The sequence below is a fragment of the Hungatella effluvii genome, assembly GCF_003201875.1.
GTDB classification, from domain to species: Bacteria; Bacillota; Clostridia; order Lachnospirales; family Lachnospiraceae; genus Hungatella; species Hungatella effluvii.
The window spans coordinates 57,672-115,342 of sequence record NZ_QJKD01000007.1 but is presented as its reverse complement, the minus strand read 5'-3'; the positions used below and the strand labels follow the sequence as shown (position 1 = coordinate 115,342).

At 47.7% G+C, this 57,671-nt stretch carries 52 protein-coding genes (2 of these 52 cut by a window edge); 7 read left to right on the top strand and 45 right to left on the bottom strand.

The window, feature by feature from the left end; genetic code table 11:
- The 7 genes from DFR60_RS14735 to DFR60_RS14705 all read right to left on the bottom strand — a co-directional run.
- Nucleotides 1–679, bottom strand: the 5' portion of a protein-coding gene (locus tag DFR60_RS14735; protein WP_110323569.1) for an FAD:protein FMN transferase. Its footprint begins 314 nt before the window's first position; 679 of the gene's 993 nt are visible here — the first part of the coding sequence; its start codon is at nt 677–679; the stop codon falls past the left edge of the window.
- Nucleotides 676–1,515, bottom strand: coding sequence for an FMN-binding protein (locus tag DFR60_RS14730; protein ID WP_146218605.1), 840 nt, complete (start codon nt 1,513–1,515; stop codon nt 676–678). The genes DFR60_RS14735 and DFR60_RS14730 overlap by 4 nt, the downstream gene beginning before the upstream one ends.
- A gap of 38 nt (nt 1,516–1,553) precedes the next feature.
- Nucleotides 1,554–2,390, bottom strand: coding sequence for a carbohydrate ABC transporter permease (locus DFR60_RS14725; protein ID WP_110323567.1), 837 nt, complete (start codon nt 2,388–2,390; stop codon nt 1,554–1,556).
- Complete coding sequence (locus DFR60_RS14720) at nt 2,387–3,304, bottom strand: carbohydrate ABC transporter permease (RefSeq protein ID WP_110323566.1); 918 nt, start codon at nt 3,302–3,304, stop codon at nt 2,387–2,389. The genes DFR60_RS14725 and DFR60_RS14720 overlap by 4 nt, the downstream gene beginning before the upstream one ends.
- Nucleotides 3,305–3,323: 19 nt before the next feature.
- Nucleotides 3,324–4,682 (bottom strand): ABC transporter substrate-binding protein, encoded by a 1,359-nt coding sequence (locus tag DFR60_RS14715; RefSeq protein WP_110323565.1) that lies wholly within the window; start codon nt 4,680–4,682, stop codon nt 3,324–3,326.
- 218 nt (nt 4,683–4,900) lie between these two features.
- Nucleotides 4,901–6,487, bottom strand: coding sequence for a response regulator (locus DFR60_RS14710; RefSeq protein WP_110323564.1), 1,587 nt, complete (start codon nt 6,485–6,487; stop codon nt 4,901–4,903).
- On the bottom strand, nt 6,462–8,078 hold the full coding sequence (locus tag DFR60_RS14705; RefSeq protein WP_167437605.1) for a sensor histidine kinase: 1,617 nt from the start codon (nt 8,076–8,078) through the stop codon (nt 6,462–6,464). Before DFR60_RS14705 ends, DFR60_RS14710 begins: the two co-directional genes overlap by 26 nt.
- Before the next feature lie 464 nt (nt 8,079–8,542).
- On the opposite strand from DFR60_RS14705, the gene DFR60_RS14700 reads away from it, so the two are divergent.
- Nucleotides 8,543–9,301, top strand: a complete 759-nt coding sequence (locus DFR60_RS14700) for a hypothetical protein (RefSeq protein WP_110323562.1) — start codon at nt 8,543–8,545, stop codon at nt 9,299–9,301.
- Nucleotides 9,302–9,388: 87 nt separating this feature from the next.
- Here DFR60_RS14700 and DFR60_RS14695 read toward each other — a convergent pair whose 3' ends face one another.
- The 21 genes from DFR60_RS14695 to udp all read right to left on the bottom strand — a co-directional run bounded on the left by DFR60_RS14695 (nt 9,389) and on the right by udp (nt 34,251).
- A complete protein-coding gene (locus DFR60_RS14695) occupies nt 9,389–10,333 on the bottom strand; it encodes an ROK family glucokinase (protein WP_110323560.1) in 945 nt (314 codons plus the stop codon).
- A gap of 121 nt (nt 10,334–10,454) precedes the next feature.
- Nucleotides 10,455–12,434: a transketolase gene (tkt, locus tag DFR60_RS14690; RefSeq protein ID WP_110323559.1), complete on the bottom strand. Its 1,980-nt coding sequence runs from the start codon at nt 12,432–12,434 to the stop codon at nt 10,455–10,457.
- Nucleotides 12,435–12,453: 19 nt separating this feature from the next.
- Nucleotides 12,454–13,710, bottom strand: coding sequence for a DUF5711 family protein (locus DFR60_RS14685; protein WP_110323558.1), 1,257 nt, complete (start codon nt 13,708–13,710; stop codon nt 12,454–12,456).
- A gap of 99 nt (nt 13,711–13,809) precedes the next feature.
- Complete coding sequence (locus tag DFR60_RS14680) at nt 13,810–15,225, bottom strand: LysM peptidoglycan-binding domain-containing protein (protein ID WP_110323556.1); 1,416 nt, start codon at nt 15,223–15,225, stop codon at nt 13,810–13,812.
- A gap of 62 nt (nt 15,226–15,287) precedes the next feature.
- Nucleotides 15,288–15,887, bottom strand: a complete 600-nt coding sequence (yyaC, locus tag DFR60_RS14675; RefSeq protein ID WP_002605507.1) for a spore protease YyaC — start codon at nt 15,885–15,887, stop codon at nt 15,288–15,290.
- 117 nt (nt 15,888–16,004) lie between these two features.
- Nucleotides 16,005–16,754 carry a response regulator transcription factor gene (locus DFR60_RS14670; RefSeq protein WP_167437604.1) on the bottom strand — a complete coding sequence of 250 codons (750 nt, stop codon included), beginning with the start codon at nt 16,752–16,754 and terminating at the stop codon, nt 16,005–16,007.
- A 13-nt stretch (nt 16,755–16,767) separates the two neighbouring features.
- Nucleotides 16,768–18,453: a sensor histidine kinase gene (locus tag DFR60_RS14665; protein ID WP_167437603.1), complete on the bottom strand. Its 1,686-nt coding sequence runs from the start codon at nt 18,451–18,453 to the stop codon at nt 16,768–16,770.
- Between the two features lie 100 nt (nt 18,454–18,553).
- Nucleotides 18,554–19,156, bottom strand: coding sequence for a D-sedoheptulose-7-phosphate isomerase (locus tag DFR60_RS14660; protein ID WP_110323552.1), 603 nt, complete (start codon nt 19,154–19,156; stop codon nt 18,554–18,556).
- Nucleotides 19,126–20,097 carry an ROK family protein gene (locus tag DFR60_RS14655; RefSeq protein WP_110323551.1) on the bottom strand — a complete coding sequence of 324 codons (972 nt, stop codon included), beginning with the start codon at nt 20,095–20,097 and terminating at the stop codon, nt 19,126–19,128. The genes DFR60_RS14660 and DFR60_RS14655 overlap by 31 nt, the downstream gene beginning before the upstream one ends.
- A gap of 30 nt (nt 20,098–20,127) precedes the next feature.
- Nucleotides 20,128–21,585, bottom strand: coding sequence for a choline-sulfatase (gene betC, locus DFR60_RS14650; RefSeq protein WP_110323549.1), 1,458 nt, complete (start codon nt 21,583–21,585; stop codon nt 20,128–20,130).
- Nucleotide 21,586: 1 nt separating this feature from the next.
- Complete coding sequence (locus DFR60_RS14645; protein WP_146218602.1) at nt 21,587–23,863, bottom strand: glycoside hydrolase family 3 N-terminal domain-containing protein; 2,277 nt, start codon at nt 23,861–23,863, stop codon at nt 21,587–21,589.
- Nucleotides 23,864–23,868: 5 nt separating this feature from the next.
- Entirely contained in the window at nt 23,869–24,681 is an 813-nt protein-coding gene (locus tag DFR60_RS14640) for a carbohydrate ABC transporter permease (protein WP_243005078.1), read from the bottom strand.
- 18 nt (nt 24,682–24,699) lie between these two features.
- The gene (locus DFR60_RS14635; protein WP_110323545.1) at nt 24,700–25,584 is read right to left on the bottom strand and encodes a carbohydrate ABC transporter permease; all 885 of its coding nucleotides are present in this window, start codon (nt 25,582–25,584) and stop codon (nt 24,700–24,702) included.
- Nucleotides 25,585–25,734: 150 nt separating this feature from the next.
- Nucleotides 25,735–27,093 carry an extracellular solute-binding protein gene (locus tag DFR60_RS14630; RefSeq protein WP_110323543.1) on the bottom strand — a complete coding sequence of 453 codons (1,359 nt, stop codon included), beginning with the start codon at nt 27,091–27,093 and terminating at the stop codon, nt 25,735–25,737.
- A 207-nt stretch (nt 27,094–27,300) separates the two neighbouring features.
- On the bottom strand, nt 27,301–28,308 hold the full coding sequence (locus DFR60_RS14625) for a LacI family DNA-binding transcriptional regulator (RefSeq protein ID WP_110323542.1): 1,008 nt from the start codon (nt 28,306–28,308) through the stop codon (nt 27,301–27,303).
- A gap of 62 nt (nt 28,309–28,370) precedes the next feature.
- Nucleotides 28,371–29,117, bottom strand: coding sequence for a glycerophosphodiester phosphodiesterase (locus tag DFR60_RS14620; RefSeq protein WP_110323541.1), 747 nt, complete (start codon nt 29,115–29,117; stop codon nt 28,371–28,373).
- The gene (locus tag DFR60_RS14615) at nt 29,114–30,223 is read right to left on the bottom strand and encodes an ABC transporter ATP-binding protein (RefSeq protein WP_110323540.1); all 1,110 of its coding nucleotides are present in this window, start codon (nt 30,221–30,223) and stop codon (nt 29,114–29,116) included. The genes DFR60_RS14620 and DFR60_RS14615 overlap by 4 nt, the downstream gene beginning before the upstream one ends.
- Before the next feature lie 2 nt (nt 30,224–30,225).
- Nucleotides 30,226–31,071, bottom strand: coding sequence for a carbohydrate ABC transporter permease (locus DFR60_RS14610; RefSeq protein WP_110323538.1), 846 nt, complete (start codon nt 31,069–31,071; stop codon nt 30,226–30,228).
- A gap of 13 nt (nt 31,072–31,084) precedes the next feature.
- The gene (locus DFR60_RS14605; RefSeq protein WP_002605500.1) at nt 31,085–31,957 is read right to left on the bottom strand and encodes a carbohydrate ABC transporter permease; all 873 of its coding nucleotides are present in this window, start codon (nt 31,955–31,957) and stop codon (nt 31,085–31,087) included.
- 78 nt (nt 31,958–32,035) lie between these two features.
- Nucleotides 32,036–33,451: an ABC transporter substrate-binding protein gene (locus DFR60_RS14600; RefSeq protein ID WP_110323537.1), complete on the bottom strand. Its 1,416-nt coding sequence runs from the start codon at nt 33,449–33,451 to the stop codon at nt 32,036–32,038.
- Nucleotides 33,448–34,251 (bottom strand): uridine phosphorylase, encoded by an 804-nt coding sequence (gene udp / locus DFR60_RS14595; protein WP_110323536.1) that lies wholly within the window; start codon nt 34,249–34,251, stop codon nt 33,448–33,450. The genes DFR60_RS14600 and udp overlap by 4 nt, the downstream gene beginning before the upstream one ends.
- Before the next feature lie 326 nt (nt 34,252–34,577).
- On the opposite strand from udp, the gene DFR60_RS14590 reads away from it, so the two are divergent.
- Nucleotides 34,578–35,276, top strand: a complete 699-nt coding sequence (locus DFR60_RS14590; RefSeq protein WP_110323535.1) for a phosphatase — start codon at nt 34,578–34,580, stop codon at nt 35,274–35,276.
- 98 nt (nt 35,277–35,374) lie between these two features.
- On the opposite strand, the gene DFR60_RS14585 is transcribed toward DFR60_RS14590, so the two are convergent.
- Nucleotides 35,375–36,466, bottom strand: a complete 1,092-nt coding sequence (locus DFR60_RS14585; protein ID WP_110323533.1) for a hypothetical protein — start codon at nt 36,464–36,466, stop codon at nt 35,375–35,377.
- A 194-nt stretch (nt 36,467–36,660) separates the two neighbouring features.
- Between DFR60_RS14585 and DFR60_RS14580 the strand changes: the two genes are divergently transcribed.
- Nucleotides 36,661–36,927 (top strand): hypothetical protein, encoded by a 267-nt coding sequence (locus DFR60_RS14580; protein WP_110323532.1) that lies wholly within the window; start codon nt 36,661–36,663, stop codon nt 36,925–36,927.
- Nucleotides 36,928–36,939: 12 nt separating this feature from the next.
- The gene (locus DFR60_RS14575; RefSeq protein WP_110323530.1) at nt 36,940–37,869 is read left to right on the top strand and encodes a hypothetical protein; all 930 of its coding nucleotides are present in this window, start codon (nt 36,940–36,942) and stop codon (nt 37,867–37,869) included.
- Nucleotides 37,870–37,930: 61 nt separating this feature from the next.
- Here the strand turns inward: DFR60_RS14575 and DFR60_RS14570 are convergent, their stop codons facing one another.
- Nucleotides 37,931–38,713, bottom strand: coding sequence for a DUF6612 family protein (locus tag DFR60_RS14570; protein WP_110323529.1), 783 nt, complete (start codon nt 38,711–38,713; stop codon nt 37,931–37,933).
- Between the two features lie 324 nt (nt 38,714–39,037).
- Here DFR60_RS14570 and DFR60_RS14565 point away from each other — a divergent pair, with 324 nt between their 5' ends.
- Nucleotides 39,038–39,883 carry an AraC family transcriptional regulator gene (locus DFR60_RS14565; RefSeq protein WP_002605491.1) on the top strand — a complete coding sequence of 282 codons (846 nt, stop codon included), beginning with the start codon at nt 39,038–39,040 and terminating at the stop codon, nt 39,881–39,883.
- An 86-nt stretch (nt 39,884–39,969) separates the two neighbouring features.
- Here the strand turns inward: DFR60_RS14565 and DFR60_RS14560 are convergent, their stop codons facing one another.
- From DFR60_RS14560 to DFR60_RS14520, 9 genes are read right to left on the bottom strand one after another with little or no spacing between them, the layout of a single operon-like run.
- The gene (locus DFR60_RS14560; protein WP_243005077.1) at nt 39,970–40,893 is read right to left on the bottom strand and encodes a bifunctional enoyl-CoA hydratase/phosphate acetyltransferase; all 924 of its coding nucleotides are present in this window, start codon (nt 40,891–40,893) and stop codon (nt 39,970–39,972) included.
- A complete protein-coding gene (gene buk / locus DFR60_RS14555) occupies nt 40,865–41,986 on the bottom strand; it encodes a butyrate kinase (RefSeq protein ID WP_110323526.1) in 1,122 nt (373 codons plus the stop codon). The genes DFR60_RS14560 and buk overlap by 29 nt, the downstream gene beginning before the upstream one ends.
- A gap of 14 nt (nt 41,987–42,000) precedes the next feature.
- Nucleotides 42,001–42,870 (bottom strand): thiamine pyrophosphate-dependent enzyme, encoded by an 870-nt coding sequence (locus DFR60_RS14550; protein WP_110323524.1) that lies wholly within the window; start codon nt 42,868–42,870, stop codon nt 42,001–42,003.
- A complete protein-coding gene (gene porA, locus DFR60_RS14545; RefSeq protein WP_110323523.1) occupies nt 42,863–44,062 on the bottom strand; it encodes a pyruvate ferredoxin oxidoreductase in 1,200 nt (399 codons plus the stop codon). The genes DFR60_RS14550 and porA overlap by 8 nt, the downstream gene beginning before the upstream one ends.
- Entirely contained in the window at nt 44,063–44,341 is a 279-nt protein-coding gene (locus tag DFR60_RS14540; protein WP_110323522.1) for a 4Fe-4S binding protein, read from the bottom strand.
- Nucleotides 44,322–44,876, bottom strand: coding sequence for a 2-oxoacid:acceptor oxidoreductase family protein (locus tag DFR60_RS14535; RefSeq protein ID WP_110323521.1), 555 nt, complete (start codon nt 44,874–44,876; stop codon nt 44,322–44,324). Before DFR60_RS14535 ends, DFR60_RS14540 begins: the two co-directional genes overlap by 20 nt.
- Before the next feature lie 15 nt (nt 44,877–44,891).
- A complete protein-coding gene (locus DFR60_RS14530; RefSeq protein ID WP_110323520.1) occupies nt 44,892–45,521 on the bottom strand; it encodes a hypothetical protein in 630 nt (209 codons plus the stop codon).
- Nucleotides 45,518–46,276: a DUF362 domain-containing protein gene (locus tag DFR60_RS14525; RefSeq protein WP_110323519.1), complete on the bottom strand. Its 759-nt coding sequence runs from the start codon at nt 46,274–46,276 to the stop codon at nt 45,518–45,520. The genes DFR60_RS14530 and DFR60_RS14525 overlap by 4 nt, the downstream gene beginning before the upstream one ends.
- A gap of 25 nt (nt 46,277–46,301) precedes the next feature.
- Entirely contained in the window at nt 46,302–47,591 is a 1,290-nt protein-coding gene (locus DFR60_RS14520) for a 2-hydroxycarboxylate transporter family protein (protein WP_110323517.1), read from the bottom strand.
- A 417-nt stretch (nt 47,592–48,008) separates the two neighbouring features.
- On the opposite strand from DFR60_RS14520, the gene DFR60_RS14515 reads away from it, so the two are divergent.
- Complete coding sequence (locus DFR60_RS14515) at nt 48,009–48,782, top strand: IclR family transcriptional regulator (protein ID WP_110323516.1); 774 nt, start codon at nt 48,009–48,011, stop codon at nt 48,780–48,782.
- A gap of 55 nt (nt 48,783–48,837) precedes the next feature.
- On the opposite strand, the gene DFR60_RS14510 is transcribed toward DFR60_RS14515, so the two are convergent.
- The 5 genes from DFR60_RS14510 to DFR60_RS14490 form a co-directional block, all read right to left on the bottom strand.
- Nucleotides 48,838–50,805: a diguanylate cyclase domain-containing protein gene (locus DFR60_RS14510; protein WP_110323514.1), complete on the bottom strand. Its 1,968-nt coding sequence runs from the start codon at nt 50,803–50,805 to the stop codon at nt 48,838–48,840.
- The gene (locus tag DFR60_RS14505; RefSeq protein WP_110323513.1) at nt 50,798–52,225 is read right to left on the bottom strand and encodes an extracellular solute-binding protein; all 1,428 of its coding nucleotides are present in this window, start codon (nt 52,223–52,225) and stop codon (nt 50,798–50,800) included. Before DFR60_RS14505 ends, DFR60_RS14510 begins: the two co-directional genes overlap by 8 nt.
- Before the next feature lie 316 nt (nt 52,226–52,541).
- Entirely contained in the window at nt 52,542–53,891 is a 1,350-nt protein-coding gene (locus tag DFR60_RS14500; protein ID WP_110323512.1) for a glucose-6-phosphate isomerase, read from the bottom strand.
- 111 nt (nt 53,892–54,002) lie between these two features.
- Nucleotides 54,003–55,055: a hypothetical protein gene (locus tag DFR60_RS14495; protein ID WP_110323511.1), complete on the bottom strand. Its 1,053-nt coding sequence runs from the start codon at nt 55,053–55,055 to the stop codon at nt 54,003–54,005.
- 126 nt (nt 55,056–55,181) lie between these two features.
- Nucleotides 55,182–55,880: a 5'-methylthioadenosine/adenosylhomocysteine nucleosidase gene (locus DFR60_RS14490; protein WP_110323510.1), complete on the bottom strand. Its 699-nt coding sequence runs from the start codon at nt 55,878–55,880 to the stop codon at nt 55,182–55,184.
- A gap of 197 nt (nt 55,881–56,077) precedes the next feature.
- On the opposite strand from DFR60_RS14490, the gene DFR60_RS14485 reads away from it, so the two are divergent.
- Nucleotides 56,078–56,326: a TIGR03905 family TSCPD domain-containing protein gene (locus DFR60_RS14485; protein ID WP_110323509.1), complete on the top strand. Its 249-nt coding sequence runs from the start codon at nt 56,078–56,080 to the stop codon at nt 56,324–56,326.
- 165 nt (nt 56,327–56,491) lie between these two features.
- On the opposite strand, the gene DFR60_RS14480 is transcribed toward DFR60_RS14485, so the two are convergent.
- Nucleotides 56,492–57,671, bottom strand: partial view of a leucine-rich repeat protein gene (locus tag DFR60_RS14480; RefSeq protein ID WP_110323508.1) — the 3' portion only. The gene runs 1,877 nt beyond the window's last position; 1,180 of the gene's 3,057 nt are visible here — the last part of the coding sequence; its start codon lies off the right edge, out of view — the gene reads right to left on this strand; it ends in the stop codon at nt 56,492–56,494.

Genomic DNA, 57,671 nt, shown 5'->3' with positions numbered 1-57,671 from the left:
CGGAAGTTGCCGTACCACAGTCTTGCAGTTCCAGCGTCCCAACACTCTCCGGAGCGCTCTTCCAGGGCGCCTGTATTCCGACCTTCCAGGGAAAGTCAGTTCCGTTTGGCGCCGCCTTTGCCCCGATCAGATAGAGATTTCCTCCAAAATTGATACTGGCAGACCGTACACCGGACTTTGATAAATATTCAGCGACACGTCCTGCTGCATATCCCTTGCCCGCGCCGCCCGCATCCAGGACCAGCCCGCCCTTTAAAAACGTAACGGTGTGTTTTTCCGTGTCGCATTGGACATAATCTGCTCCGGTCTGCCTCCTGGCCTGACCAATCTCCTGCGCAGAAGGAGCTTTCGGCCGATGTGCAGTAATATTCCACAGCCGGACTACCGGACCGATCGTGGGATCAAAACAGCCCTCGCTTACCTTCGAAAACCTCAGAAGCTCTGAGATAAAAAGGCACAGTTCCTCCGACACTTCATAGGGAACGCTAAGTTCATGTCTCTGGTTCAGCATTCCTAATTCCGATTCCGGATCATAGAAGTCCAGCATTCTCCGTATCTCAAATGCAATATCCTCAGCTTCGTTTAAAATAGTCTTTGAATCCCCGTCTGAATCGAAAATTGTAATGGAACAGATCGTGTTGTATAAAAAGAAGGTACGGTTTACCGGTTCTCCTCTCATACGTACTCTCCGATCCCTTTATCCACAAGAACCCCATCTTTTAGAAGCTCATTCCACAATTCACCGGCTACTTTTAAATAATTTCCCCAGGCCCTGCCTAAAAACTCTCCCTGCGAGAACCGAAGTCCTGACAAATCCATTAAGTTCTGGCATTTCAGAACATGTTCACCCCACATGTCAAACAACGCGTTAAAACCGCACGGATAATCGGATACATAGTCCAGGGAGTAATACTTGGATTGTCTGTAGTAAGGTTTTAATTCCGGATTTTCAATTTCTTCCGGATGGTCTGCAAAGATTTCATCGTAAAAACAGGACACTATCTTTCCCTTTTCCGTTACCACCTGAAGCCGCCCGGTAATTCCCGGTTCCACGGCCTTTGCAAGACCGTAATAAGACTGAGGGGATGGCGTATGAAGTCTTTCGCTGATTTTTTCTGCCAAAACCAGCATGGATTCCCGGATGCTGTTGGATGCGCCAGTCAGCAAATCAAACGCTCCATCCAACCGGTTTTCCCGCATCATCTGTTCTTCCACGTACGTCATACCGTTTACCAGTACAACGTGTGTAGAAGCGGTTCTCTCCCTCGACGCCTGCAAAAAGGCGTAATCAGAATAGCGCTTACTGGCATTTTGATACTTTCGTATGTAATAGGTAGGTGCATTAAACTCATTAAATTCCACCATCTGCAGTTTCCCGTCATTGCTGACCGCCTCCAGAACTCCGTAAAAATCCTTAGAATCCCCGGGATGAGGGGTAAACCAGCCCTCTTCCCGATAATACGCCCCTTTTACCAGCCCCATCTTCGGCTGGATACTCCAACTTAGTGAATTCAAAATTGAAATCGTCTTCTCTCTCATAATCCTCGCCCTTTCTAACCTTTTACCGCTCCCGCTGTCATGCCCTGTATTAAGTATTTCTGAGCAAAAAGAAGGAACAGGACTGACGGAATAATTCCAATTGTCGACGCTGCCATCATTTGCCCCCATGAATTTGAATTCTGGGATAAGTAATCCTGAAGTCCGACGGTAAGGGTCACCAGATCCGGATTCTTTACAAACGTATTAGAGAATGTATATTCATTCCAGACATTCAAAAATGTGAAAATACCGGCTGTCGCAATTCCCGGAAGAGAGATTGGAATTACAATGCGTATCAGAGTATCAAATTTTCCACATCCATCAATATAGGCCGACTCCTCCAGTTCATAAGGCACTGTATCGAAAAAGCCTTTCATCAGCCAGACCGAAAACGGCAGATTGAGACATGTATAGCTGAGGATTAGGGACAGGTGCGTATCAATTAAATGCAGGTTTTTATAAATCAAAAACAGAGGGATCAGCATCAGCATCATGGGAAACATCTGAAGTACCATGACTCCGCTCCCATACAATGCAAAAATCTTTCCTTTGCATCTTGAAAGCGCATATCCGGACAGACAGGCCAATATGACGCACAACAGTGATACACACAGGCTGATCTTCATGCTGTTGACGGTTGTCATGATAAAGCGGCCTTCCAGTACCTTTCTGAAAGAGTCCCATACCAGGTGCCTGGGAAAAAGCGCGCTGTTTGAAAGCGCTTCTGAATCCCCTTTTAAGGCAGTACCGATCATGCTGATAAACGGAAGACTATAAAAAACTGCAAATACCGTCAGACCAATATAAACCGCTGCGTCAATGAATCTCTTCTTTTTTCCTCTGAATGTCATGATCCCTTCCCCCCTTCTCCAGCCATTCCCTTCCTTTTTATCATCAGATAGACACCGCCCACAAGCAGCATACAGATGATGAGTGTTGTGGCAATTGTTGCGGCATAGGAAAGATTCTGCCGGTAGAACGCGGTATAGTACGAATAAATAGGCAGTGTAAAGGTATGCCCGTTTGGCCCACCGCCTGTCAGAAGCCAGATATTCTCAAAGTTATTGATCGTCCAGATGAAGTTCAGTGTAACCGAAATAAATGAAACCGGCCATATTAAAGGTAATGTGATCAGCTTTAGCTTTGCCAGGAAACCGGCGCCATCCATACTTGCCGCTTCATACAGTTCTTTTGGAACGCTCTGAAGTCCGGCCAGCAGTGAAATCATCATAAACGGCATTGTCTTCCATACAGATATGAGAATAACGGTTATCCGGATATATTTATAATCCGCCAGGAACAGGATCGGGCTGTCAATGATATGTAATTTTTCTAGAAATGAATTGATAAACCCAAACTGGTCGTTCAGCAGCCAGGACCAGTTCGTCATTGCAACAACCGATGGAATTACCCAGGGAAGCAGAAAAATTGTCCTGAAAACAGCTCTGCCTTTCATGTCCCGGTTTAATGCCAGCGCAAGGATCAGCCCTGCGGCATAAGAGATGAAGACCACCAATATTGTATAAAGAAATGTAAATGCCAGACTACCCAAAAATTCTTTGTCCTGAAAAAGTTTGATGTAATTTTCCAGAAAGATAAACTTTGTCTGGTTTGATCTCATAAGGCTTTTATTTGTAAAACTCATCCAGATTCCGCTGATCAGCGGATAAACGCTGATCAGCAGGAAGAGCACGGTAGATGGTAACAGCAGTTTATATCCGAAATAATCTTTATTTTTTCTGCTGGTTTTCACTCGATTGCTCATAGTTCATTCTCCATTCGTCTTAGTTGCCGCTATACTCATCAAAAATCTTGTTTAACGACTCCTGGGCTTTTTTCAAATCTCCCTGTTGGTCTGTGGACCCCATAAGCAGAGCCTCCTCAGGCTGTCCAATAATATTCTCCATCAGAATCCTGTCTGCGGCTGCGGGACTGAACGGCGCCGGCCATGTGATATCTTCGTAGTAATCGGTATATCTTGAGTACTCGCTGATTTCCCAGTCGCTCTTAAAGAATGGATCATCAAAAAAGCTCTTGCGCAGCGGAAGCAGCCCTCCGTGTCCTTCGGTAAATATTCCAAGATTGTTCTTCACAAACCACTCGATGAATTCCTTTGTTTCCTCCGGGTATTTCGTCTGGGCAAACCCGATTACTCCGCCTGTACGCATGACATAACGAGGCTTATCCGCGCTCGGACCGTAAACCGGCCCCATCATCTTTGTTTTTTCCATCAGTTCTTTATCCGATGCAACATGAGAAGCAGGCGCATTCCACACCATCGCTACCTTACCCGACTGATACAGCTTTTCCAAGTCGGCCTGATTATAGGTAACCATTCCCTCCGGGAAATACCCGTTGTCCTTCATTTTCTTAAAGAATTCCATGCTTTCCAGGGCTTTGGGATCATCAAAGGCCCCGCCGTTTCCTTCTCGATTCACCCAGCTTGTGCCGTTGGAGAACAGCACATTAATCATGGCGTTACTGCTGTTCTGATCGAGAGTACAGAATGAAAACGGAATAACATCTCCGTTATACTTGTTTTTCACCGCTTCACACATTTCAAAAAGCTTATCCCAGGAAACAGGCTTGTCCAAATCTGTAAAACCCAGTTCATCCTCCAGGATATCGGTTCTGTAATATACCGTTGTCGCATTGGTTACGTATGGAAGAGCATAGTATTTTCCATCATTCATTCCTATTTCCAGAGTTCCCGGAAGGAAATCGTCTAAAATTTCATCTCCATCCTGTTTCCATTTTTCTACAATATCCGTTAAATCCAGGACCTCGCCTGCTTCCGCCCAGTTTGCAATTCTGTACGATATCGATGAGGTGATATCTGGCGGCGAACCGGCAGCAATCGAGGTCTGGTACTGCTCCATAAATCCGCTCCAGCTCAGCATCTGCAGCCTGACCGTAGCACTGTGGTCCTCTGAATTGTACTGATCCAGAATCTTTTGAAGAGCCGGTCCATACGTATCAGCCGGTCCATAGGGCAGCTCCCAAAATACCAGTTCCGGTTTTTCACTCTTTTCGCTTCCTGTTGTTTCCTTTGGTTCCGTTGTCCCCGCCCCTTGGCAGGCCACCAGGCTCAGACTTAATAATCCAATTCCCGCCCCAATCATTCGCCTCATTAACTTTTTCATTTTTACCTCCTTCTTTTGGTACTGCCTGTTATATGTTACGTATTTAAGTTGTGTTTATTTTAACCCAAAAGTGTATTTGCATAAAACTGTCTGTTCTACAGAAAATATCTCGTAAATATCCGTTTGCTTTTTTGTATTATCCGCGGGGCTTTCCCGAGTATGCCTTTTTTCAACACTTCATCTATAAAATCAACGAAAGAATGGGACTGTCGAACCAATCAGTCCGGCAGCCCCACTCCCTTAAATCTGTTTCTATAATCGCGGGCACTACAGCCTGCATATTTTAAAAAGCAGACGGAAAAAAATTTATAACCGCTGAATCCAACCTCTTCTGCAATCTCATACGTCTTCTTATCGGTTCCGGTCAACAGATCTTTCGCCCGTTCCACCCGGTAGCGGTTCAGCCAGTCCCCCAATCGGCATCCAACATCCGAGAAAAACACCTTACCAAGATAATTGGGCGATGCAAACACAATCTTTGAAAGAGACTGAAGCGTAATGTCCTCCCTGTAATGTTCCTGAATATAGCGGAGTGTCTTACGGGTCAGCTCCGAATACCGCAGCGCCGCCATATCATTTCCCTGAAACCGGCGCTGCCAAAAATGAAACATCCAGTTTTTCAGTTCTCCCGCGTCTCTGAATTCGTCAATCACCGGCTCCTCCGACACCTCTCCCTGAGAAGAAAGATGTATGGCAAACAGGCACACCTGATAACAGAATTTTTTCATTTCATCGAAATTCATATAATACTCTTCATAGAAATCAAATAACTCACACAAGTTTAAAAATGCCTTTTCATACTGCTTCGATCCCAGCTGCGCTAAGATTTCACTCTCCTTTAAACGGCATTGTTGCTGTTCCGCCTGGCTTAATGATGGCGAAACCTCTTTCAGAATATGCTGCTGTGGATTCCAGGCGGAACGTCTGAGGGCGCATTTCGCATAATCATAGGATTTCCATAAATCGACCGGTGAGTCTACCGACTTCCCTATCCCAATATACATTTGCTCCTTATCCGTTAAACTGCCGATGAGATCATTTGCAAGGCGGCCGCAAGTTTCATCCAAAACCGTTTCATCTTTATCATTAACCAAAAACAGGATTAGCTCGTCCCCGGTTTCACACCAGAACGTTTCATTATATTGCTGGACGATCTGATTCGTTTTCTGCATAAACTGCCAAAAATTCATATCCAGTTCCTGGCCTGATTTGAATCCGTCTTCCAGCAAATCCCGTCTTACATCGGCCAGCATTATTTTATAACAGGGTCCCTTCATTGGTATATTCAGAATATGTGCCTTATTGATGATGGATTTGGGTTCTGCAATCTTTCCTTTTACGATCTCGTCAATGAAATGCATCTGGATGACAGGTATGTTTTCATCGAAAAACGCCTCTTTTTTCAGGTTTTCCTGAAACTTCTCACGCTCATCCAGAATTTCCTTTTTTACGTTCAGCACCGCTTCAATGATCTTATCCGCCCCGGCCGGTTTTAGCAGGTATTCACTGGCCTTCATCTGGAGTGCTGTCTGCAGATACTGGATATCACTGTAACCGCTTAAAAGTATCACACGTAAATCCGGAAACATTTCTTTTAACCGGCGTGTCAATTCAAGCCCATTCATCTTCCCCATACGAATATCTGTCAGCAGAATATCCGGCCTTACCTGCGCCGCAATCCGCAAAGCTGCCTCCGCATTCTCTGCCTCCGCCGCCAGTTCTATTCCCCATGCGTCCCACGAGATATATTCCCGCAGGCCCTTTCTTATATTTGCCTCGTCATCCACGATCATCAGCTTCACCATGTAAAGACCACTCCTTTCGCGGCTGTATCACGGTCACTTTCGCGCCCCCGCCGGTAACATTTTCAAAATAAATCCCATACTCCTTACCATACATCAGCTGAATCCGGTCATTGATATTTTTTATTCCAAAACCGCGGTTATTCTCTTCTGTACGGTCAAGCAGCGCATTCATATCCAGTACATCGATACCCTGTCCATTATCTGCAATTGTATAAACGATATTATCACCTGATACAAAAATATCCACCTGTATTTTTCCATCGTCGATATCCCGGATTCCATGGATAATGGCATTCTCCACCAATGGCTGCAGTACTGACTTAATGACCCTGCAGGATAACAGCGTGTGATCCACATTTAAATCAAAATCAAACGGCTTTTTACTCTGCTGGCGCAGCACGACATAGTATCGCAAATGTTCGATTTCATTTTCGACAGTTGTAAATCCATCCTCGCCGGACAGTGCCTGTCTGAAGAAATTTGACAGCGAATTTATCATATCACTGGTCTCCGGCGCATTTTCCACCTTCGCAGTCCAGTAGATCATATCAAGTGTATTATACAGAAAATGTGGATTCACCTGAGCCTGCAGCGCCCGAAGCTCCAGTTCCTTTTTTCGTATATTCACCAAATACACTTCTTCTATCAGCGACTGGATTTTCTGAGCCATTTTGTTAAACTGTCTGGCAAGCAGACTGATCTCATCGTTCCCATGTACTTCAACTCTCGTTGAAAACTGTTCTTTCTCCAACAGTTTCATATGCTTGATTATATTTTCCAGCGGACGGCACATCCGTCTGGATATACTGCCTGCAATCACAAAACAGAAGATAAAGCACAGGACGGCAAGCACAAATAATTGAATCAGGCTGTCCCTCAACTGTTTTTGGATTGCCGCGGGTATGGAAAGACTGTATACAATCCAGCCGTTCTGGTTTATGTAATAAGGTGCAGCATATAGTTCGGAATTATTTCTCTCTATTGCAAATGCGCCCCCCTGATGACTTATGAGCTGTTCATACGGTATCGGTTCCTCCAGTCTGTCCGGCCCATTTTTCTGGATTGAAGTGTACTGCACCTCTCCGCTGGTATCGACAATAAAGTAACTGGTATTATCGGCCTCCTCATTTGTAAACAGCTCTTGAAATGCATCTGTGTTTAAATAAATCTTTATGACCCCCACCGTTTTTGAGGTATTTCCAAAATCTCTGAGAAGCCGGCTTTGATAAATATATTTTTCCTTTTTCCTTGGCAGTGTAACGACCTCCTCATCCACATCCCACAAAGACTGGCCCCGCAGTTGTGCCGCTCTTTCCCAATCCTCCTTTGTGATGCTTTTTGGAAAAAAACCATTAGACAATCCCTGTCCGTTTACACCTTCTATTTGAATAGACTGTATATACTGGTTTGTATTTTTCAAATAATTCAGGCTGTTGTATACCGCCCCCATTTCCAGTGAACTTTCATATGCAGTCTCCTCCTGGAACTGCTCCTGCAGAAAATGATTGATCTTAGGATCGACCAATGCAAACAGAGACGCCTGGTCCACATCTTTAAATACAGTTTCCATAACGGATCCGATTTTCTTCATGCCAAAAACAAGACTGCTTCGATAATTATCTTCCACTTTTCTAATTGATGTAAATATGTTAAATGTTGTAAACAGTACAAGCGGTATTAACATAAAAAACAGGGATAACGCAAAAATCCGCTTTTGCATACTATATTTTGCCACTTTTTTCCAATCTCCTTTCAACTTCCCCGTTAAGATCAATAATTCATATTATACTCTGTAATTGACTTCATTAACAGATAAATTTTTACATAAAGCGAAAGCCCTGGCATTTTAATTAAGTAATAGTATTATTTTGCCTTTTGGCATAAAGAATGGTAAAATAAACAGAAACGTTTTTGTATGAAAAAATTAGTGTATCATGCACGGCGCACTGAAAACAAATAGAAATGAGAAGATCCTTTGAAGGATAGAACCCTCAATAAATTCAATAGGCTGTGGGTATTTACCAAACGCCTATAACAATAGATAATGGAGAATAAATGAATAACTATATTTATATCATTATATTAACGTTCATATTAGCATCAACTCATTTGGATAATAATAATAATAATAAATATCCTGAGGTAAATAGCGATGTAAACAATCATACGGGCGAGATCCGAGAGAGCAAACGGCTGCCTGAAACAAAAGAAGTGCAGGATCAGGAGTTGGCACCAGGTGAAACTGCCGATCCTGAAGTTGAGTCCCGAATATCTGCAATAGAAGAAATAAACAGAGCGGTTTCAAAAGAGTCTAATGAGGATTTATCATGTTTTGTCGGGAAAAAATTTGATCCAGGTTACCATCCTCCGTATGCCGCCTCTGGCTATGTGATGGAACATATCATAATTGATAAAATAGAGGAGGGGAAAGTTTCCGGGTATTATTCAAGTATTGCAGGTTTTATAGGAAATAGCTGTGTATTTAATGATGTGTCAATAAATGATGACAATAGTATTATTATTTTAAATACATGGGATGGTAAAGATCCCCAAACCGAGGAGAAATTACCTGAAGCATACACCAAAACAAAAATAATTTTTGATCGTGTAATCGATGGTAATCCTATTATAAAAACAGTTGAACTTGGTCCAGTCGAAGGAAGCGGATCAATCTTAGAAGAATATTATTACAACAGTAAGCCCGGAACTATTCACGAGTGGTTTTCCAATAACTATATGTACTATGATTTAAATATGTCTGATGAAGAGATGGTTGACTGGATAACTAAAAATATCACTACACCATGGCAATAACCAGCGTATGTTTTTGATATAACAATAGGAGCATTAAATCTGTAACAAATACAGACTTAATGCCCCTTTGCTATTTTCTATTCTAAATTAATCCAATATCTGTCTCGCCGCCCCATAAATCCCCGCATCATTGCCCAGGGTAGCCAGTACGATTCCACTTTTATTCTTGGAAATCGGAGTATACTTATCGTAATGCTTATAAATGGTATCGATCAGGAACTGTCCTGCCTTTGACACACCGCCGCCCAGTACAAATACCTCCGGGTCCACTACCATGGAGATCTGTGCCAGTGCGAGGCCCAGATAGTGGCCTACCACTTCCATCGTCTCAAGCGCCAGCGCATCGCCGGCTTTTGCGGCATCCAGCACGTCCTTCGCCGTGATATCATCGCCGAACTCCCTCATGGCAGACGGAGCATCCGATGCGGCCATCTTTCTTCTGGCCTCCCGCGCGATGCCTGTGGCGCTGGATATCTGCTCTACACAGCCTACGCCGCCGCAGTTGCAGCTCTCTGTCTCTTCGTCACGGATATGGATGTGGCCGATCTCTCCTGCCAGTCCATGCTTGCCCGCGATGATCTTCTGGCCGATGATAACACCTCCGCCAACGCCTGTTCCCAGCGTTACCATTACGATATCGTCAAATCCTTTTCCACCGCCCTGCCACATCTCGCCGAGGGCTGCCACATTGGCGTCATTGCCGCTCTTTACCGGCAGACCGCCCAGGAGTTCGCTAAGCTCTTTTCCCGGATTTACGTTGTGCCAGCCCAGGTTTACGCATACCTCGACAGAGCCGTCCGGCATAACCGGTCCCGGAACGCCCAGTCCGGCGCCGACCACCTCTTCCATCGGAATCTGCTTCTCTTCCAGGGTCTTTAAAATGGAGGCCGCCACATCACCGATGATATACTTTCCGCCCTCTTCTTTTCTGGTGGGGACTTCCCACTTCAGAAGAAGATCACCTGTAGTTTCAAATAATCCGACCTTTACGCTGGTTCCGCCTACATCAATGCCAATACATTTCTTTCCCATTTTGAACTATACTCCTTTTTCCCTTTCGTATTATCCGACGACGTATTTATTTTTCCACCTGCGCCGTTTCAGTTCCATTCCAGCGCGCGGAATTCTATTTCTCATCCGCACTTTTTGCTGTCTATAAGGATCTGGCAACCTCCGCCACATGATCGGCGGTGAAGCCGAAATGCTCAAACAACTGGTTTGCCGGGCCGCTGGCGCCGAATCCGGTCATGGTCACACAGGCTCCATCCAGTCCAACGTATCTGCCCCATCCGAAGTCGCTTAAGGCCTCTACGGCTACGCGTTTCCGAACAGACTTCGGAAGTACGGATTCCTTATATTCTGCAGACTGCTCCTCGAACAAGTCCATACACGGCATGGAAACGACACGGACCTTTCTGTCTGCAAGCAGCTTCTTCGCATTGACAGCCAGCTCTACCTCGGAACCGCTGGCAATGAAAATCAGATCCGGCGTACCTTCACAGTCGTCAATCACATAGCCGCCCTTTAACGCCTCTCTACTGCTGCCTTCCATCGGTGTTAAATTCTGTCTCGTCAGAACCAGCGCCGTAGGTGTCTTTTTGGAGGTCAGCGCAGAATACCATGCGCACTCGGTCTCGTTCTCATCACAGGGACGGAACACATGGAAATTCGGCATGGCACGAAGCATGGCCATCTGCTCGATCGGCTCATGGGTCGGCCCATCCTCGCCGACGCCAATGCTGTCATGCGTAAATATATAGGTCAGCGGTACTCCCATCAGCGAGGAAAGACGCGCCATAGGCTTTGTATAATCACTGAATACGAAGAAGGTAGCAATAAAGACGCGCAGTCCTCCGTGAAGCATCATTCCGTTGCCGATCGCGGTCATCGCCAGCTCACGGACACCGAAGTGCAGGTTGCGTCCGCCGCGGTTCTCCCTGGAGTAATCGCCCACATCCGACATATTCGTCTTGTTGGAAGGCGCTAAGTCAGCGGAGCCTCCGATCAGATTCGGCATACAGGTCTTAATCTTATTTAAAATCTTTCCGGAAATATTTCTTGTTGCATCGGCTTTCTCCGGCCTGCTCCAGAAATCAGCACACGCCTCAATGGCTTTTTCGCCTGCGTTCTCATCGTGATAAGCGTTCCACAGCGCTTCCATCTCCGGATATTCTTCGCAGTATGCTGCAAACATTACGTTCCATGCGGCTTCCGTCTCTGCCTTCTCTTCCGCAAGGTGAGCATAGTGCTCATATACCTCGTCCGGAACGTAGAACGGTTCCATGGAAGGCCAGCCTAAGTTCTCCTTCATAGCCAGCACATTCTCTTCTCCCAGAGGCTCGCCGTGAGCGCTTGCCTTGCCCTGCTTGGCCGGGCATCCGAAGCCGATCTGCGTCTTAATGGTGATGAAAGACGGGTGCTCGGTATCTTCTTTCGCCTCCTCGATGGCTTGTCCGATTGCTTCCAGATCATTGCCGTCTTCCACGGTGATCGTCTGGAAACCGAACGCTTCCATGCGCTTCTGGACATTCTCGGTAAATGCGATATCCGTGCTTCCCTCGATGGAAATTTTATTGGAATCATAGAGGACGATCAGTTTGGACAGTCCCAGTGTTCCTGCCAGCGAGAACGCCTCGGAGGAAATCCCCTCCATCATACAGCCGTCGCCGCCCAGCACGAATGTATAGTGATCGACTACCGGATACTCCTCCTTATTAAAGACCTCTGCCAGATGAGTCTCTGCAGCCGCCATACCGACAGCCATAGCCATACCAGCGCCCAGCGGTCCTGTGGTTGCTTCGATGCCGACCGTGTGGCCATATTCCGGATGTCCTGGTGTCAGGGAACCCAGCTGTCTGAAATTCATAATATCTTCTTTTGATAAATCTCCATAACCAAATAAATGGAGCAGGGAATACAGAAGCATGGAGCCGTGGCCGCCGGATAAGATAAAGCGGTCTCTGTTGGCCCAGTTCGGGTCTGCCGGATTGTGGTTCATGTGATTTGCCCATAACTCATAGGCGGCCGAAGCGCAGCCCAGCGGAAGACCGGGATGACCGGATTTCGCTTTCTGTATGGCATCGGCGGAAAGGACGCGAATTGCATTGACTGACATGGTTTCGATCTTACTCATTGGTATTAATCCTCCTGGTCTATTGTAATCTTATCTCTTTCATGTTCTGAGGCCCGGTTACCAGCAGTGTGTTTGGAAATCTGCCGTTCCGGATCTTGGATACGGGAAAATCAAATGTTCCTTCAAACTTCAGTCTTCCGGACATATTATAAACCCTGCAAGAATCTTCATTATACAAAATTACATGCTCTCCGTCAATATCGGCCTGGGTGTACTGATAATGAAACGCCTCCGAAAACACGAGGGTGCCGTCGGGATTGTAGACATTCATCCGGTCCGGGTTCTCGCCATCCGTGTTATTCACAATGATCCCCACATACTTGTCCGAGTAAAAGACAGATCTGATCTCCTCCTCCACCACAACCTGCTTAAGCAGCTCCGGTGACAGCGCGTTCTTTGTCGAATAGAAGGATACGCTGTTATCTGCAAACGCACAGGAATACGTGTCGTCGAGGAAATGTACCCGTGCCACAAGGGACGACTCATAGGGTTCGTCAAATCCGCCCACCACCCGGTCTGGTACGCTCTTTCCGATTTCCGCAAAATTGTGGAATGCGACACGGCCATTAAGCGCCCCGTTCTTCAAGTAAGCATACGCGCCTATCAGCTGTGTTCCGTCAGGGGAAAGGCTGATATCCACCGGGTATCCGGTTTCGCCGTTTAACAGCGCCTTAATCTTTACGTCCAGGACATTGCCGTCGTTCTTATAAAAATAGATATAGTTCGAGGTGGAATCTTCCAGAACCGCGGCGACAACGCCGTGGGCCGAGACTGTGGCTTTGATGATCGGAAGCAGTGTGGTTGCCGTCCCTGTAGGACCCGATTTGTCAAATATATAGATGCTGTTGCCCTGCTGGTCCGCCACTGCCGCGTAATTGCCGTTCACACAGGCCGTGGGGGACTTCATCTCAAAGCTCTGCACCCAGATTTCTTTTCCCTGATTATCGATGTAGGAAGCGCCATCCTTGCTGTATTTCAAGACGTTTCCGCCAAAATCCATATAGCCGACGAAGCTGCCTTCCTTCATCTCTTTTTCCCACACGACGTCATAGCCCGTATACTGGTAATACCGGAAATACTGAAACAGGCCAATACCGGCCGCAATTAAGATCACGCCAATAATCAGGAAAATCCTGAGCCGTTTCAGTTTGACACGTTTTCGGGCCTTCCGGACGATTTCCTCACTGTCTTCTTCCTGAGGGGCAGGTGATGGAACGATCTGCCGTCTCAGCTGCCTTTTTTTAATTTCTCTGTTCATAGAGTCTAAATCACTCATTATGTTTTCTCCTAAAAAATGCCGTAAGTGGTTTGATTGTAGTATACATCATTTCCAGGAGAAACGCATTATTTTTTTCTTTCCGCGAGACCGCAAATTTTAAGGAAGCAGAAGCTGCTGGCCGGATACGATCTTATTTTCGTCCTCCAGTCCGTTTAACTCGCAGATTTCCTTTAATTTATTTACATCGTGATATTCTGAAATACAAATCCCATACAGTGTCTCTCCATCCTGAACTACGTGCACTCTCTGGGTACCTCCGGCCGCAGCCTGGGATGCGCCGCCATTCTCCGCCGGCTTGGTTCCCGCATCGCTTCCGCTCTTCTGACCGTTTGCCGTGTTTCCGGCTGAACTCTGGCCGTCGGAGCTGTTCTCCTGAGATGCGCCCTTATTTCCGCCCGGCGTCTGTGCCTGCTCCTGGCTGCCGTTGCCGGCTGCATTTCCGGCACCGCCGCTGTTGGCTGCAGCGCCGTTCTGTCCATCGCCAGCATTTTGGCCGCTTCCGTCATTTTGACCGCTTCCTCCCGCCTGATTATCGCCGCCGTTCTGTCCATTTCCGGCCGCCTGGCTGTCGCCGCCGTTCTGGCCGACCGGCTGTGTCTCCGACATGGTTTCCTTTGTCACGGCCGCCGTTGTCGGATAGACTCCGCCCTCCGCTTCTTCCACGACCACATGGGACTCTGGCTTATCCTTCCCCGCCGCATTGTCCTTTCCCATCAGGGCAGACTCCACCCGTTCAGGAATCGCGGACGCAATGACGCTTTCCATCTCCTGCATCCGCTCATAATTATTAAACATTACGATTCCGCCTGCCAGAATCACGATGGACATGGCCATGCACATACCACGTAAAAGCCCAAGAGTCTGGTGCCTGTCCGTCACCTCGTCCTTGTGCTCATCCATACGCTTTCTGAATTCCTGAATGACCTTCTCATCCGATCCGGACTCAATTCTCTTCACATCCTTTCGGAGAACCATATAATCCTGCATCATCTGATTTCTTTCATAGTAAATACTGTAGCCGCAAAGCTTATAGAATCCGTCCTCTGACGTTATGTAAACTGATTCATCTCCCTCCACACCACTGCTCAAATACATCAGCTTGTTGGGTCCCTGAAAATACTGGACATGCTGCTTCCAGTAATTGAGCGGACTCAAATCATTTCCGGGCGCTCCGCACAGAAACCAGCCCTGGATGGACCGTTTCGGAAACAGCTGCTCCACACTCTGATTTGCCTTTTTCCACGCCAGTTCTGAAAAGACCACTTTCTGGCCCTGTTCCGTCACATCTTCCATTTCCATGGCGCCGTCGATAAAGATATACGGCGTCCCATCGTTCATTTCCACGCTTCCGAGCAGTAGGCCGACCCGTAGGTCCTGTCCACCCGCCGGATACAGACGTCTCAAATACGTATTTACGTAGTCTTCCACATATAATTTTACGATCTGGTCACGCTCCCCGATCTGCCGTATATTCTTCGGCAGCTTCGGGAACGGATTGTACAATTCTCCCATAGGCTCACCCCGCTATTCATTTTAATCCAATGAATCATAGCACAGGATGAGCGCAAAACCTGTCAAAGAAGGGAAGCATTTTCCCATAACTTTTCGACAAGATAAATGCTTCTGCTGATGCAGTCCGCCATCCGCATGACGACAGACAGCCGGATGCTCTGAAGCATTAAGGGATCGAAGCTGCCGCAGCTTCCGACAATACCCGTGATAAAAATGTCGCCTACCGCCTTCAGTTCCTTGCTGACTCCAAGCCCGGGCTTCAGCGATCCCTTCCCAAGGGTCACATATCCGATGTGCTCGATGTTCCCCACAGAGGCATCCACCGCCACCACCACATGGTCCGGATACTGAAATTTAAGGATAGCCTGGTAGGTCTCTAAATTCATGGCGTGGACAGGACGTTCCAGCGTTCCCAGGATCTCGACCCGCTCCAGCCGTTTTTCCTTCAGCTTGTACCCAATCAGCGGTCCCAGACTGTCTCCCGTGGAGCGGTCGGTGCCGATACACAGGAACACAACCCCCGCCGTCTTTCCGTTTTCCTGTTCCGTACATATCAAATCATAAAGCCTCGAAGCGAACTCTTCCGCCTCGAAGGACTGTTTTGTATCATAATAATAAACTTCCCGATTGCCGCGGATTGCGATGCGTTCCCATAGTCTCATAATATCCTGCCTTGATGTCCTTCTTGTTCTCTGTTCTATTATAAGCCGTGAATTCGGGAATTATTCACAGGGAATAGAATACAAAGCAATTGACCATCGCATTTCTAAAAGCAGCTTTTACTCTGATCTTTTATGTTTCTTGTACTGACTGAATGACATTCCGGTATATTTGCGAAAACATCTTCCAAAATAGTCTGCATCCGAAAATCCTACCATCTCTGCCAAATTATAAATCATTAATTCCTCATTAGCCTGCTCCAATTTCCGCATAGCCTTTTTCATCCGCAGTTCAAAAAGGTATTCGGAAAAGTTTACTCCCGACTGCTGCTTAAACATCCTGCTCAAGTAACTGGCATTCACATGGAATCGATCTGCAACCTTACCAAGCCCCATTTCCATGTCCATATAATTTTCCTCCAAATATTCCATTACATTTCCGATAAGCCCCTGCTCCCTCTTTCCACCCATGGCAATCTCCGGCAGAGTTGCCCTGGATCTTGCTTTTCGGTACAATATTTCCGACAATGCCTTTTCCAGCTCTGCCCCATCAACCGGCTTTAAAATAAAGTCAGAAACCCCTAAACGCAGCCCCTTTCTGGCATACTCAAACTCGTCATAACCGGTGATAACAATGATCTCCGTATCCGGCCATTTCCTGCGCACTTCTCTGGTAAACTCCAGGCCATCTAAGCCCGGCATGGTAATATCCGTCAATATAATATCTACCCTGTTTTCTTCCATAAAATCCAGTGCTCCTGCCGCGTCTCCCCCCTCATACACCAAATCCAGATGAAGTTTTTCCCAGGGTACACAGTACTTAATTAAATCCCTGGCCAGCGTTTCATCATCCAAAATCATGATATTCATTTTTCCCCTCTCCTTAACCATTAAAATCAATTACATGTATCGTAATCTCTGTCCCCCTGTCCGGACAGCTGTGAAGCTCCACACAATCTGTATCTCCAAAATAAAGGCAGATACGTTCTATCGTTTTCTGCAGTCCAAATCCCTGTCCCCCATCAGATTCTCTGTTTCCATTTAAAATATCCCGAATCTGGCTTTCGTACATACCCACACCATCATCAGCAACAGTTACACCTATCGTTCCTGTTATCTCTTTTTTCACCGTTATTTTAAGCGTCCCCTTATGCCCCAGTGGTCTAAGGCCATGGTATATGGCATTTTCCACGAGGGGCTGCAGCATCAGCTTTGGCACCCTGACTTCCAACAGACTCTCATCAATCTCCCGTTCCACCATAAAAACTGACTCGAACCGAATCCCCTGCACTATTAGATAGTCATTCACTATCATCAGTTCTTCTCTTAAAGAAATAACATCTTTGCCCTTGCTTAACGTTCTCCGATAGAAATTGCTGAATGCTTTTACTACGTGGCAGGCCTGTTCCTTTCGGTCTGTCACGATCAGTGCACTGATATCATTTAGAGTATTATACAGAAAATGAGGATTAATCTGTGCCTGAAGCAGACTCAATTCCATCTTTCGCAAATTTTTCTGCTCTGCCATAATTCGCTCAAGCAGCTTTTCTATCCGATCAGTCATGCAATTGTAAGCTTTCTCAAGCTGTCTAAGTTCCAATGTATCCGATTTTAAGTCCACATGAACCAATACATCTTCTCCTGTCCGGTCGATTACCCCAACCATCCTTTTTAACGGCAGTAAAAAGCCTCTGATAATTACATAAATACCAAGAAACAAAACACAACTGTTTATCGCCAGCACAATCAACGTAATCTTTCTGCTTTGTAAGTACGCGTCATCCATCCTTACCATGGGTGTGGCACTCGTATACTCCCATGTAAAACCTTCATTTTCCACTGCCAGGCGGGCAATACAGCTTCCCTTTTCATATTCCTGTGGCAGCTTGTCGAAATCCTTTATTACGCTTCCTTGACTGTCCTGAATTTTTATATCCAGATCATATCGATGCAGCGTGTCGTAGAAAGCGCTGCTTAATTTATCCATACTAATCTCGATTACAACTATACCCATCTCCTGAAAATCTGTTATACTCTGTAAATCAAATACCATTGAAATATGTGATTTTGAATCGGAGAATAACGCTTCAGGAAGTATATCCCATCTGCCCTTATAATCGGCTGCCTCGAGAAACAGCTCCGCGTCCTCTTTTAAAATTAAATTTCCAATTGTCTCCCCGCTTCGCTTAACACCATAAAGTTTTCCACTTAAATCGCGGAAAATAACAGCCTCTATCTGATCCGAAAACTCCGTAATATTATATAAAGTGCGCTCCATTCCAATCTGCGCCTCCAGGCTCGGTTCCGCATTTTGGCGGTTTACCATAGCCTGAAAGGAATTCCCCATCATAAGTGCAGCCGCAAATCTGTGAATATATTCAAACTGACTGTTCATACCATCATTGATTGAACTTAAGGTCTGCCCTGAAATCCGTTCCATCTCCCGCCTGCTGGCCCCCTCAATCACGCTCCAATAGATAAAGGCGCTTAAGACCGTACAAAATAAAAACAGTGCTCCGGTAAAAACCATCATCTTCATACCAATGGAAGCTCTTTTTACAAATTGCATATTCCCCTCTCTTTCTCCCTTCATGTTTTCCGAAATTCTTTTGTTTAAAAGGGTAAATGTTTCCAGGATGGCGCAAAAACGGCCAAAAAATGGCCGTTTCTTAAAAAAAATATTCTTCCAGTCTCGCACAAAGATAATGATAAACAGGTAGATGAAGCTCCTGAATTCTATAAGTTTCAGTCTCAGGAACCTTAATCGTTATCGTACAGAGCGAATCCATCTTACTTTGGATTCCTCCTGTCAGCCCTACCGTCTTTAAACCCAAAAAGTTTGCTGTTTTTACCGCATTTAATACATTTTCTGAATTTCCGGACGTCGATACTGCTACCAACACATCCCCAGTTCTTCCATATCCATACGTCAACTGGGCATATACCATATCCGGGTCTGCATCATTTGCATAAGCCGTCACAATTGCTGACTGAGCCGAAAGGGATATAGCCGGAAGCGCCCCCTGCAGCTGAGCAAACAGCTTAACAGCCTCTCCGTTATCTTTCCAAGCTTCCGGCACTGCTGCCGGCCGCTTTTTCAAAAATCCTTTCATCAATTCCCCTACGATATGATCGCAGTCCGCACTGCTCCCACCATTTCCACAGAGCAGTAATTTCCCTCCTTTTTGTAGTGCCTTCTCCAGTATAGAGACAGTTTCTTCAATTTCAAAACGGCAGCTTCTCAGTGCCGGATATCTGTTATACAGTTCCATTCTTTCCTCCCATAAACAGCAGTAGCCAGTGCTGCATAGTCCCCAATCTCTTCTCCTAAAACAGCCGGCAGAATCCTGCAGTTTTCAAGTGCCCCTGGCAGACACTCCCGTTCCAGCACTTGTCTCATGGACGGCTCTAACAGCTCCCGGCATCTTCCATAAATACTTCCCAGTATGATCATCTCCGGATTCAGCGTATCGATGAGAAGAGCCAGAGCTTTTCCCAGCTTTTCTCCGCAGATGCGAAATACCTCTGTCGCAGTCTCATCCCCCCGCTTTGCGCATTCAGCCACGCATCTCGCGGTAATTGTCTTACCCGGCACCCAATAAGCCGTCTTTCGTCCCTGCTGTTCCCGCTCTTTCGCCGCCGCTTCCGCCAAAAGAGCAATTCCGCCGCCGCTGCAAAAACCCTCGAATGATCCCATTTTTCCAAATCCCGCAGGTCCAAACGGTTCCAGCCGAATATGCCCAACTTCTCCCGCCAGGTCCTGAGCACCTGCATAAAGTCCGCCATTTAAGATCAGCCCTGCCCCCATTCCCGTCCCAAACGTGAGAAATATCAGATTTTTTATTCCTTTTCCGGCTCCGAATAACCATTCTGCCAGTGCCCCCGCATTTGCATCGTTTTGCAGATATGCCGGAATCTTCAGACGCTCTTCCATAATACTGGTAATGCACACATGATCCCAGCCTGTTAAGTTGGGGGGAGACAGAATAATTCCTTCCCGGCTGTTTAACGGACCGCCGCAGCTGATTCCTACCGAAGTCTTTTCTTCGCTCCATTTCATAACTTCATCCGCAAGAATTTCAATAACTTCCTCCGGCGGCCGGTCTTTTGGCGTCTCAATCTTCTTTTTATGAACGATTTCTATACGTCCGTCCAAAAACATTCCGCCAGTTACCGCACATTTTGTTCCTCCTATATCAATTCCTATGTACATGCAGCCCTTCCCCCTTTTCCTGCCTATTCTTTATCTAGAAAAACGCTCGCTCTCATCCACTGCCGGAACGTAATCCCAGGCAGTTTCTGTCTTCTCCATTGCTTCTTTTACGATTTTCTTTTTTCGTATTGATTTGTCCAGATAGTCCAGCACTTCCTGCGGATTAAACCGGTTTAAGATCAGCCCTTTAAGTTCTTCCTCAATCTCACTGTACTCCGCTGTTCCAGACAGATTGATCCTTTCCTCCGGATCTGTATCCAGGCAGAATAGCTGCGTCTCCTTCTCATGAATATAAGTATACTTGTAGACACCCTTTCTGACCATATAGCAGGGCCAAAGAATTGCTTCGCCATGGGATTCACAAAAAACAGGGCGATCTTCAGCCAGCGTTTTTGACACCAGGGAAATACCGTCCACCTCCTCCATCCGGGCCGCCCCACCCAGATCTGCCAGCGTAGGTGCTAAATCCACAATAGACACAGGTGTACGAACCCCTTCACTCCGGCTGTCCGGATAGTGAATCAACAGCGGGATGCGGCTGGACCACTCATAGAAGCATCGCTTTTGAACCATACCTCGCTCCCCCAGCATATCCCCGTGATCACTTGTAAAAATAATAATAGTTTTTTCATACAATCCTGTTTCCTTTAAATCACTTATCAATTCACCGACCTTATCATCTATGTAAGTGACCAGGGCACTGTATGCCCGTCTAACTGCATACAAATTTTCTCTTCCTTTCACAGGAAATATATCCGTTCTGTGAAATCCGGTATTCAGCCACTTGTCCAGAGTTGTATCCCCTTCCTTCGTAGTATTGTCGATATCCGGGGTTGTTATATCCTTTCCCTCATATAAATCCCAGTACTTTTGGGGCGGGTTGAACGGATCATGGGGATGGTGATACGAGACACAAAGGAAAAATGGATTTTGGGCAGAACTTCCATGGGTATACAGATACTCCCTTGCCTTCATATGGGTCTCTTCATCGTATTGCAGCCCCTCATTCCATTTCCGGGGTCCCGCAGTCCGGGCATTGTAATGAATCGCATTTCCCCATGCATCCGACTGGAGAATATGGTTTTCCTCATCAACATAGTTTGGCAGCCATGAAAATCCTGAAGGATAAATATCAGTAGTCAGTCTTCTGGAAAAGCCATGAAGCTGATCAGCCCCTACAAAATGCATTTTTCCGCACAAAACAGTATCATATCCCGCATTGGACAAATAATGGGCAAATGTAGGTTCCTCACAGGAAAATGCTGATGCGTTATCGTAACAGTGCAGCGCTGACGTATACTTCCCTGTCATGAGCGAAGCCCTGGCAGGAGTACAGAGCGGATTCGATGTATAAGCATTTTCATAACAGATACTTGACTGCGCCAGTCTTTCTATATTTGGACAGATCACTTCCTTATTTCCGTAACAACTCATCATATATGGAGTCATCTGATCCGCCATAATCATTACTATATTATACTTTTCCATTTCATTTCTCCTTCAGCGTAAATGTACACAATACATAGTCCCAGGCATTCACGCCAATCATAGCTTCGAAGTCGCCCGGTTCACTCCCATAGGTTCCGTCCAATCGGGTAAAACACAGCATCTCCTCAGACACATCAAACTCCACACGCCTCTTTTCTCCCGGTTCCAGTTCTTCCCTTAAAAATCCCTTTAACTCCTTTGCAGGTCTGGTAACCGAAGATTTTCTATCCCGTATATAAAACTGTGGCACGCAAACACCCGCCCTCAGTCCGGTATTCTGAATCCAGGCGCTGATGGTAAGCTTCTCGCCCGCCAGAAAGCTCTCGCTGCTGGCAGAAATATCAAAAATATCAAAGGTTGTGTAGCCAAGTCCATATCCAAAGGGGTAACGCGCTTTCTTTGCCCCTAATAAATAGCCTTTCATCAGGCCGGAATCCCTCTGACTATAGTAGACCGGCATCTGACCCACGTTATAAGGTATCGTCACCGGAAGCCTCCCGGATGGACTAACCATACCAAACAGGACTTCCGCTACCGCACTCCCGGTCTCCTGCCCCGCATAAAAGCACTGGAGAACAGCGGATGGCAGATCATACAGTTCCGCACTGCTATAAGGCTTTCCTCCCACAGAGACAACAATCAATGGTTTTCCCGTGCTGCTGAGACGGCGAAGCAGTTCTCTCTGCTGTCCCGCCAGTTCCAGTGTATCATTATCCCCAGAGCTATTATTTTTAAAAATTGCTTCCCGGCTGGTTGAAGCGCTTCCCCCTACACACGCCACCACAACATCACACGTATTGGCAAGACGCACCGCCCTGTTTAAACATGCTTCCTCTTCTTCCAACGTATATAGCTCGGGTTCTTCTATCATGGTCGCATCAACCTCTGTATCCATCGATATTTCCTGCTTTGTTAACCCGCAGCCTTTTTCATAGAATACCTCTGCCCCAAGCTTTGCTGCCGCCTCATCGATCCCCTGTAAAATACTGACACCTTCAGCCGGCGCTGTACTGTAATAGCTGAAATGTACTGGATGGGCACATGGACCAGTTACGGCAATCTTAAGCGGCACGGACGTCAAAAGCGGAAGAATCCCGTTTTCGTTTTTTAACAGAACAAGACTTTCAGCGGCAGCACGGAAGGCTAATTTTCCGTGCTCCCCGCAGCGCACCAGTTTTCCGGCCTTCTTCGGATCAGTGAACGGTTGTTCAAACAACCCCAGTTCAAATTTCAGGCGAAGTACCCGCATTACCGCCTGGTCCAGGCAGGCAGACAGCTCTGCATTTCCTCTGCACAGTTCCGGGAGAACCATATAGCTCTTCCCATCCGGCAGATCCATGTCCACTCCAGCCCGCAGCGCAGCAGCGGCGGCATCCAGTCCGCAGTCTGCAATGCGGTGCACACTCTCCAGCCTGCCGATATCATAATAATCCGAAATGACAACACCGTCAAATCCCCATTTATCCCGCAGAATTTCTTTCAGCAGCTGATAGCTGGCATGGCATGGAACTCCATTTACTTCCGAATGGGATGGCATGACTCCCCGGGCTTTTCCTTCCATAATCGCTCGTCTGAAAGGAGGCAGAATTTCATCCCAGAGCATCCGCTCTGTAACATGACAAGGCGCGAAATTGCGTCCCCCATCACACTGGCCGTATCCCGCGAAATGCTTGACCGATGCGGCCAAAAAGCCTTCCTCAACGCCATCTTCTCCACCCTGCAGACCCGTTACCGCAGCATACCCCATTTCAGAAACGAGATACACGTCTTCGCCGAAGGTCTCCTCCAGCCTTCCCCACCTTAGGTCTCTCCCCAGGTCCAAAACCGGGGTAAACGCCTGATTTCCGCCTCTGGATGCAGCTTCCGAACCGATTGCCCGGTAAACCGATCTCACCAGCTCCAAATCGAAGGTACAGGCCAGGCCAATTGGCTTTGGAAACATGCTGGCCCCCTTCGCTACATGACCGCTTAAACACTCTTCCTGAATCAGCGCCGGTATGGAAAATCGGCTCTCCTCCATAGCCATTTTTTGAATCTGATTAATAACGGCTGCACTGTCCTCGGGACAAAAACTTCTTCCTGGAAGCTGAAATGACCCAATCCCGTCTTTTAACGTCCCTTCCAGCCCATTTATCTGCACCTTCCCCTGAAACACCTCTGCCTCTACAACAGGTATGGACTTAAGCTGCGCTGCTTTTTCTTCCAGTGTCATCCGCTTAATCAGATCTTTTGCCCGCTCCTCGGATGAACAGCTGCTGTCCCGATAGATTTCTTTCACCACACTCACCCCTTTACCGCTCCAGCCAGCATCCCTTTCTGCATCTGCTCACTCAGGAACAGATAGATCAAAAATGTAGGCGCCGTAGCCACTAACATTGCCGCACCAATAGGCCCCCAGTCCGTCATATAAATACCTTGAAACGACATAACGGCCACAGGCAGCGTCTTCATCCCGGCTTCCGTCGTAAATGTCAATGCAAACATCAGCTCATTCCAGGCATTGATAAACGTAAAGATGGCAATGGTCGAGAGCGGTATTTTAAGCAGCGGCAGAATTACCCGAAAGAACACCTGATAGATATTACATCCGTCAATGCAGGCTGCCTCTTCCAATTCGACCGGCAGTGTCTTTAAAAAACCTGTCATGATAAACAGTGCCACCGGCAGTGCAAAAGCGGTATAGGGAATAATCAGGGACCATCTAGTATTTAAAATTCCTATATTTTTAAACAAAATGAATAAGGGTAACAGGGATGCGTGAACCGGAATCATAATCCCCGCCAAAAAAACCATTATCAATGCTTTTCCATATTTAAACCGCATTCTTGTACAGGCATAGGCAGCCATAGTGGCAAAAAGAAGTGTAACAAGCATGGTCATAACAGTCACAATAACGCTGTTAAACAGGTAGATATGTATCTTTAAGTTCTGAAACACTCTCGTATAGTTTTCAAACACAAACGGTGCAGGCAGAGAAAAGGCCGGACGGTTAAATATCTGATTATTATCCTTAAGAGAGAACAAAAAGAGCCATACCAGGGGCATCAGCTGTATGATTAAAAATACATTCAAAATCGTGTACTTAATAATTTTCAAAGCCCTATTCTTCATATCCTATTCCAGCCTTTCTTCCGCTTTTTTAAACAGCCTGTTGACTACCAGCGCGTAAAACAGACAGATACCAACAATTACCATCGCCATGGCGCTTCCCGGACCATAGTGATACTTTGAAAAAATTGTCTTATACATCGTAATTGTAGGCACCTCGGAAGCATGTACCGGTCCGCCCTCCGTTAATATATAGATTAAGTCAAATGCTTTCATGGATCCTACTACCATGAAGGTAACACTCACCTTTAACATTGGCATGATATTGGGCATCGTAATATTCCACGCCAGCCTAAACCGACCCGCTCCATCAATCTGCGCCGATTCGTAAATCTCCTTTGGCAGCGATTTAATCGCAGAATAAACGATCAGCATATGATATCCCATCCACTGCCATACACTGGGAAGTGTCGCTGCTATCATAACTGTCTTCTTATCAAAAAGCCAGTTACGCTGCAGCTGTTCTAAATGCACAGCTCCCAAAAACTGATTTACCAAACCGATAAGCGGATCATACAGTTTCATCCAAAGCTGCCCGGTTACGGAGGTCATAATGATAACCGGTATAAAGTAAATGGTCCGGTACAGCTTTTCCCCCCTGACACAGTCCGCAATCAGCACTGCTAAGATTACGGCTGTCGGCAGCTGCAAAATCAATGTGCAGGCCAGGAAAACAAAAGAATTTCCAATTGCACTGCGAAAAACCTTGTCATGCAACAATGCCTGATAATTCTTTATCCCTACAAATTTGGCCTCTCCCATACCGTTCCAATCCAGAAGACTAATGACTCCGGAACTGACAATCGTTACCAGAATTACCATGGAAAAAATAAGAAATGTCGGCAATATAAAAATTGCAATTGCTTTTTTATTTGACATCATTTTGTTCATGCAGCTATCCCCTCTTCCAATCCGGATCTTTCGACTCAACAGGCTGCGTTTCCTGACTAAGTCAAATTTCCGCCATTGGATGAAACAAAAAGCTGCTGTAAACTTGATTGCAGATTTACAGCAGCTCCTCTTCCAGGTTTCATCCGTTTTTTACTTCCCCAGAATTTCCGCCATTTCCTGAGTATATTCTTCCGGTGACAAATCCCCCATAGTCAGCATCGTGGTCGTATTCTTATAATCCTCCACGTAATCTGCCAGAAGCAGGGTGTCCCAGTTGGCTACGCCCCTGGTCATGCCTCCATATAACTCATTTACGGCAATAATCAATGGATTCAGCTGCGATTCATCTACCTCAACGTCCCACGCCGGTAACCCCGCTCCTGACTGATATAAATTTTTTGCCGCCTGCTCCGTAATAAACTTCACTGCGTCTGCTGCCACATCAGGATACTTCGTCTCAGAAGAAACCATATATCCGGATAAAGATGCACCCACATATTCTTCTGGATTATTAAGCTCGCCTCCGATCAACGGGAAGGGTTTTGCCACCAACTGATCCTTCACCTGAGAGCCTTCACCTTCAAATACTCCAATAGACCACGTTCCATTATAGGTCATGGGGATACCACCCGCAGCAAATTTCGTATTGGCCTCTGGCGGAATCATTGTCATGCTGTCCTCAGTCAGTGTCTTATTGGACAAAAACTTCTGTAAATAATCCGCAGCCTTTACGAATCCCTCCTGGTTAATGGTATCCTGCTGCGATACCACATCAAGACAGGTTTTTGCGCCTACAGTGCGGATAGAAAAATCTTCAAACATAGCGGTCAGAGGCCACATGGCCTTACCACCCATAATCATTGGAGCAATTCCCTTCTGTTTAAAGGCATCCACCACATTTACCAGATCTTCGTACGTATCAGGAATCTCCAAACCATTTTCCTCAAATACAGTTTTATTATAGTACATCAGCATTCCGGAAAAATCTACCGGCAGGCCGTATACGGCATCGTTGTAGGAGAGAACGCTGAGCAGGCCTGGTTTTATCTTATCCTTTGTCCCATCCTCCAGCCAGGAATCCATCTGCAGGGCTTTTCCCGATTTTACAAAATCTTCAGCAAATGAGTATCCCCAGGCAAAAAAGATATCAGGAAGCTCGTCACTGGCGGCCGCCGTACGGATTTTCACTTTATACTGCTCCCCCTGAGTAGCATCCTGTACAATTTTTACATTCGGGTGGGTCTCTTCATAGAGTGCAATCGCATCCAAAAGTGCCTTTGCCGTCAAATCCTCTGCGTTAGTCTGAATATGCCACATGGAGAGCGTAACCGGTTCCTCGGTGGATTCAGCCGCTTCTTTTGTCCCCTCACCTGTCTGTGCCTCTTCCCCTACCGATGTGCTCTCTACAGCGCTCTGCTTGGTCTCCTGTACCGCGCTATTTCCCCCGCAGGCCGTCAGCACAGCTGTCATACTGATTGTCAATAGTATACTAAGCCATCTTTTTTTCATCTTCAATACCTCCTAAGTATTTATAGTCAAATTATAGTCATTTTTTCCTCCCAATTGAACAGTATATTTTTACCAAAATCCGGATTTTTTTTACCTTTTAGCCTAAATAAACAATTTTATTTTTTCGATTAAAACTACGAAAAACAACGCAGGTACATCAGTTACGAACCGATATCCTGCGTTGTTTTGCTAATACTAATTACTCTCTTACTCTATTTTCCCCACACTTCCACGCGTCACCAGCGTCACCTGGTATTCCACCTTTTTAATCAGCTTCCGCCTTCCTTCGATCCGTTCCTCCAGAATCTCCACCGCTTCCCGCCCCATGGCATCCGTATGGACATCGACCGTGGTCAGAGCCGGGAACGAAAATTCGCCGGAGCTGTCCCCGTTTATGGAAATCACCGATACGCTGTCCGGAACGGAGATTCCTTCCTCATTCAGCGCCTTGATCACTCCGATGGCAATCGGATCGTTGGATACGAAAAATGCATCCGGAACCGCCTTCTTCTCGCCAAGCCAGCGTTTCATCATCTGGTAACCGCTCTCCACGCCGTGTTCCCCGACCATGGAACCGGCAAAATGAAGCTGCTTCTGCTCGGCCATGAACTTTTTAAAATAAGAAAACTTGCTGAATTCCTCCGGTGTATCCTCGCTGTCATACCCGCCGATATAGGCAATATCCTTAAGTCCCATGGCTGCCAGATGCCCCATGGCCTTATAAACACAATCCTTAATACTGTAAGAGATCCAGTCCATGCGGTCCGGATAGTAATTCACCTTGCCCACAAACACCATACAGCCGGTCCTCACCGCGGCACAGATTGTATCCACCTCTTTCCGGTCGAAATTCCCCACGACCAGCGCTCCGTCGATCTGTCGGTCAAACGAATCCAGGAAGGAATAAGGGACAAATGTGAACCCGATATTCTTCTGATAGCACGTTTCCTCGACGGCACTCCTGATCGAGAAATAGAACGCGTTATCAATCTGGTTCATGAAATGTGTGTCCTTATGAACGATCGCAATGTTCCGGCATCGTTTTAATTTCTTCTCCTGTTTCATCTTATACTGGAGTTCTTCCGCCACGGAAAAGATCTTTTCCTTCGTCTCCTCTGTAATAGAAAGCGTCGGATCTTCCCTCAGCGCTCTGGAAACCGTAGACTTGGCCACGCCGGCCTTCTCCGCAATATCCAATAATGTTGCCACACACATCACCCCTTCCTTCACCTGTTTTTACTATTTTTTATCATATCAGAATCATCACTATACGTCAATCACGCGATTTCCTCTGGTCCTGCGCTTCCCAGTCTGCGCGCCTTTCCCGGATCATCAGCTTCAAACATAGTTACGCCGCATGCGTATGCCCGTTCCATCCATTTTTCTTCCCTTAATATAGCACCGCTCACATAATATCCATGCGCCTTGAGTCTGCATATCATGTCCGGCGTTATATTATAGATATACGTTAAATAGACCATCGCATCCATAGACTTCATAAGCTCCACAGGGTCCGCCGGGATAAAGGGGACGATCAGGCCGATCTCCACCTCCGAATCCAGCTGCTTCATCCGTTTAAGGACCTGATAATCCGGACCAAATACGAATACACGCTTCTTCATGCCTGTTTTCTCCAGAACAGGAACCATGGCCTCCAGCAGGCGGAAGTTTACTTCCTGCATATCCAGGGGAACCGTCTTAATCTCCAGCGCGAACCACGCTTCTCTTTCGCAGCCCCATCTCATGGCCTCCTCAAAGGTGCAGAGGCCCGGGCAGTTCTCCCGCAGCCTGTCCAGCGTATGCTCGTGAACGTATCCGTGCAAAGCGGTCCGTTTCTCCAGAGCGGTATCGTGATAGACCACGGGCACACCGTCCTTCGTCAGCTGAATATCAATTTCCAGGTAATCCGCGCCCGACAGAAGGCCGTGCTCCATGGCTTCTATGGAATTCTCCGTGTAACGGCAGGCACAGCCCCGGTGCCCGCCAATCAGCACCCGGTCCGCATGTTCTAATAATTCTCTCATAATACAAGGTTCACCTTCGTCTCAGAGTCAAACACATTTATAAAATCCGCAAACCGCAGATATACCCGTTTTTCACTGTCGCCCACCAGCGCCTTCATTCGCCCGGAGGCAGACGTATCATCCACCGATACCCGCACATGACAGCCGTGGACATCCCCGCTCAAGAGCAGTTCCTTGCCCAGGTTCTCCACCATCTGTACCTCCATCGGCAAGGTATTGGCCGCCGGCTCCGCCCCTACCCTAATCTGATGGGAACGAACTCCCAGCTTAACCGGCCTGCCGGTGTGGGGTCTCAGCTTTTCGAGAAGCTGCCCGGATACCTCCACGGAAGACTCCCCAATGGTAAACATAAGCTTCTCCCCGGCCGTCTCCAGCTTGGCATCAATAAAATTCATGGGTGGATTCCCCATAAAATTAGCTACAAATAAGTTGGCGGGATACTGATAAAGCATCTCAGGAGTATCGTACTGCTGGATTCTTCCGTTGTCAAGAATGGCAATTTTGTCCGCAATTGCCATGGCCTCTTCCTGATCATGGGTCACGATGATTGATGTAACCTTTAGCTCCTGCTGAATCTTCTTAATTACTTCGCGGATCTCGATCTTTAATCGGGCATCCAGGTTAGACATCGGCTCGTCTAAGAGCAGGATCTTCGGCTCCTTCACGAGGGCGCGGCACATGGCCACTCTCTGCTGCTGGCCGCCGGAGAGCTGGGTCGGCTTCCGGTCCAGAAGATGCTCAATCTGAAGCTTTACCGCCATTTCCCTCGCCTTTTTATGGCGTTCTTCCTTCGATACGCCCTTTTGCTTTAAGGGGAACGCAATGTTATCAATTACCTTTAAATGGGGATACAGGGCGTAAGACTGGAATACCATACCGATATTCCGGTCCTTTGGAGCCTTGTTCGTCACATCCGCATCATCAAACATCACCTGTCCGCTGGTCACATCCAAAAGTCCGGCGATGCAGTTTAAGGTTGTGGATTTGCCGCAGCCCGACGGCCCCAGCAGCGCGACAAATTCCGTGTCCCGGATCTCCAGATCGATACTGTCCAGCGCCACGACGCCCTGGTCAAATTCCTTACGCAGTTTATTGATTGAAATCATAATTATACTCCCTTTCCGCCTCCGATATTGCCTTCCATCAACTGTTTCTGAGATATAACGAAAAATACGAATACCGGCAGCATGTATACGATTGCCATTGCCGCAAATACACCGTAATCCGCGATCATCTGCTCACTCCGCGACAGGGAATGGAGGTATGTGGCGATAACCGGCGTCTTGGAATTAAAAATCAGCGTGTTAAACAAAATATAGTTGGACCATGCGCTGAGGAATGAGAAAATCGAGATCGAGGCGATGCCCGGCTTTACCAGATAGATAATAACCTGGAAGAAACCGCTCAGCCTGCTGCATCCGTCCACCAGCGTGGAATTCTCAATATCCCTCGGTATCCCATCAAAAAAGTTTTTAATAATAAAGGTGGACCCCGGAATCCGGAATGCGATGGCGACCAGGATGACGCCCACCATGGTATTGACAATATGCAGTGCAATCAGAACATAAAGCACGGCAATGAGTAAGAGCAGGTTCGGGAACATCCTCAGAATTAGAAGCGAATACTGAATCGCCTTCCTTCCCCGGAACTGAAGTCTCGACAGCGCATACCCGGCCAGACAGCTGATGACCACTTCACTCAGAGTGACTATGATTGTAAAATAAACCGTATTTACAAATGATTTTCCAATGGGCTGAATCGTTGTCTGCTTCAGCTTCATGGGCTTATACAGAAAATCGAAATTGCTTAATGTAAACGCGCCATCCGCATTAAAAAACGCAAGGCCGAAGAAGCTGATATACAGATACAGGATCGGTGCACAGAGCAGAACCAATACCGCGATAGCGATATTCTGTTTCTTTTTCTCCGTCTTGCTTAACGTAACCTTTGCCATTCGTTCTCCCCCCCTACCTTTCATTCTGCTTCTGCATGACTTTGTTCATCAGGATCATAAGAACCAGTACCACCAGGATCAGCATCAGGGAAATAGCCGCGCCGTATCCGTACTGCTGGTCGTTAAACGCCTTATGGTAGGCCGACAGCGACCAGACCTCGGTCTGGATTCCGGGTCCGCCGTTGGTGATGAGGAGAATCGTCACGTAGTTTGTGAGAAGCCCCAGCGCCTCCCACAGGGCGATAAACTGGATGTGGTAGCGGATATTAGGGATGATAATGCTTTTGATAATCTCCCATTCTCCCGCCCCATCCACATGGGCTGCCTTAAACTGGTTTTCCGGAATGCTCTTGATCGCGCTGGAAAATATAATGGTTCCATACGCGATATTGACGAGAATCGTCGCACAGAGGACAATCTGCATCGGATATTTGGCAATCCAGTTAATCGGCTGGGAGTCCACAAAGGATAAATAGACCCGGTTAACCATTCCTCCCTCGCCGGCTTCCAACAGCCAGATCCAGAGTACGGAATACACAACAGCCGGTGTGATCATGGGGATCATCAGAATCGCCTTAAATATGCTGGAGTACCGCTCTGTCTTAACGAAATATGTAGTGAGTACGGCGAACAGGAGATTTAAGAAAACCGTCGCCACAATTGCTACCCCGACAAAGATCAGGGTATTTCTTACAATGACCAGCGTATTTGGATCTTTAAATATCTTAATAAAATTTTTGAAATGGTTAAATTCCCACACAAACGAGGAATCGAGATTCGTAAATGACATCACCACAGTCAGTACGGCCGGGATCACATAGAAAATCGTCACCAAAATCAAAAAAGGCGTTAAAAACATATATGCCTGTCCATTTTTATTTTTCATGAGGAACCGCCTTCCTAAATGCTGCTGCGCCGGAATCTTTCACACCCCCTGGCACAGCAGCGGCAAACCTTACTGTTTTTATTTGAAAATTACATTGTCAACATTCAGTTCGATCTGAGTCTTCAAGTCGGCAACCGCCTGTTCCGGAGTCGTCTGTCCCAGTTCGAGGGAGACAATCTGTGTGAACATCTCGCTCTTTAAGGAAGATAAATTGTTGATTGCCGGAACGGACCTTGCGTAATCTGCCATGTAAGTTACATTTTTAAGGATCGGATTCTCCGTCACTTCCGGGTTCTTATTGGCTTCTTTGATACAGGACAGCGTGTAGATGGTGCCTGCATGTTTTGCTAACAGAGAGTTGGAATCGCCGGCCAGTTCGCGGAAAATATCCTTACAGACATCCGGATATTTTGTATCGGCGCTGATCGCCATCATCTGAGGCGCTACCGTTGCAAACGGGGCATCCGTATATTCGGATTTCGGGAATAACACAAACGTCTCATTCTTCGCAAACTCTTCCGTCTCCAGTCCTGCCGCCTGCGCCACATACGTCGCGGAGAACATCGGACCGTAGTAGGCGAAGGCTTCTCCCGTACCTACCATCTTATTAATTGTATCCCAACCCAGCTGGTTTAAGTTGGGAGGTGTGATCTTCGTCGTATTGGCATTTTCGTAGATGCTCTCAAAAAATCTCGTTATTCCGGCCTCATCAAACACCAGGCTGCCGTCTTCATCGTAATACTGACCGCCAAACGCGTTTAACATATCGAAAAAGTCATTGCCGGCTCCTGGTCTGTGAACCAGACCGTACTTCGCTCCGCCTTTTTCTACCACTTCACTGCAGAGATCCATAAACTGTTCCAGAGTAAATTCCCCGTCCCGGATCTTTTCCGGCAACGCGTCGATCTCGTCCTGGCTCCATCCGATATCCGCCAGGTCCTTGTTGGAGTAATAGATTACACGAAGCGGCAGGTCGAAAGGCATGGCGTACGCCTTTCCATCCACCATAGTCGGTGTGAATACGCCGTCTACGAATGCATCACTCATCACATCCGTGATATCCAGAACACATCCGGCCTTTACGAATCCGGCCACATCGGCGTCACAGATGAAGATATCCGGTGCGTCCCCACTCTTATGTGCAAACACGATGTTGTTATGGTATTCACTGTTGTCGATGGTCTGATAATCCGTCTCAAACTCGATCCGGATGTTCTTTCCTTCCTGCTCGTACTTCTTATTTAAATTCTCCGCAGCTCCCAGTACCGCTTCCGGCATTGTGAGGAAATCTCCGTTAAAGCCCAGCTTTAAGGTAATTGTCTCCATCTCCGCAGACGTGCTCTTCTCACCCGTACTTTCCTCCGTCTTAGCCGCCTCGCTGCCTGCCGCTGCCGTATCGGCTGTGTTCTCCTTCTTCTGACCGCATCCAGCCAGGCTCATCACCATGGTCAGCCCCAGTAATACTGCCGTCAATGCTCTGCCTTTTTTCTTCATAATGTCTTCCCTCCATAATTTTTCTGATTGGTTTTATCGTGCTCTATTAACCGCTTCATGGCCTCCACGGCCAGTTCTGCCACTTTTCCGGTGTCATGGCACTGGATATCCTCAAGTCCCATCTCCCGCCTCGTCTGGTTTCCTATGACAAGGAGCACCGTACCCATGCGAAGCCTGCGGACTGATCCGACCGTAAACAGCGCCGCGGACTCCATCTCGCTTGCCAGCGCGCCGCACCGGACCCAGGCCTTCCATTTTGAATTTAACGCATCTGCTACCGGCATGGTATCCGGATCATGCTGACCGTAAAAGGAATCCTTACACTGCACGACGCCCAGATGGCAGCGTTGTCCGGCCGCGTCTGCTGCTTCCTTGAGAGCCATAACCACCTGATAATCCGCAACTGCCGGATATTCGATGGGGGCGTACTCCCTGCTCGTGCCTTCCATGCGCACAGCTCCTGTGGCGATTACCGCATCTCCCCCCAGTACTTCCGGCTGCATACCTCCCGAGGTTCCAACGCGGATAAAGGTGCCAGCCCCGCAGTGCGCCAGCTCCTCCAGGGCTATGGCCGCCGACGGCCCACCGATTCCGGTGGACACCACGCTGACCTTCTCCCCATTTAAATATCCGGTACAGGTAACATACTCCCGGTTTGCCGCCCTTTTCTCCGGACGGTCAAGCAGCCCTGCAATGGTTTCACATCTTCCCGGATCACCGGTCAGGATTACATACCGGCCGACATCTCCCTCCTTGATCTGCAGGTGATACTCCTGCCCTTCTGCATATACGCTTCCCATTGTTTCCTCCTTTTGCTTTTGACTTTGACTTTACTTTTTGTTTTTCACTTCTGTTTAGTAAACTTTTCTCTACCCTGTTTCTATTAGTTTCCTAACATTAGTTTGTGCTAAATCACTTTTTTCATCGTATTTATTGATGTTTTATAGTTAGATTATAGCATGTTGACTAATTTTGTCAATAAAATTATAAGTAAATGTTTTGTAAAGTTTATATTATTTTTAAGTTTTTTCGTATTTTTTTCAGATTGTATTGATTTTTTGTTTACTAAACATTATAATAAGTTTATCTTACTACAAAATTATATAAGAAGAAAAGAGGGGTATGTTTGAAAACAATCGCGGATTTACATATGCATACCAGCGTCAGCCAGCACGCTTACAGCACTCTGGATGAGATGGCAATGGCCGCAAAGTTTAAAGGTTTTAAAGCCTTTGGCATTACCAATCACGGTCCCGGGATGTTGGACGGCGCCATGGAGCTTCACTTCCTGTGTTTACGAAACCTTCCGAACGAGCTCTACGGTATTCGTTTTTACAAGGGCGCCGAAGTGAATATCAAGTCGTATGACGGTCAGCTGGACCTGCCTGAATCCATTTTAAAGAATCTGGATATTGTCATTGCTTCCTATCACGCGGAGGCTATTGCCCCCGCCTCACCGGCGGATCACACGCGGGGGCTCATCGAGGTCTTGAAAAATCCCGATGTGGACTGTCTGGGGCACATCGGGAATCCGGTCTTTCAATGCGACTATGAGGCCGTCATCAAGGCATGCGCCCAGGAGGAAAAATTAATCGAGATCAACTCCAACTCCTTCACGGTCCGCCCCGGAAGCGATAAGAACTGTAAAACCGTCGCCCGGCTCTGCATGGCATACGGCGTCTCCGTACTGGTCAGCTCCGACGCCCACTCCAAATACGCGGTCGGCAGCCACGACGCGGCCTTAAAGATGTTAAAAAGCATCTCCTTTCCGGAGAAACTGATCGTAAACTCGGACTGGGATCTGCTTCAGAGACGGCTGCCGTAGCCGGAAGTTAAAAAGCAGCAATAAGAAAGACGCAGTGCAGAACTTCTATCTGCTGCAATAGAAGTTCTGCACCGCGTCTTTCTCTTATTATATATTCGTTATCCCTTTACACTCTTATAAAGCGCTTCCGCCTCACTGATCGTAGTGGCCTTACCCATCCGTATAAAATCAGCCAGCTCATCCAGCTTCTCAGGCACCATGAATTCCGTTCCGAGATATGATTCATAATTATCCGTGATAAAGAGAGTCTGCTCCTTCACTTTCACCTCGGCTTCCTTGGCCTCATCCGTGGCATGGCGCAGCTCAGCCTCCAGCCGTTCGATCTTCTCCCTGCTTCCGCCGGCAATCTCATCGGAAATGATGGTCTTCGTCACCTTCTCAAATGTATTTAACGCCTCTTTCTTCTTGCTGGTGATATCCGCCAGGTCCTGCTCGATCTGAGCGATTTCGTCGTCATACTTTTCAAGATCATACACAGCTTCATCCCGATCGCGCCGGATCGCGCTGGTAATGACGCGGATCTTCTTATCGTTCGTCCGCATTAAATCGCGGATCTTCCGTCCCTGCTTAAGCGTCTCCTGGTGGCGCACCTTTGTCTTATTATTAATCAGAATATAGAGTCCTCCGAAGACAACGACAGCCACAAAATAGATCCCCGCCAGATAGTAGTTGGACTTCTGCGGAAGCAGCATGTAAGTTCCCCACGGAACCGCAAGAAAGCAAATCAGAATCGTCACCAGTAAAATCAGAAATTCTGAGAATCCTCTGGTAAAATACAGGGAGTAGTACCATGTGGATTTACAGAAACGCGGCACACGGTCCTGCTGGAACGCCGTCTTCATCTGCAGCTTCAGTTCCCGGTTGTCATCCCGCAGTTCCTTCGTCTCTTCCTCAATCCGTTCCTTCACGCCCTGGCTCTTCGCCTTCTCCCGTTTGCTCCGAACCCGCTTTAACCGGTCCTGCCCTTTTGCTATCTCCTTATCGTAGGAACCGTTAATTTCTTCCATACGCTTCTTCACAGTCAGACTGATCGCATCCGTCACTGCCTTCTTTTCCGCCTCCAGTTCTTTCTCCAGACGCTTCTCATCCAGGCGTATTTTATCCAGTGAATTTTTGCTCGCAGACAGCTCCTGTACGGCTCTGCATGCCTCTGACAGGAATCCGACCTGGTCTGTTATCGGTTGTGCCATTCGTCGTCGTCCTCCTTCGGTTTTATCCGATTTTATTCCACAAAAAACGCTAACTTGATTCTATCATATTCTATTCATTTTTACAAATTTTTAATCTCAAGTTTTTCCCCTTGCACTGCTTCCCGCCAGGATGATATAATCAACTGCATATACTTTTTATAAAAACCACAGATATACGGGAGGAGGAAGATTCTATGTTTCGCATGTGGGCTAAGATTATAAAAGACACGAGACTCGTCCGGGATACCGTTATCTGCATCTCCGATTACTCGATGTCCAGAACCGCCATGGTTTTCCAGGCTCTTGATGATATCTGCTATGAATTTGATTTGGGAAAGCCGATCTGGCTGGATGCCACCATTCACGAGTTTAAGGTTCATGACAAGGCGCGTTTTTATCAGGACAACTTTATCGAACACATTGATTTCGATTTTCTGGAAATCCAGGTCATCGAAGAATAAAGAGGGATTACGATGTTATGGAAAAGTAAATGGCTTTTGGTTCCGGCCGCCGCTCTGGCAGCCGCTTCCCTTATGGTCTCCGGCTGTTTCGGGAAAACCAGGGAACACGAACTGCAGGAAGCGGCAGACGCCATCAATGCCGCGATTGAACACGATCTGGCCCTGGACCGCTATGAATTTACGATCTCCAAAGGTGCACTTTTCGATGAGAAAAGCTATGAAGGCCAGAAGACCACGTATATCTGTGTCTCCGGGGACGGCGGCCGTGACTACTATGTTACCACCACCTCCAGTGACAAAAGCTCCACTCTGACCGTAGAGCATAAGCTTCTTGGCGGCGATCACTATTACCGGATATTTGACAAGGAGAAAGACGAGTACCATACCCCCTCCAACGCTGACAGTGATACGGGCAGTCATCCCGAACTGCTGGAGAAAGGCTGGGTTTACGACACCACCGACAGCCCTTCCGGAAACGAAGACTATAAAAAGCGCCTGTGGATCTACGGGCACCGCATCGCTCCGGAAGACTTCGCAGAAGCTTCCATCGATAAGGATGGCGGCTGGACCACGATTTCGCTCAGCCGCAGCCCCGAGCAGATTAAGGAATCTTCCCTTCCCTCTAAGGTCATGTACGGCGAAGCGATGGACTGGTATCAGCGGGAACTGACAAAAGATGACTTAAAGCAGTATGAAAGAAGCTCTCTGGAGTCAAAGCAGAAGGAACTGGAGGAGACCGGCGCCGAGGCCACCGACCGGAATTATACGGCCGAGACATTGAAAGCCGTCATCGATTCATCGGGACGCCTGCTGACGATCGAATACTGCCTCTCTTACGATTATGGACAGGAAATCGACGGCAAGACAGTCAAAACCATCACGCAGTACAGCAATGCGACTCTCGAGCGCTCCAATGACGATTCCATCGTTCTTCCAGAATAAAGCATGGCAAGATAAAACAGCGCTGCACATTCTTCTTATGAGAATGTGCAGCGCTGTCTGCTTACTGCTGGGTTCCCAGAGCCGCAGGATCGACTTCCTGATAGCCCTCCAGGTCTGGCGCAGTCAATGTGACCGCCTGGCCCGGATTATGATAAATAGCGTTGGTATCCATCTCCACGCCAACGGTCTCCCCCTGAACCGTCATATCCATGCTCATCTTGATATTCATGCTTGAGAAATAGCCGTCTTTATTCACAACCGCTTCCCCACTGGCCGATTTGATCTTATAATCAATATCTTCCGCTCCAGCAACCGCTCCGCTCATGCTGCCCATGATATCCTGTACATAGGAGTCCATCTTTTCCGCGTCAGCCGTAAATGTGAGGATCTGATTATCTCCGTCCTTCTTCGCCTTGATTTCCTTCATATAAGAAGATTCCATGTTGGCGCCTTCCGTGCTCTGCTTTACCTGCTCCATGAGCTGGTTTAAATCCATGGCGTACTTGATCTTCTGACCCATGGTCTCCATGTAGTAATAGCCGCCTTCGTAGTACATCGTCATATCAATATCCTGACCCGCCATCGTGGTCTTTCCGGCTGCCAGATACTTCATATCATCCGTATTCGCGCCTGTCATCTGAATATCCATGGTTGTCGATAAGTCGATGGTCTGATCCCCCTGAGTCATCGTCATGGCAGCCGTTGTCTCGATATCCATTTCCTGAAGTTCCGAAGTCTTCTTGGAAGCTTCATCATAAATCGTCCTGGCGTCTTTTCCGCCGCCGCATCCTGCCAGGGATAATACCATGGCCGCACTCAAAAGAAGTGTTAAAAATTTTTTCATAGTTTCCTCCTTATAATAAGAAATGTAATACAATACAGTATACTATATACACCTTACCAATACCAGAACTATATTCTTAAATAAAGCTGACAATAAGTGGAAGAAAGGGCATCCACAGGCATGCCCCGTGTGATTCTTACTTTTTATATATCTTGCTCCAGTAATAATAAAAAGCTTTTCTTTCATGGCCAAATCACCTATAATAGACAGTATAAAAGGACTTTATTTGGTGTTTTTACGTATGAGAAACGGCTTATTTATTATTACTTTGCGATTTCCAGGCAAGATAATTAAAAGGTCTGTAAAATTTAAAGAGGTAGCCCTATGAGTAACGAACGATTGAATTTTGATAAAAATCTTGAAACACTCCAAAAACTGAATTTCCAGCTCCTGTACGCCTCCACCTCCAAATACGAAGGCGACTGGCAGAGTCTTCCCCATACCCATCATTTTACCGAGCTGTTCTATGTCATCAGCGGCCTGGGAAAATTCCTGGTGGAAGACCGGCTGATCACGGTTAAGGAAAATGATATGGTCATCGTCAATCCCAATGTGGAACACACGGAGAAGTCTATGGATTCCAAACCGTTAGAGTATATCGTATTCGGCGTCGAGGGCCTGACCTTCTCTTTCGGCACTCCGGATGTCCCGGAAAACTATGGTTACTATAACTATTCCGCCGAAAAAAAGAACCTGCTGAATTTCTCCCAGCTGATGCTTCGTGAGATCAAGGAAAAAAAGAACGGTTACGAACAGGTATGCCACGACCTTCTGGAAGTTATTCTCATCTATATTACGAGAAATGACCAGTTCGGCATCATCTCCACGGATGCCTCCCGCATGCCCAAGGAATGCGCCAGCGCCAAACGGTATCTGGATGCAAATTACGCACAGCCGATCACCCTGGATTCTCTGGCGGATGCTACCCACATCAACAAGTTTTACTTATCGCACACCTTTTCCAAGTATCTGGGAATGTCGCCCATCACCTATCTGATCCAGCGCCGTCTTCAAATAAGCAAGGATCTGCTCACACAGACGGATTATTCGATTGCCGAGATCGCAGCCAGCACGGGATTTGCCTCGCAGTCGTATTTTTCGCAGATATTTAAGAAGTTTACGGGGATAAGTCCGAATCAGTACAGGAAGCAGAATGCGGTGCATCAATAGATGGGAACACAGCGCCGGTTCGCCCGGTTGGTCACGGGCAAGCTGGCGCTGTGTTCTGGTTTTGTCAGAAAAGCAGTAAGACAATTTTATGAATGACTGACATCTGGCTTTCCTGACAAATAGATGGAAAACATAATTGACAACATTTTATTTTCTACGGTATCTGTTCTCGAGGTCATGACTACAGGTGCTTTTGTTCCCATGATGACTGCGGCGGTGTCCATTTTTGCGAAAAAAATAAGCGTTTTAAAGACACAGTTTGCCACCTGTAAATTAGGAAACACCAGAATGTCCGCGTGTCCCGCTACAGGACTTGTAATATTTTTGTGACGAGCCGCCTCTTCTGATACGGCGTTGTCCAACGCCAGAGGACCATCGACAATACAGTTTTTTATCTGGCCCCTGTCACACATCTTGCTCAGTATCGCGGCCTCCATTGTATCCGGGATTTTGGGATTTACCACTTCCAGGGCTGATACTAGCGCTACTTTGGGACAGTCATATCCCAGCCGGCGCATCAGTTCCACCGCGTTTTCTATGATCGCCTTCTTGTCTTCCAGTCCAGGCTCTATGGCCATGGCGCAGTCTGTCATTAACTGAATCCCATCCTCATCGAGCTTATCGTATACAGTGATCTGCGACAGCAGCTTTCCGGTGTTCAATCCGTTTTCCTTATCCAGTACAGCTTTTAAAAATACTGATGTATGAAGGTTCCCTTTCATAATAAGGTCGCACTCACCGGATTTTGCCAGGCTCACAACGGTTCTGGCCGCCTCACCGTGATCCTGACAGTTTACTACTTTTGCTGTGTCTTCTGAAATACCGTTGTCCTCCAGAAGTTCTGTGATTTTGCCGCCGTCTCCTACCAATACAAACCGGGCAATGCGGCGTTTTCCCATCTCTTTTACAAGTTCCATGATATCTTGATCTTCGGCCGCGGCAACTCCGATCACTCTCGGATTTTCTCTGTCTAAATACTGTTCAATCTCTCTGATCCGTTTTATCATCATCTGCCTCCCGATCTGTATATGGATATGCCTTTTTCGCTTCCCGGCTGGTTAAGTACCGAAGACAGCCGTCTCCCAACGCCTCCATCTCATTTTCACCCGGACAAAGATAGACTGGTGCAATAAATCCGATTCTTTCTTTTATCAGCCCGGTAAAACACTCTGAAAATGCCAGGCTGCCGGTAAATGCAATGGCCTCCACGTGGCCGCACAGAACCGTAGCCGCTCCTCCGATCGCTTTTGCTACCTGATACGCCATGGCCCTATAGACGGCTCCAGCCAGCTCATCCCCCTCTTTGATTCGCTGTTCCACCTCTAAGCAGTCCGCGGTTCCCAAGTAACTGACAAGGCCGCCGCGCCCATTGACCTGACGCAACATCTCCTGACAAGTGTACTGTCCGGAATAGCACAGCCGTATCAGATCCCCTACCGGCAAATCCCCGGATCTTTCCGGCGAGAATGGACCGTCGCCATCCAGGGCATTATTGACATCGATCACGCGGCCTTTTTTATGAGCGCCTACCGATATGCCTCCGCCCAGATGAACGACAATCATATCCGTATCTTCATAGGCTTTCCCCATTTTCGCACAGATCTTCCGCGCCGTCGCCTTTTGGTTCAGCGCATGGAAGCTGGATATCCGCTGAATGGCAGCGCTGCCAGAAAACCTGGCTTCACTGCACAGTTCATCCGTCATGGGCGGATCCACAACCAGGGCCGGGATTCCCAGTTCTTTTCCCATATCATAGGCAATCTGATTGCAGACCGAACATGGATGAGAGCCATAGAGACCACTTTTCATATCCCCAAGCATCTGTTCTCCGATCTCATAGATCCCCCCTTCCACGGCCCGCATATTACCTCCACGCGTCACCAGGGCATCCAGAGAATCCAATTTGATATCGGCTTTCTCAAGCACTTTTAAAACAGCCTGTTTTCTGTAATCATACTGATCCCAGATGGTCTGATACTGCTCCAGCTCTTTAGTCGTATGCTTAACGGATACCGACAAAAGTACTTCATGATTCTCACGTACAGCAATCTTGGTAGAGGTAGAGCCCCCATTTGTAATAAGAATGCGATATTCCTTCTCCATCTCTCCTCCTCCATTCAGCCTTCTGACGCAAGGAGCTCTCTGTATCTGGAAGCCGTCTCTCTCTGTAAAACTTCCATATCAACCTCTGTCATCTTCTTAAAACGCCCCTGGAGCGATAAGTAATCCCGGATTGGCCTTAATTCCTTTACCTTTCTGTTCACTGTAATCCGGCCATTTTCGTATTCATACAAAACCCAGGCCCCCGTTTCAATCGCCATTCTGCATACTTCGATAGATTTCGCAGGCGGATATGCCCAGCCGGTAGGACATGGCGTATGTACGTGCAGTAACGCGGGGCCATCCACACCTTTGGCCTTCTTTACTTTTTTCACCAGGTCCGGCAGATTTGCAACGGAACACGCAGCTGCGTACGGAATGTGGTGGGCAATAGCGATTTTCAGCAGATCCTTTTTATATGTGGGTTTACCTGCAGGAGTCGTAGTCGTATTGGCACCGTATGGCGTGGCGCTGGACCCCTGGATCCCCGTGTTCATATAGGCTTCATTATCATAGCAGACGTAGAGCACCCGGTCGCCGCGCTCCATGATTCCCGACAGCGACTGAAGACCAATATCTGCAGTAGCGCCGTCTCCGGCAAAAGCCAGGACCGTCGTATGAGTATTTCCCTGTGCGTCGAGTCCGGCCCGCACCCCTGCGGCCGACGCAGCTGTATTTTCCAGGTTGCATTGGTAACCGGCGATCTTCATGTTCGTTACATTGTCAATACCGCTGAAAAGCGCTGCACAGCCAGGCGGAATAATGACGACCGTGTCCTCTCCTAAAGCCTGGACCACATTGCGAAAAACAAGCTCTAAGCCGCAGCCGGCGCATGCATTTACTCCATGGGATACAAGGCCCTTCGCTTCTGTTACGATCTTATACATATCTGAGCACCTCCCTGATATCCATTGGATTCTCCTTTGTATCAATCCACACCGGAATATTTGAAGCAGCTTCTGCATGCAGAATATCGTCATACATACGCTGTATTGTTGCCGGATTTACATCTCTGCCGCCCAGCCCGCCTATGTAATCCTTCGCAATGCAGCCTCCGCCCACGGCGCTCACCGTCTCCTGGAAGAGAGGTCCTCCCATGGCGCCCAGACCGGCGCTTCTGTCGAACACGGCAATCCGTTTCGCATTCTGTGCAAGTATCTTCATCTGCTTTGCCGGGAATGGCCGGAAACACGTTACCTTTACCGCCCCGACTTTCTCACCTTTTTCCCGCTGCTCGTTGACAAAGTACTTCATGGTTCCCATCATGGACCCCATACCTACCAGAATTGTTTCGGCGTCCTCTGTCCTGTATCCCTCCAGCATCTGAAGCTTTCGTCCAAATCTGGATTCAAACTCTTCCGCCGTCTTTCCGAATACTTCTTCCGCGGCCTCAAACCCCTTCATCATCTGATATTTCATCTCCGTAAACTCTTCCAGAGAGATGAGATCATTGATAAATACCGGATCGGCTGGATCCAGCCAGAAATTTTTCTTCTGGTACGGTCCGATAAATTCTGTCACCGCTTCCTGCTCCGGAACCAGCACCTTCTGCATGGAGTGAGACAGGAAAAAGCCATCAAAACATACCATCGCCGGAAGCAAAACCTTCTCGTGTTCCGCAATTCGGTATGCCATCAGCAGCAGATCATAAATCTCCTGCACATTTTCACAATAGAACTGAAGCCAGCCGCTGTCTCGTTCCGCCATACTGTCCTGGTGGTCGCACCAGAGACTCCATGGCGACGCCAGAGCCCTGTTCACCACCGGCATAACCATGGGAACACGCATACCGGATACCGCGTTGCAGATTTCATGCATGAGCGCTAGGCCGACCGATGCTGTCGCTGTTGCCGCCCTGACTCCGGTGAGCTGAGCTCCCAGGGTGCAGCTTAAGGCAGAATGCTCAGATTCTACACGGATGTATTTAGCATCCAGCGTTCCCTGTGCAATCAAATCTGACAGCTTTTCCGCAATGGGGCTCTGGGGTGTAATCGGATATGCGGAAACCACTTTGACTCCGGCCATGCTTACGGCCTGTACCGCAGCCGCGTTGCCATCCAACATTTTATACTGAGCCATCTATCTCTCACCTCCCACAGGCGCCATTTTAATACACGTTTTCGGGCATTCATTGGCACAGATTCCGCAGCCCTTACAGAAATCCCAGGCAAATGCCACACATTCCTCCTGATCTGCACGAATTGTTATGGCGTCAACAGGGCAGTATCTCTGGCAGGTACCGCACTTAATGCAGGCCTCGTAATCCACCGTCGGATACTCCTGACGCCAGGAACCTGTATTCACCGCCCCAAATACGGTGGCTATCGGCCCTTCAGCTCTAAATCTTTCCAGTTTCATCGTAAGCCTCCTTTGCCGCATCCGCATTTGCACTGCCCGCCTTTGTTCCAAAGGTAGATTTAACGGCCGCCATCACGGATTCTATTTTTACGATTCCAGTCCTCGCCAGAACCCCCAGCATGGCGCTGTTGGGAATGTTTCTCTTTATATTCTTTAATGCAATACTCGTGGCATCCGCATAATAGACCTCTTTGAATCCGAACTTCTCCTTAAACTGTCCTGCGATGCCCTCGTTCCCTGTGTTGAGTACCAGAACCGCATTTCCAGAGATGCCTGCTCCAATATCTATTTCCCGCGTCAGAAAGCTTGCGTCAGATACAAGGACAATCTCTGGTTCATAGACAAAACAGTTTAACAGAACCGGTTTGCTGTCTATCATAATGCTGGTATTGACTGGCGCTCCGCGCCGTTCATGTCCATAGGCCGGAACAGTTATCGCATACTCCTCTTCATAGATGGAAACCGCCTCGGACAGAGTCTTCGCTGCAGTCACAATTCCCTGGCCCCCCAGGCCAAAAAACTTGAGTTTAATCACGTATCCCCCTCCGTCCTATAATTTTTCTGCAAGCTCTAAAAGCAGCCGTTCAGCCTTATGCGGGTTAAAGATACCACAGGCACAGGGCTTCGATAACTCATTCGCAGCATCCTTTGCAGTCCTTCTGCCAGCCTTTATGTCTTCCACCATCTTTGTGACCAGGCCAGCCGATATCATGGCATGGCCGCACATGGTGGTGATCTCCAAAATCTGAGTCTCAGGAAGTTTATCCACATTCCCCCAGATTCCAAGGGAAATATCCACAGAATGACGGTTAATACCAGCCGCTTTTGCACAACAGTCCACATCATCCACCAGTCCTGAAACAACAACGGAATATCCGTAATCGGCTTCCTTTAAAGCCTTCATGACTTTAATCAGCTTGTCTCTGGTATCAAATACTCCATGAACCATAGGAACCTCCGGCTTTAAGTTCGCCTTTATCTCCTCCAAAGTATGCGTTGCAAAATTACCGCAGCCGATGGCCCCCATATTAACCGGATCAAATTGAGCCATAAGATCCAGGTATTTCTTAAATACCTCAACACTGTTCTGATTATTAATTCCGCGTGCCGGCATGATTAATACCACATAATCGTCCGTCTGCCCGGAGCGGGTCTTTACTCTGTGTAGCGTATGTGTCATAACGCGGCACCCCCTTCCTTAATCCTGTCTTCGTAGCGCGGCCTTCCCAGGCCGAGATTCGTCTTAGCCGATGCTGCGTGAAGGTCCAGATTCAGTTCTTTTATAATATCCATGACCGGAAGGGAATCGTCCCTCTCATCTACTCGGCAGATAATACAGAGACTGAATACCGTATCAATGTGATGTGAAGCCTCCTTAAGTGCCCGAAGCACCGAGTCTGCATTCTCCAGTCTGCAGGAAAACTCCACGATAGCGCTCATAACAATTTCATCCAGCACAGACGGTTCGATAACTCCCTTTTCCTTGTCTATAATCAGCGAAGTAACCGGATTATTAACCTCAAACTTTTCTGCATAAGGGGCTGCCGCCTGCAGGATTGTCTGCAGATCACGGAACGTCGATCCGACGCCCGGGCGTCCCAGCTCCACCGCGAATGTAATCATATCAAGGCTATGTACTACGCCTGTCACATCGTTGGTCTTTACTTCCTCCGTCCCTCTTCCCGCATGTTTGAGGGCGGTATTCTCATGTTTTCCAAATGGATCCGAAAATGCCTTCCGGTACGCTCTGGGCGCTTCCAGATGAATGTTATAGATGGCATCCCGAGGACATCCGGCATTTTTAAGGCAGACACCACATTCCACACATGCGTCTAAATCGATAACCGCCTTTCTCATCTCGATCTGTATCGCATCTCTGGGGCAGTATGGCACACACTTACCACAGCCCACACATTTTTCCTGATTGATATACATGAATCAATTCCTCCTGTACTCTTTGTTAATGAATAAAATTTAGCAGAATTCCCGCCAGCACCAGCACGACGGAACCTCCGATTCTGGACGAATAAGAGGAATATGGAAGCAGTTCCATGCGATCTGCCGCCGCCAGGGTAGCCAGATCACCGGTCTGGGCCATATTTGACATGCAAAGTCCCGCTGCAATGGCTGCCTCTACCTCATAAAGCCCCATAAAATGACCAACAAGTCCTGCACCAATAGCTGCGCCGATAACAATCACGAGGACCAGAACCAGATAGATGGGATTCGTCAGCGCTTCAATGGTTTTACCGATATCAATATTGGATATTCCAATTGGAATCAGCGCCGCATAGAGCAGATTCTTTGTCCACGTTCTGGACCACTGGATCGTACCGACTTCAAGGTGCTTGGGAAGAAGACCAAATGCCTTGACCAGGGTCAGAATGATAATTAAGTAAACGTATGTATGAAGCCCGCTGTAGACAAACTTGTTAACAATGAGGGCCGCCATGTAAGCAATCATGGCAACGTAGAATCCTGCTCCCAGACCTTCATAGGTAATCGGTGCTCCGTTAATCTCTTTATCCTCTTCCTCCAGCTCTCTCGCCAGCTCCGGATCCGCAATTTTAAGAATCTGGCCGTTGCCCGTAAGCGTGGGCTTCTTTTTTCCTACACGGTTTAATATGCCTCCCAGAATTATTGAAGCCACATTACCAAGTACTACCGCCGGCATCAATACCGAAAGAATGGTCTCCGACTCTCCCCCAAAGTGGCCGGAATAGATCTGTGAAAGCGGCAGCGCGCCAGCTCCTACACCTCCGCCCATGATCGGTATTGCCAAATTAAACAAAGCGTTCTTTCCACCGTAACCGGTGACTGCTCCCACCAGAAATGCCAGAAGACTCGACATCAGAAGACCGCCTAAAATGGCCGGTAAAAATTTTAATGTGGACTTGATAATAATTTTTCTCGACAGGGATAGGATCGCCCCCGCGATCATGATGGAAATGAAGAATGCAAAGAAATTAATGTTATCCATGAAGTTCTTCATAATATCCTTAAGCCCTGCAGGAAGAATCCCGAAATACATCAGCAAAGCCGGTCCAAATACACACAGGATTGGGCCCCCACCCATCCAGTCGCGGACAAACTTTACTCTGTCTCCGATCTCGCCAAAGACGATACCGAGAACAAACATCAATGCGAAACACCCCATAAGATCGCCGGGTAACTTTTCCGTCAGCGTTAATGGAATTACGGTTACGAGGCCGATTACAAACGCCAGCCACCCTAAATTTTTCAATTTCATACGAACCTTCCTTTCTCCTTTTAACTTCTGGTAAACTTCCCCCACTGATAATCTGCCGGATCATTATACCTATCCGGAAATACATATGTTTATTTTCTTTTTTCCGATCACCCCCTCGTCTTAGTTCTCTATATGAACTTCAAGTTCTTTATACGAACTTTATACCCTTATATTATTCCTTCTCTATTGTTTTGTCAATACTAGATTTATTATATTATTTTCTATCAATTAAACCGTGTGAAAAAATATACCAGTCTTATTCAGATATGTTCCAGGCCACAAGAAGAACCATAAGAGAAATTTGACAAAGAAAAATGCAAACAGTAAATTCTCCTGGTATCGTGCGGCGTAAGAAGGTTGCAACTCGGACCGCATTTTGTTATAACTATAGTAGCGACTTGGGAAAGGATAATAATTGTGGAATATACAACGAACGAACAGAACGAAAAATACATGCTGCAGTCCGTAACAAACGCACTGCGAATCATTGAACTTTTGGGAGAATATAATTTTTTGACACTGACAGAAATAGCAGAGAAACTGGAGTTGGGAAAAAGTTCGGTATTTCGACTTGTGGCTACCCTGGAAGCCAGAGGTTTTGTTAAAAAGGATAAGTATGGCCGGTGCCGCCTTGGAATGAAATTCTCATATTTCGGCTCCGTTGTATTGGCCCGCATGGAGATTCTGCAGGCTTCCCGCCCGCATTTGGAAGAGCTTCAGAGAAATGTCCGCGAGACTGTGCATCTCGCCATATGGGATGATGACTGGAATATCCGTTTTATAGATAAGATTGACGGTGCGATCGCGTTTCACATGAAATCATTTGTTGGTCTACCGAAAACCTGCTACTCCACCGCGACTGGAAAATCCATGCTTGCATTCATGGGGAATGAATTTATCCGGGACTTTTTAGACCATGTATCCTTGACCCCTATGACCCCGCATACCATCACAGAGCCTTCAAAACTTTTAGAATCATTAGATGAGATCCGCCGCAGAGGCTACTGTTTAAGTGTCGAGGAAGATGAACTCGGGCTTACCTGTATCGGAGCGCCGGTTATTGACACCAGCCAAAAACCAATTGCGGCCATCAGCATCTCCGGCCCCACCGTCCGTATGACGGAACATCTCTCAGAGTATCCGAAGAAAGTGATTGATACAGCAAGACTAATCTCAGAAAACCTATGCTAAAACAAGAGGTCCATGGCTGCAATCCTCATCCGATTACAGCCACGGGCCTCTTACTTCAAGATTTATCTATGCTCTTCATCTGTTTCTTCATCTCATACATATTATGATCCGCACGGGATAACAGATCACCGAATGCCTCCGCACTGTCCGGAGCCGATATCGCATATCCCCAGGCGATTCCCGCTTCAAACCCATTCTCTTTTCCATACGCCTCCACCTGGCCAGCTGACAGGCGGCAGCATTCCTCAATCGAGTTCTCAGGCATTCCCTCAAGCACAGCTGCGAACTCATCCCCGCCGATGCGGTAGATCCATGCATCCCTTAAGGCTCCGGAGATCGCTCTGGCAGAAAAGCGTATGTACTTATCGCCCGTCTCGTGTCCAAACTGGTCATTTACCCCCTTGAGGCAGTTCAAATCAAACATCAGGACTGCCAGCGGTTTTCCAAGCCGCAGCATTCCATCCCATTTCTGCTGCCGGCGCTCGAAGGCCTTTCTGTTCAGCACCCGGGTGAGGCCGTCCAGATCATTTTCCGCTCTGAGTGACTGAGTCTTGAGCGTCTCCTCTGTCACATCTTCCACGACTCCGCTCTTCTTCCCGTCGTCCTCACGAAAGGTCAGACGGATCCAGCGTTTTCCCTCCGGCCGTTCCAGGCAGAATACATTTTCATCCTCTGTCGGCTTCTCGCAAATCTTCTTTAAGAACGCCTGAAATTCATCCTGGTTCCTGCAAAAAGCCCGTTCCTGCTCTTTCGATAATCCCAGCAGCCGGGGAACCTGGTTCGTCATGTAGACCTTATTTCCCTTAGAGCCCATCTCATAGACTCCCACCGGAACCTCCGAGAGCTCCAGAAGCCTTGAATAACGGGTAAACCACCGGCTGATCAGCACCGCAATCCCTGCGCCTGCGCAGAGTGAAATGAGAAATGAATAGACCAGAATCTCCTGGATTCGGCGTGGATACCGAAGCAGCGCATCTTCATCCATCAGGCCGATCAGATACCACTCTTCTTCCGAAAAAGGAGTATTATTATAATACATGCCCATCTGTTTCAGACACGCATAGATTACCTCATTTCCATTATGGTTTTCCAATTGGAAAATACCGTTCTCCGCATCTTTTGCCTTAAGCTCCATAGGACTGGCCCCCTGCAGAATACGCTTCTGGAGAGCTCCGTGGGTGACGAGAGGACGGATCTCACCGTTCTCTCCGGTATGTATTCCGACCACATAGCCGTAGGAGTCCACGGCCATCAGATCGGATGGCGGCAGATATTTATACAGGTAATTCAACGAGATCTCAACGCCGAATACACCGACCGCCCTTCCCCGCTGGTCCACCAGAGGAATCGAATACGTTACCACCTCTTCCCCACCGTCATAGAGCCTGAACGGCGGACACCAATAGCCCAGCAGTTTTTCATCGCCTGCCAGCCCTATACTGCTGAATGGTTTTTCATAAAACGCACGGTTTGCATCCGTCAGCTCCAGCTGGTACTTCCATGCGGCATCCGTCACCACCTGCGTCTCCTGTGCCACATCCCAGGGACCGGCCAGGAGATAGGTATTGGAATTGCGCTCATCGACCCGGTTTGGATTGGCATTCCTGAAATAAAGAGCCGGGTAGCTGCCGTTTTCATCGTCTCCCCTGTCTAATATTAAAAATGCACCCGTGGTTTTCGTATAGTACAGCGCATTCAGCACGGTCGGGGCGGCCGCCTTAAGCAGTTCTTCCTTTTCCAGCAGTTCCCCGTTCTCATCTCTCTCTGCTTCCGCGAAATACCGGCTCAGCTCATCGGTATAGAGTTCAAAATTCGTCCAGACATTCTTCATCTCCCCTTCGATTGTCACCGCGCGGTTCTTCACTTTCTCTGAAAAAATCTGGTACGCATTCTCCCGGGACTGCCCGATTACACCGCCCAGACTCAGAAGGGCCGTCATCAACAGACTCTGAATCACAACCGACACCACAAACGTAAGCGCCAGTTTAAAGGCGATCGAATCACTTCTCACCTTTTTATTCATTTACCTCTCCAACCATTTCTCTCATTAAATCCTGATACCATTTATCAAAGTTCTCATCTTCCATAAAACCGGAAATCACTGTCTGCCTGTCTTCGCCGTTCTCCACTCTGTTATGAAGCTCATTCAGATCAAGCTCCACCTTCCGCTCCAGGGAACGGGAAAACCGTTCATTTGCTTCATACGAATTCTCAAACGGCCTTCTGACGTAGAACTTCCCTTCCTGCATCGCCTCAAGGGCCGCTGTCACGCTCTTTTTTACCGCATCTGTATTATCGCTCATCTGTACGAAATTTTCCAGCGCCTCGATAGATGACAGCGCCTGATTTTCAACCGGAATATATCCGATGGAAACGGTAAACTCAATATTCCGCTCAGGATCCGTAAACCATTTCAGAAATTCCGCGGCGGCGTACTCGGAAGCCTCGCTGGAACGGAATATTCCCATGTCCGCTCCCCTCTGAGCCATATAGCCGCTCCCTCCCTCAAAGGTCGGATAGGGCCTCACCCTGCATTCGATGGGATACTGGTTCTCCCCATCCACGATCACCTCTTTAGGAAAGTATCCGGCGCCGGCCGACGAACCGATGTAGGCCAGCAGACTGCCGCTCTTTAGCCCATCCTGATTATACACACTGCTCTTATACCAGCCGTTTATATGAGGGACGTAATAGGCATTCCACGCCTTCCTCGCGGTCTCCCTGGAATAGACAAATGAATGATTTTCCCCATCGGCAGGAAATGGATCCGCTCCATCCTGAACCGCGGTCAGCACTGCAAAGTCGTTAAAGCTGTTCATTCCCAGTAATGGCTGCCCGCCGGACCATCTATAATATTCCTCTGCCGCTGAGACAAGTCCTTCCCATGTGTTAAGTACATCATCTGAAAGTCCTGTATCCGAGCGAAACTGCTTCCAGCCCGTCTCGTTCACAAATAAAAGCTCTGTCGATTTCGCTACAGGAATCAGTTTATGGCGGCCATCTTTTCCCCAGTCACCCTCGCTGAGAAATTCTGCGCGGTACCGCCCCAGCTCCTTGGCACTGTAATACTCTTCCATTTCCACCAGGGGCGCCAGTTGATCCAGGCGGTATGCGCTGTCCGGATACGCCGTAAACACATTGGGAAGCGGGTCAGATCCGATGATCTCATTGGCGGAGTTAAACAAAGCGTCATCCAGTTCCCCGCTCGAACCAAAGCCATAGGCATCCACGACGATTCCCAGCTCCAGCCCTTTCGTCTCATTAAATTCTGTCACCTTTTCATCAAATATCATCTTTGCAAAAGCATTATATGCATGCCAGACCGTTATAACAGTCGGTTTTTTCGGATCCAGCACGCGCCTGCTTTCCCGGGCGCAGCCAGATACTGCGCAAACCAGCGACAGGGACAGCACCGCTATCTTCCATGTTCTTTTCCCTTTCATAGTGTCCGTCTCTCCATTTCTATTCACTTATGCCGGAAACGCCAGCCAATCCCTGTGGATCCATCGATTCAGCAGGCTGCACCGGATTCATAGGGTTCGATGGTCTGCAGTTACCCCAACGGCTTTGATGTATGTTTATATTATATCATACACTTATTTATTGAACATATTAATTTTTTGTATAGTCAGGGAAAATTATGGATTGGAACATATTACCGCCTTAACGATCAAGTAGGATATTGCAAAAATGGATAAAAAACAGCCCGCACCCCACAACTGCTCACCCAGTCATGGAATACGGGCCCTTTATTCTATTTTACAATCTCTTTAACAACTCTTCTCTTTCTTTCTCATATCCAGGCTTGCCCAGAAGCGCAAACATATTCTTCTTATAGCTCTCCACGCCTGGCTGGTTGAACGGATTGACACCCAGAATATAACCGCTGACACCGCATGCATACTCGAAGAAATAGAATAACTGTCCTAAGCAGTATTCGTCCTGTTCCGGGATCTTTACCATCAGGTTCGGTACATCGCCGTCTGTATGGGCTAAGATCGTGCCGTTCATGGCACTCTTGTTGACGAAATCCACATTTTTGCCTGCTAAGTAGTTCATGCCGTCCGTATCCACTTCTTCCTTCTGAAGCAGGATCTCGGCCGGTGATTCTTCGACATTCAGCACGGTCTCAAACATCACACGGGAACCGTCCTGGATGAACTGGCCCATGGAATGTAAATCCGTGGTTAAATCCACAGCTGCCGGGAAAATACCTCTGCGGTCTTTTCCTTCGCTCTCACCAAATAACTGTTTCCACCACTCGGAAACGTAATGAAGGCTTGGCTCATAGTTGGCCACAATCTCAACAGCCTTGCCTTTTCTATGTAAGATGTTGCGCACGGCTGCATACTGTAATGCGGAGTTGGACTCATATGGAGTCTCAAGAGCCGCCTTTCTTCCTGCCGCAGCACCTTCCATTAATTTATCGATATCAGCGCCTGATACTGCAATCGGAAGCAGGCCGACCGCTGTCAGGACTGAGAAACGTCCACCTACGTCATCCGGCACGACAAAGGACTCATAACCCTCTTCCGTCGCCAGATTCTTAAGTGCACCCCTTGACTTGTCCGTCGTAGCGTAAATTCTCTTGTTCGCCTCTTCACGGCCATACTTCTCGGTCAGCATCTCCTTGAAGACACGGAATGCAATCGCCGGTTCTGTCGTTGTACCGGACTTGGATATGATATTAACGGAGAAATCTTTTCCTTCCAGCACATCCTTTAAGTCGTGGATGTATTTGCTGCTGATGCTGTTGCCTAAGAAATAAATCTCCGGAGTTTTGCGTTTTCCCTTCGGCAATACATTATAGAAACTGTGGGATAAGAACTCAATGGCCGCTCTGGCGCCTAAATAGGAACCGCCAATACCAACTACAAGAAGTACATCAGAATCGTTCTGAATCTTGGCCGCCGCTTTTTTTATTCTCTCAAATTCTTCCTTATCATAGTCTACCGGAAGATCAATCCAACCTAAAAAATCATTCCCTGCGCCGGACTTGTCCATCAGCACATCTCTTGCACACAACGTTGTGGCTTTCATATTTTCCATCTCTTCTGCTGAGACGAAGCCTGCTGCTCTGGAATAATCAAATACTACTTCTTTTCCCATTTCTATCATTCTCCTTTTCCTTTTGTTTCAGGTTATAGAATGCCTGTTCAGGAACAGTATATCATAAATCCCCTCCAATTGCGATACAATTTTCCTTTCTCTCCCAAATGTTCAAGTCAGATATTCATGCAGAATCTCCCCAATAAGCTTTAATTCATCGGGGTTCAAATCCTTCAGCCAGTCCTCCTGCTGTTTTACGCTTCTTCCCCGTTCGCGGCTCGCCGCTATCTGTTCCAGACTCTTCTTTAAATAGTCCACATCCCGGATGGATCCTTCCATCTCTGACGGCCCGCTGCCGCTCCGCGCCATTTCCTGCGCCATATTCTGATTACCGGCAATTCCTGACGCCTCGTCAGATGCCATTCCCATACCGGTTTCTGCCATAATATTTTCCTGTATAATACCGCCCTGCCTTCCATCTCTCTGCCTTCCGTCGGAACGGCCGCTGTTCTGTCTGCGAGCCTGCGATTCCGCCTTCAGCTGGTTTTTCATGCGCTCCGTCCTGTTTCTCTGCTTTCCCCGCACGTTTTCCTGTTGCTCCGGCTCTTCTGCCTGTCCTGGTGCAGTACCTGCTGCCACGGGATAGATCGACCGGATATTTTCACGGGTTTCCATATGAGGCCCCGATATTGCCTGTGTTTCATCTCGTTCCTGATCCAAACGGTAGATCAGCGTATTTTCCAGATAATTATCGAGCGCGGTGAACAGCTGCTGTTTCTTGTCCGCGACTCCTGCCCCGTGGTCTACAAGGATTGTAAAAAGCCCTGCCAGGATTCCCATGGAGCCGTACAGTACTATGTAATAAGGATCGGTACGATACCAGTATGCGCCGAACGCCGCCGCCCCTCCTGCGAGGAAACAAAGAAGCGTCATCTGATTGGAAAAGGTGTTCCATCCGTTAAGCGTCATACGCATAAATCTGAAATCATACATCTGCCTCTCTAAGTAAGGCTTTATTTTCGGAATCCCCTGATTCATCTGATAGTTGCTTTCTGTCTTCTGCTTAAATGCACGAAGATTCTTATTCTTCGTCAGTGACATGTTGTCCGTTTCTTTAATTAATCTTTTGTAGAGGTTACGTGTAAGCCATCTGGTCACGACTCCAAGGCCGCATACGGCTGCAAGCACGTACAGCGCTTTGCCTGTCTGTAAAAATTCCAGCATAATAATAGCTCCCCTTTCTTCCCGGTTGTTCCGGTGATAGGATTATTATAACCACCGAAACTTCCTTTGGGAAGATGAGAGAGCCTAGAATCGTTCGTCAAATCCCGTCAGGATTCGATTCTTAACTTAACATGAATACCTTTCTGCAATGGCTAAAATCAGGTTTACGGAGTGGCGCACCGCCTTTACCTCAAACTCGCTGTAGTCCATGGTTGCGCTGTTATCAGCCTTATCTGAGATCGCCCTGATAATCAAAAATGGAACGTGGTTTAAGTACGCCGCCTGAGCGATCGCCGCCCCCTCCATTTCCGTGCAGAAGCCTCCAAAATTTTCCGCAATCCAGTCTTTTTTAACCTGATCGGAAATAAACTGATCCCCGGAAACGATCCTTCCGGTAAAAACTCCAATGTCAGGATTCACTTCCTTACAGCACTTCAGAGCCAGATTCCGAAGCGTTTCATCGGCCGGAAACGAGAATTCTTCCATATGCGGAATCTGTCCCACCGGGTATCCAAACCCAGTCGCATCCATATCATGCTGCGCCGTATCGGTGGAAAGCACCACGTCCCCGATCTCGATCTCATTTCTCAAAGAACCGGCGATTCCCGTGTTGATGACCGCATCCACACCGTAATGGTCTACCAGAATCTGCGTACACACCGCCGCGTTCACCTTGCCGATTCCTGAACGGACCACCACCGCCTCTTTTCCCTTAAGCGTACCTTTATAAAAATCCATGCCGGCCATAGTCTTTACTTCCACATCCTGCATTGCCGCTTTTACTTCCGCCACTTCCACATCCATGGCTCCGATAATTCCTAACATAGAGCGCCTCCTTATTTTTAAGTTCCCATCCCGGGTACTCTGCATATATTGAGTATTATAACTGTTTTCGTCTCTGTTGACAATCCATTTCCTTATTCGGTATAGCGATAAAAATGATAAAGACTGCTGTATAATTACAGGAACCGGCAGACAACAGGACTAAAAATCAGTAAATAATATTCATGGAGGAACGATATATGGTTTATAAAACTCACGGCGTATGTTCGCAGGAAATTAATTTTGATATCAAAGAAAACAAACTCACCAATGTCCGCTTTGTAGGCGGCTGCTCCGGCAACGCCCAGGGACTTGGCCGTCTCGTGGAAGGTATGGACGTTGACGAAGCCATAAAACGCCTCGATGGAATCCACTGCGGTCCCAGACCGACATCCTGTCCCGATCAGCTGGCGAAAGCGCTGAAGCAGTATAAGGAATCCCTTACCTAAAAACGGTTTATGGTACACATTACATAAGCGCAAAGACAGAAAAAAGGTTCCGGGCCGCCGTGGAGGCGATATGATTCTCTATTCCCGGAACCTTTTCCTGCTCTGCTATAGGCATCCCAATCTTTTTTGCATAATCTCTTGTTACGCATTATGGATTATTATGCATTATGGAATTTTAAGTACCCAGCCTGGAAGAATGAGGTTCGGGTTTTTAATAATTTGGTTTGCCGCAACAATCTCAGCAACGGTACAATGATATCTTTGAGCCAGCGCTGAAAGAGTATCACCTTTTTTTACGCGGTAGCGGCGTAGGTTATCTGTATCAGGAGGTAACGCAGCGGGTTCCGGTATCTGAGGCGCGGTTAAAGTATCCAGTGTATAAATATTATTCAGCAATGCAATTGGAGAAAGGCTGTCTACGGTTACCGTCACCATCCCTTTTTCCACGATTACGTTCAATAAGACCAGATTACCGCCAACACAGCGTGCTGCTGTCAAAGCCTGCCCGTCCCTGCCTTCCACAGGAATTGTAACCGTAACATTACCCAGAAATCCGTGGGAAAGGGATATGTCGCAGAAGGACAGCACCCGGCCGGCCGCCTGAGCCCCACGCAGAATATCACAGCCGGGATGTCCGGCCTGATGGAAGGTGTCCGGTTTGACGGTCAAAACCGCATTACTGTTAATCTGGTTACCGGCCACTGTGATTCCGGTAGCTTTGTCAGTCAGGACACGGTAGTAATAATCTGGGCTGTCATCAGAGGAACTGCTGCTTCCGCTGCTGCCATTGCTTCCTTCATTTCCACTGTCACCGGATGGTTCCTCCTGTTTGACCGTAACCGCACACGAGGCCGTCCTGCCACCATCAACAGTAGTAACCGTGATAACAGCTAATCCAGGCGATATGGCACGCACTCTGCCGCCGCTGTCTACTGCTGCGATATCCGGAGCGCTGGAATTCCAGGTAACCGTCTGATTTGTGGCGTTTCGCGGTTGTATCTCAGCGAATAATACAGCAGTATCCGGAACTTTGTCGGTATAGAGAGTCAGCTCATCTAAATTAAGCGTCACGCCTGTCACCGGAGTCGGGGCCGTGGTTTCCGCCTCTACCGTTACCATGCAGGAGGCTGTTTTGCCGCCATCCACGGTAGTGGCTGTGATGATGGCTTTACCGGGAGAAACAGCCCTGATCAATCCGTTGTTATCAACTTTTGCGATATCCGGAGCGCTGGAATTCCAGGTAACCGTCTGATTTGTGGCGTCTCGCGGTTGTATCTCAGCGAATAATTCAGCAGTATCCGGAGCTTTGTCGGTATAGAGAGTCAGCTCATCTAAATTAAGCGTC

Excerpts from the sequence above, each read along its gene's own strand:
- DFR60_RS14630 (WP_110323543.1), bottom strand. The coding sequence starts at position 27,093 with ATGAAAAAAAGATGGCTTAGTATACTATTGACAATCAGTATGACAGCT.
- DFR60_RS14720 (WP_110323566.1), bottom strand. The coding sequence starts at position 3,304 with ATGAGCAATCGAGTGAAAACCAGCAGAAAAAATAAAGATTATTTCGGA.
- DFR60_RS14615 (WP_110323540.1), bottom strand. The coding sequence starts at position 30,223 with ATGATTTCAATCAATAAACTGCGTAAGGAATTTGACCAGGGCGTCGTG.
- DFR60_RS14620 (WP_110323541.1), bottom strand. The coding sequence starts at position 29,117 with ATGAGAGAATTATTAGAACATGCGGACCGGGTGCTGATTGGCGGGCAC.
- DFR60_RS14600 (WP_110323537.1), bottom strand. The coding sequence starts at position 33,451 with ATGAAGAAAAAAGGCAGAGCATTGACGGCAGTATTACTGGGGCTGACC.
- DFR60_RS14610 (WP_110323538.1), bottom strand. The coding sequence starts at position 31,071 with ATGGCAAAGGTTACGTTAAGCAAGACGGAGAAAAAGAAACAGAATATC.
- DFR60_RS14510 (WP_110323514.1), bottom strand. The coding sequence starts at position 50,805 with ATGAATAAAAAGGTGAGAAGTGATTCGATCGCCTTTAAACTGGCGCTT.
- tkt (WP_110323559.1), bottom strand. The coding sequence starts at position 12,434 with ATGAGTAAGATCGAAACCATGTCAGTCAATGCAATTCGCGTCCTTTCC.
- DFR60_RS14710 (WP_110323564.1), bottom strand. The coding sequence starts at position 6,487 with ATGGTGAAGCTGATGATCGTGGATGACGAGGCAAATATAAGAAAGGGC.
- DFR60_RS14660 (WP_110323552.1), bottom strand. The coding sequence starts at position 19,156 with ATGGAACTGTATAACAGATATCCGGCACTGAGAAGCTGCCGTTTTGAA.
- DFR60_RS14570 (WP_110323529.1), bottom strand. The coding sequence starts at position 38,713 with ATGAAAAAATTTTTAACACTTCTTTTGAGTGCGGCCATGGTATTATCC.
- DFR60_RS14700 (WP_110323562.1), top strand. The coding sequence starts at position 8,543 with ATGAATAACTATATTTATATCATTATATTAACGTTCATATTAGCATCA.
- DFR60_RS14495 (WP_110323511.1), bottom strand. The coding sequence starts at position 55,055 with ATGCTGGAATTTTTACAGACAGGCAAAGCGCTGTACGTGCTTGCAGCC.
- DFR60_RS14680 (WP_110323556.1), bottom strand. The coding sequence starts at position 15,225 with ATGGGAGAATTGTACAATCCGTTCCCGAAGCTGCCGAAGAATATACGG.
- DFR60_RS14500 (WP_110323512.1), bottom strand. The coding sequence starts at position 53,891 with ATGGGAAAAGAAGTAGTATTTGATTATTCCAGAGCAGCAGGCTTCGTC.
- DFR60_RS14525 (WP_110323519.1), bottom strand. The coding sequence starts at position 46,276 with ATGTATATCAATCAGGAAAAATGTGTGGGCTGTGGTAAGTGTGTGCCA.
- betC (WP_110323549.1), bottom strand. The coding sequence starts at position 21,585 with ATGGAAAAGTATAATATAGTAATGATTATGGCGGATCAGATGACTCCA.
- DFR60_RS14580 (WP_110323532.1), top strand. The coding sequence starts at position 36,661 with ATGTTTCGCATGTGGGCTAAGATTATAAAAGACACGAGACTCGTCCGG.
- DFR60_RS14665 (WP_167437603.1), bottom strand. The coding sequence starts at position 18,453 with ATGCAATTTGTAAAAAGAGCTTCCATTGGTATGAAGATGATGGTTTTT.
- DFR60_RS14705 (WP_167437605.1), bottom strand. The coding sequence starts at position 8,078 with ATGAAGAAAATCGGATCCGTTATGGAAACTGTATTTAAAGATGTGGAC.
- DFR60_RS14565 (WP_002605491.1), top strand. The coding sequence starts at position 39,038 with ATGAGTAACGAACGATTGAATTTTGATAAAAATCTTGAAACACTCCAA.
- DFR60_RS14685 (WP_110323558.1), bottom strand. The coding sequence starts at position 13,710 with ATGAGTGATTTAGACTCTATGAACAGAGAAATTAAAAAAAGGCAGCTG.
- DFR60_RS14605 (WP_002605500.1), bottom strand. The coding sequence starts at position 31,957 with ATGAAAAATAAAAATGGACAGGCATATATGTTTTTAACGCCTTTTTTG.
- DFR60_RS14490 (WP_110323510.1), bottom strand. The coding sequence starts at position 55,880 with ATGTTAGGAATTATCGGAGCCATGGATGTGGAAGTGGCGGAAGTAAAA.
- porA (WP_110323523.1), bottom strand. The coding sequence starts at position 44,062 with ATGGCTCAGTATAAAATGTTGGATGGCAACGCGGCTGCGGTACAGGCC.
- DFR60_RS14485 (WP_110323509.1), top strand. The coding sequence starts at position 56,078 with ATGGTTTATAAAACTCACGGCGTATGTTCGCAGGAAATTAATTTTGAT.
- DFR60_RS14670 (WP_167437604.1), bottom strand. The coding sequence starts at position 16,754 with ATGAATATCATGATTTTGGATGATGAAACGCTGGCCAGGGATTTAATT.
- DFR60_RS14520 (WP_110323517.1), bottom strand. The coding sequence starts at position 47,591 with ATGAAATTGAAAAATTTAGGGTGGCTGGCGTTTGTAATCGGCCTCGTA.
- DFR60_RS14625 (WP_110323542.1), bottom strand. The coding sequence starts at position 28,308 with ATGTGTGTGGCAACATTATTGGATATTGCGGAGAAGGCCGGCGTGGCC.
- DFR60_RS14695 (WP_110323560.1), bottom strand. The coding sequence starts at position 10,333 with ATGGGAAAGAAATGTATTGGCATTGATGTAGGCGGAACCAGCGTAAAG.
- buk (WP_110323526.1), bottom strand. The coding sequence starts at position 41,986 with ATGGAGAAGGAATATCGCATTCTTATTACAAATGGGGGCTCTACCTCT.
- udp (WP_110323536.1), bottom strand. The coding sequence starts at position 34,251 with ATGGGAAGCGTATATGCAGAAGGGCAGGAGTATCACCTGCAGATCAAG.
- DFR60_RS14505 (WP_110323513.1), bottom strand. The coding sequence starts at position 52,225 with ATGAAAGGGAAAAGAACATGGAAGATAGCGGTGCTGTCCCTGTCGCTG.
- DFR60_RS14585 (WP_110323533.1), bottom strand. The coding sequence starts at position 36,466 with ATGGCACAACCGATAACAGACCAGGTCGGATTCCTGTCAGAGGCATGC.
- DFR60_RS14635 (WP_110323545.1), bottom strand. The coding sequence starts at position 25,584 with ATGAACAAAATGATGTCAAATAAAAAAGCAATTGCAATTTTTATATTG.
- DFR60_RS14540 (WP_110323522.1), bottom strand. The coding sequence starts at position 44,341 with ATGAAACTGGAAAGATTTAGAGCTGAAGGGCCGATAGCCACCGTATTT.
- DFR60_RS14715 (WP_110323565.1), bottom strand. The coding sequence starts at position 4,682 with ATGAAAAAGTTAATGAGGCGAATGATTGGGGCGGGAATTGGATTATTA.
- DFR60_RS14725 (WP_110323567.1), bottom strand. The coding sequence starts at position 2,390 with ATGACATTCAGAGGAAAAAAGAAGAGATTCATTGACGCAGCGGTTTAT.
- DFR60_RS14575 (WP_110323530.1), top strand. The coding sequence starts at position 36,940 with ATGTTATGGAAAAGTAAATGGCTTTTGGTTCCGGCCGCCGCTCTGGCA.
- DFR60_RS14530 (WP_110323520.1), bottom strand. The coding sequence starts at position 45,521 with ATGACACATACGCTACACAGAGTAAAGACCCGCTCCGGGCAGACGGAC.
- DFR60_RS14560 (WP_243005077.1), bottom strand. The coding sequence starts at position 40,893 with ATGATGATAAAACGGATCAGAGAGATTGAACAGTATTTAGACAGAGAA.
- DFR60_RS14655 (WP_110323551.1), bottom strand. The coding sequence starts at position 20,097 with ATGTACATAGGAATTGATATAGGAGGAACAAAATGTGCGGTAACTGGC.
- yyaC (WP_002605507.1), bottom strand. The coding sequence starts at position 15,887 with ATGAGACTATGGGAACGCATCGCAATCCGCGGCAATCGGGAAGTTTAT.
- DFR60_RS14550 (WP_110323524.1), bottom strand. The coding sequence starts at position 42,870 with ATGTATAAGATCGTAACAGAAGCGAAGGGCCTTGTATCCCATGGAGTA.